Annotated in this window: 49 protein-coding genes, 1 tRNA gene and 1 riboswitch; of the genes, 26 read left to right on the top strand and 24 right to left on the bottom strand. The window is 69.7% G+C overall.

Features of this window, described 5'->3' with window-relative positions; all coding sequences use genetic code 11:
- The first annotated feature begins 127 nt into the window (after positions 1 to 127).
- The 3 genes from BN948_RS16710 to BN948_RS16700 are packed head-to-tail and all read left to right on the top strand — an operon-like array spanning position 128 to position 4,417.
- On the top strand, positions 128 to 808 hold the full coding sequence (locus BN948_RS16710) for an ABC transporter ATP-binding protein (RefSeq protein WP_051756161.1): 681 nt from the start codon (positions 128 to 130) through the stop codon (positions 806 to 808).
- A gap of 10 nt (positions 809 to 818) precedes the next feature.
- Positions 819 to 3,185 (top strand): ABC transporter permease, encoded by a 2,367-nt coding sequence (locus tag BN948_RS16705; protein WP_009518342.1) that lies wholly within the window; start codon positions 819 to 821, stop codon positions 3,183 to 3,185.
- Positions 3,182 to 4,417 (top strand): efflux RND transporter periplasmic adaptor subunit, encoded by a 1,236-nt coding sequence (locus tag BN948_RS16700; RefSeq protein ID WP_009518341.1) that lies wholly within the window; start codon positions 3,182 to 3,184, stop codon positions 4,415 to 4,417. The genes BN948_RS16705 and BN948_RS16700 overlap by 4 nt, the downstream gene beginning before the upstream one ends.
- 23 nt (positions 4,418 to 4,440) lie before the next feature.
- On the opposite strand, the gene BN948_RS16695 is transcribed toward BN948_RS16700, so the two are convergent.
- A complete protein-coding gene (locus BN948_RS16695) occupies positions 4,441 to 5,349 on the bottom strand; it encodes a LysR family transcriptional regulator (RefSeq protein WP_009518340.1) in 909 nt (302 codons plus the stop codon).
- Between the two features lie 103 nt (positions 5,350 to 5,452).
- Here BN948_RS16695 and BN948_RS16690 point away from each other — a divergent pair, with 103 nt between their 5' ends.
- The 6 genes from BN948_RS16690 to BN948_RS16665 all read left to right on the top strand — a co-directional run bounded on the left by BN948_RS16690 (position 5,453) and on the right by BN948_RS16665 (position 11,573).
- Entirely contained in the window at positions 5,453 to 6,445 is a 993-nt protein-coding gene (locus BN948_RS16690) for a Bug family tripartite tricarboxylate transporter substrate binding protein (protein WP_009518339.1), read from the top strand.
- Between the two features lie 14 nt (positions 6,446 to 6,459).
- Entirely contained in the window at positions 6,460 to 8,163 is a 1,704-nt protein-coding gene (locus BN948_RS16685; protein ID WP_138820303.1) for an FAD-dependent oxidoreductase, read from the top strand.
- An 87-nt stretch (positions 8,164 to 8,250) separates the two neighbouring features.
- Positions 8,251 to 8,733 carry an acyl-CoA thioesterase gene (locus tag BN948_RS16680; RefSeq protein WP_035622638.1) on the top strand — a complete coding sequence of 161 codons (483 nt, stop codon included), beginning with the start codon at positions 8,251 to 8,253 and terminating at the stop codon, positions 8,731 to 8,733.
- A gap of 45 nt (positions 8,734 to 8,778) precedes the next feature.
- On the top strand, positions 8,779 to 9,645 hold the full coding sequence (gene hpnD, locus BN948_RS16675; RefSeq protein WP_009518336.1) for a presqualene diphosphate synthase HpnD: 867 nt from the start codon (positions 8,779 to 8,781) through the stop codon (positions 9,643 to 9,645).
- Positions 9,642 to 10,949 (top strand): hydroxysqualene dehydroxylase HpnE, encoded by a 1,308-nt coding sequence (hpnE, locus tag BN948_RS16670; protein ID WP_009518335.1) that lies wholly within the window; start codon positions 9,642 to 9,644, stop codon positions 10,947 to 10,949. The genes hpnD and hpnE overlap by 4 nt, the downstream gene beginning before the upstream one ends.
- A gap of 162 nt (positions 10,950 to 11,111) precedes the next feature.
- Complete coding sequence (locus tag BN948_RS16665) at positions 11,112 to 11,573, top strand: SH3 domain-containing protein (RefSeq protein ID WP_009518334.1); 462 nt, start codon at positions 11,112 to 11,114, stop codon at positions 11,571 to 11,573.
- 19 nt (positions 11,574 to 11,592) lie between these two features.
- On the opposite strand, the gene BN948_RS16660 is transcribed toward BN948_RS16665, so the two are convergent.
- The 3 genes from BN948_RS16660 to BN948_RS16650 are packed head-to-tail and all read right to left on the bottom strand — an operon-like array spanning position 11,593 to position 13,447.
- Positions 11,593 to 12,024, bottom strand: a complete 432-nt coding sequence (locus BN948_RS16660) for a GNAT family N-acetyltransferase (RefSeq protein ID WP_009518333.1) — start codon at positions 12,022 to 12,024, stop codon at positions 11,593 to 11,595.
- A gap of 21 nt (positions 12,025 to 12,045) precedes the next feature.
- A complete protein-coding gene (locus BN948_RS16655) occupies positions 12,046 to 12,696 on the bottom strand; it encodes a glutathione S-transferase family protein (protein WP_009518332.1) in 651 nt (216 codons plus the stop codon).
- Between the two features lie 13 nt (positions 12,697 to 12,709).
- Complete coding sequence (locus BN948_RS16650) at positions 12,710 to 13,447, bottom strand: HAD family hydrolase (RefSeq protein WP_009518331.1); 738 nt, start codon at positions 13,445 to 13,447, stop codon at positions 12,710 to 12,712.
- 19 nt (positions 13,448 to 13,466) lie between these two features.
- Between BN948_RS16650 and hemH the strand changes: the two genes are divergently transcribed.
- The 5 genes from hemH to BN948_RS16625 all read left to right on the top strand — a co-directional run bounded on the left by hemH (position 13,467) and on the right by BN948_RS16625 (position 18,735).
- On the top strand, positions 13,467 to 14,510 hold the full coding sequence (gene hemH, locus BN948_RS16645) for a ferrochelatase (protein ID WP_009518330.1): 1,044 nt from the start codon (positions 13,467 to 13,469) through the stop codon (positions 14,508 to 14,510).
- Between the two features lie 115 nt (positions 14,511 to 14,625).
- A complete protein-coding gene (locus tag BN948_RS16640) occupies positions 14,626 to 15,072 on the top strand; it encodes a tripartite tricarboxylate transporter TctB family protein (protein ID WP_009518329.1) in 447 nt (148 codons plus the stop codon).
- A gap of 19 nt (positions 15,073 to 15,091) precedes the next feature.
- Positions 15,092 to 16,615 carry a tripartite tricarboxylate transporter permease gene (locus BN948_RS16635; protein ID WP_009518328.1) on the top strand — a complete coding sequence of 508 codons (1,524 nt, stop codon included), beginning with the start codon at positions 15,092 to 15,094 and terminating at the stop codon, positions 16,613 to 16,615.
- Between the two features lie 34 nt (positions 16,616 to 16,649).
- Positions 16,650 to 17,339, top strand: a complete 690-nt coding sequence (locus tag BN948_RS16630) for a response regulator transcription factor (RefSeq protein ID WP_009518327.1) — start codon at positions 16,650 to 16,652, stop codon at positions 17,337 to 17,339.
- A 1-nt stretch (position 17,340) separates the two neighbouring features.
- The gene (locus BN948_RS16625; RefSeq protein ID WP_035622636.1) at positions 17,341 to 18,735 is read left to right on the top strand and encodes a sensor histidine kinase; all 1,395 of its coding nucleotides are present in this window, start codon (positions 17,341 to 17,343) and stop codon (positions 18,733 to 18,735) included.
- Positions 18,736 to 18,754: 19 nt separating this feature from the next.
- Here BN948_RS16625 and BN948_RS16620 read toward each other — a convergent pair whose 3' ends face one another.
- From BN948_RS16620 to BN948_RS16575, 10 genes are all read right to left on the bottom strand, one after another.
- Entirely contained in the window at positions 18,755 to 19,618 is an 864-nt protein-coding gene (locus tag BN948_RS16620; protein ID WP_009518325.1) for an alpha/beta fold hydrolase, read from the bottom strand.
- Positions 19,615 to 20,712: a branched-chain amino acid ABC transporter permease gene (locus BN948_RS16615; protein ID WP_035622634.1), complete on the bottom strand. Its 1,098-nt coding sequence runs from the start codon at positions 20,710 to 20,712 to the stop codon at positions 19,615 to 19,617. Before BN948_RS16615 ends, BN948_RS16620 begins: the two co-directional genes overlap by 4 nt.
- Before the next feature lie 12 nt (positions 20,713 to 20,724).
- Positions 20,725 to 21,744: a branched-chain amino acid ABC transporter permease gene (locus BN948_RS16610; protein ID WP_050980660.1), complete on the bottom strand. Its 1,020-nt coding sequence runs from the start codon at positions 21,742 to 21,744 to the stop codon at positions 20,725 to 20,727.
- Positions 21,745 to 21,755: 11 nt separating this feature from the next.
- On the bottom strand, positions 21,756 to 22,493 hold the full coding sequence (locus BN948_RS16605) for an ABC transporter ATP-binding protein (RefSeq protein WP_009518322.1): 738 nt from the start codon (positions 22,491 to 22,493) through the stop codon (positions 21,756 to 21,758).
- Positions 22,490 to 23,251, bottom strand: coding sequence for an ABC transporter ATP-binding protein (locus BN948_RS16600; protein ID WP_009518321.1), 762 nt, complete (start codon positions 23,249 to 23,251; stop codon positions 22,490 to 22,492). The genes BN948_RS16605 and BN948_RS16600 overlap by 4 nt, the downstream gene beginning before the upstream one ends.
- A 34-nt stretch (positions 23,252 to 23,285) precedes the next feature.
- Positions 23,286 to 24,482 (bottom strand): substrate-binding domain-containing protein, encoded by a 1,197-nt coding sequence (locus BN948_RS16595; protein ID WP_009518320.1) that lies wholly within the window; start codon positions 24,480 to 24,482, stop codon positions 23,286 to 23,288.
- Between the two features lie 162 nt (positions 24,483 to 24,644).
- Positions 24,645 to 26,123, bottom strand: coding sequence for a sigma-54 interaction domain-containing protein (locus tag BN948_RS16590; protein WP_009518318.1), 1,479 nt, complete (start codon positions 26,121 to 26,123; stop codon positions 24,645 to 24,647).
- A 393-nt stretch (positions 26,124 to 26,516) separates the two neighbouring features.
- Entirely contained in the window at positions 26,517 to 28,019 is a 1,503-nt protein-coding gene (locus tag BN948_RS16585; protein WP_009520128.1) for a tripartite tricarboxylate transporter permease, read from the bottom strand.
- 1 nt (position 28,020) lies between these two features.
- The gene (locus tag BN948_RS16580) at positions 28,021 to 28,542 is read right to left on the bottom strand and encodes a tripartite tricarboxylate transporter TctB family protein (RefSeq protein WP_009520127.1); all 522 of its coding nucleotides are present in this window, start codon (positions 28,540 to 28,542) and stop codon (positions 28,021 to 28,023) included.
- 7 nt (positions 28,543 to 28,549) lie between these two features.
- Positions 28,550 to 29,509, bottom strand: coding sequence for a Bug family tripartite tricarboxylate transporter substrate binding protein (locus tag BN948_RS16575; protein WP_009520125.1), 960 nt, complete (start codon positions 29,507 to 29,509; stop codon positions 28,550 to 28,552).
- Positions 29,510 to 29,953: 444 nt separating this feature from the next.
- Here BN948_RS16575 and BN948_RS16570 point away from each other — a divergent pair, with 444 nt between their 5' ends.
- Genes BN948_RS16570 through BN948_RS16560 form a run of 3 tightly spaced genes read left to right on the top strand, consistent with a single transcriptional unit; the run spans position 29,954 to position 32,483 of the window.
- Entirely contained in the window at positions 29,954 to 30,625 is a 672-nt protein-coding gene (locus BN948_RS16570) for a response regulator transcription factor (RefSeq protein ID WP_009520124.1), read from the top strand.
- Positions 30,622 to 32,052 (top strand): sensor histidine kinase, encoded by a 1,431-nt coding sequence (locus tag BN948_RS16565; RefSeq protein WP_009520123.1) that lies wholly within the window; start codon positions 30,622 to 30,624, stop codon positions 32,050 to 32,052. The genes BN948_RS16570 and BN948_RS16565 overlap by 4 nt, the downstream gene beginning before the upstream one ends.
- Positions 32,049 to 32,483, top strand: a complete 435-nt coding sequence (locus BN948_RS16560) for an RNA-binding S4 domain-containing protein (protein ID WP_009520122.1) — start codon at positions 32,049 to 32,051, stop codon at positions 32,481 to 32,483. The genes BN948_RS16565 and BN948_RS16560 overlap by 4 nt, the downstream gene beginning before the upstream one ends.
- 7 nt (positions 32,484 to 32,490) lie before the next feature.
- Here the strand turns inward: BN948_RS16560 and BN948_RS16555 are convergent, their stop codons facing one another.
- The 8 genes from BN948_RS16555 to cysS all read right to left on the bottom strand — a co-directional run bounded on the left by BN948_RS16555 (position 32,491) and on the right by cysS (position 40,377).
- Positions 32,491 to 33,819 carry a tetratricopeptide repeat protein gene (locus BN948_RS16555; RefSeq protein ID WP_009520121.1) on the bottom strand — a complete coding sequence of 443 codons (1,329 nt, stop codon included), beginning with the start codon at positions 33,817 to 33,819 and terminating at the stop codon, positions 32,491 to 32,493.
- A gap of 72 nt (positions 33,820 to 33,891) precedes the next feature.
- A complete protein-coding gene (locus tag BN948_RS16550; protein ID WP_009520120.1) occupies positions 33,892 to 34,788 on the bottom strand; it encodes an EamA family transporter in 897 nt (298 codons plus the stop codon).
- 78 nt (positions 34,789 to 34,866) lie between these two features.
- Positions 34,867 to 34,959: transfer RNA gene (locus BN948_RS16545), tRNA-Ser, on the bottom strand.
- A 47-nt stretch (positions 34,960 to 35,006) separates the two neighbouring features.
- Complete coding sequence (locus BN948_RS16540; protein ID WP_009520119.1) at positions 35,007 to 36,287, bottom strand: aspartate kinase; 1,281 nt, start codon at positions 36,285 to 36,287, stop codon at positions 35,007 to 35,009.
- Positions 36,288 to 36,380: 93 nt separating this feature from the next.
- A complete protein-coding gene (tilS, locus tag BN948_RS16535) occupies positions 36,381 to 37,412 on the bottom strand; it encodes a tRNA lysidine(34) synthetase TilS (RefSeq protein ID WP_236953926.1) in 1,032 nt (343 codons plus the stop codon).
- Positions 37,348 to 38,334 carry an acetyl-CoA carboxylase carboxyltransferase subunit alpha gene (locus BN948_RS16530; protein WP_009520117.1) on the bottom strand — a complete coding sequence of 329 codons (987 nt, stop codon included), beginning with the start codon at positions 38,332 to 38,334 and terminating at the stop codon, positions 37,348 to 37,350. Before BN948_RS16530 ends, tilS begins: the two co-directional genes overlap by 65 nt.
- 22 nt (positions 38,335 to 38,356) lie before the next feature.
- Entirely contained in the window at positions 38,357 to 38,995 is a 639-nt protein-coding gene (locus BN948_RS16525; protein ID WP_009520116.1) for a DNA-3-methyladenine glycosylase family protein, read from the bottom strand.
- Positions 38,995 to 40,377 (bottom strand): cysteine--tRNA ligase, encoded by a 1,383-nt coding sequence (gene cysS / locus BN948_RS16520; RefSeq protein WP_035622651.1) that lies wholly within the window; start codon positions 40,375 to 40,377, stop codon positions 38,995 to 38,997. The genes BN948_RS16525 and cysS overlap by 1 nt, the downstream gene beginning before the upstream one ends.
- Positions 40,378 to 40,599: 222 nt before the next feature.
- Here cysS and BN948_RS16515 point away from each other — a divergent pair, with 222 nt between their 5' ends.
- From BN948_RS16515 to BN948_RS16495, 5 genes are all read left to right on the top strand, one after another.
- A complete protein-coding gene (locus tag BN948_RS16515; RefSeq protein WP_009520114.1) occupies positions 40,600 to 41,181 on the top strand; it encodes a tetratricopeptide repeat protein in 582 nt (193 codons plus the stop codon).
- Between the two features lie 10 nt (positions 41,182 to 41,191).
- A complete protein-coding gene (locus tag BN948_RS16510) occupies positions 41,192 to 41,782 on the top strand; it encodes a peptidylprolyl isomerase (RefSeq protein WP_009520113.1) in 591 nt (196 codons plus the stop codon).
- 2 nt (positions 41,783 to 41,784) lie between these two features.
- Positions 41,785 to 42,291, top strand: a complete 507-nt coding sequence (locus BN948_RS16505; protein ID WP_009520112.1) for a peptidylprolyl isomerase — start codon at positions 41,785 to 41,787, stop codon at positions 42,289 to 42,291.
- A gap of 112 nt (positions 42,292 to 42,403) precedes the next feature.
- A complete protein-coding gene (locus BN948_RS16500) occupies positions 42,404 to 43,204 on the top strand; it encodes a UDP-2,3-diacylglucosamine diphosphatase (RefSeq protein ID WP_009520111.1) in 801 nt (266 codons plus the stop codon).
- Positions 43,201 to 44,049, top strand: coding sequence for a M90 family metallopeptidase (locus tag BN948_RS16495; protein WP_009520110.1), 849 nt, complete (start codon positions 43,201 to 43,203; stop codon positions 44,047 to 44,049). Before BN948_RS16500 ends, BN948_RS16495 begins: the two co-directional genes overlap by 4 nt.
- Here the strand turns inward: BN948_RS16495 and BN948_RS16490 are convergent.
- Both BN948_RS16490 and BN948_RS16485 read right to left on the bottom strand, forming a co-directional pair.
- Entirely contained in the window at positions 44,027 to 46,687 is a 2,661-nt protein-coding gene (locus tag BN948_RS16490; protein WP_009520109.1) for a DUF349 domain-containing protein, read from the bottom strand. The genes BN948_RS16495 and BN948_RS16490 overlap by 23 nt on opposite strands.
- 92 nt (positions 46,688 to 46,779) lie before the next feature.
- A complete protein-coding gene (locus BN948_RS16485; RefSeq protein WP_081921982.1) occupies positions 46,780 to 50,439 on the bottom strand; it encodes a DUF748 domain-containing protein in 3,660 nt (1,219 codons plus the stop codon).
- Between the two features lie 675 nt (positions 50,440 to 51,114).
- Between BN948_RS16485 and BN948_RS16480 the strand changes: the two genes are divergently transcribed.
- The 4 genes from BN948_RS16480 (at position 51,115) to BN948_RS25750 (ending at position 54,694) form a co-directional block, all read left to right on the top strand.
- Positions 51,115 to 51,996, top strand: coding sequence for a lytic transglycosylase domain-containing protein (locus tag BN948_RS16480; protein WP_009520107.1), 882 nt, complete (start codon positions 51,115 to 51,117; stop codon positions 51,994 to 51,996).
- A 56-nt stretch (positions 51,997 to 52,052) separates the two neighbouring features.
- Positions 52,053 to 52,214, top strand: a riboswitch (ZMP/ZTP riboswitch).
- Positions 52,215 to 52,260: 46 nt separating this feature from the next.
- A complete protein-coding gene (glyA, locus tag BN948_RS16475; RefSeq protein ID WP_009520106.1) occupies positions 52,261 to 53,505 on the top strand; it encodes a serine hydroxymethyltransferase in 1,245 nt (414 codons plus the stop codon).
- A gap of 16 nt (positions 53,506 to 53,521) precedes the next feature.
- The gene (gene nrdR, locus BN948_RS16470) at positions 53,522 to 53,971 is read left to right on the top strand and encodes a transcriptional regulator NrdR (protein ID WP_009520105.1); all 450 of its coding nucleotides are present in this window, start codon (positions 53,522 to 53,524) and stop codon (positions 53,969 to 53,971) included.
- 156 nt (positions 53,972 to 54,127) lie between these two features.
- Complete coding sequence (locus BN948_RS25750; protein WP_138820297.1) at positions 54,128 to 54,694, top strand: GspH/FimT family pseudopilin; 567 nt, start codon at positions 54,128 to 54,130, stop codon at positions 54,692 to 54,694.
- The last annotated feature ends 140 nt before the right edge of the window (positions 54,695 to 54,834 follow it).

Here is a 54,834-nt window from a genome sequence, read left to right as displayed (position 1 = left end):
GTTGGCCGGGGGTTTTCCCCCCGCGCTTGGACGTCGGCCAGGCGCGGGCCGGGCCCCGGGGGCGGCATGGCCCGACAGGCCCGCGCCGCCCGCCCGTCCCGTCTTCACCGCGCGCGCTCTCTCCAAGGTGTATGGCGAAGGCCCCACCGCGGTGCACGCGCTGCGCGGCGTGGACCTGGACGTCATGCCCGGCGAGTTCGTGGTGCTGCTGGGTGCCTCGGGCAGCGGCAAGAGCACGCTGCTCAACATACTGGGCGGGCTGGACGCGCCCAGCGGCGGCTCGGCCCAATGGACGCACGACGGTCAGACGCATGAGCTGGCCGGCGCCAGCGACGCCGAGCTCACGCGTTACCGGCGCGAGCACGTGGGCTTCGTGTTCCAGTTCTACAACCTCATCGCCAGCCTCACCGCGCGCGAGAACGTGGCCCTGGTGACCGACCTGGCCACCGACCCGATGGCGCCCGAGGACGCGCTCGCGCTGGTGGACCTGGGCGAGCGCATGGACCACTTCGCTTCGCAGCTCTCGGGCGGCGAGCAGCAGCGCGTGGCGATCGCGCGCGCCATCGCCAAGCGCCCCGCCGTGCTGCTGTGCGACGAGCCCACGGGCGCGCTGGACTGCGCCACCGGCGTGCGCGTGCTCGAGGCCATCGAGCGCGTGAACCGCGAGCTGGGCACCACCACCGTGGTCATCACGCACAACGCGCCGATCGCGCAGATGGCCGATCGTGTGCTGCGCCTGGCCGACGGGCGCATCGCCTCGGCGCAAGCCAACCCGCACAAGGCCGCGGCGGCGACGCTGAGCTGGTGAGGCCCAGGACATGCGCGCGATCCACATCAAGCTCGGCCGCGACCTGTGGCGTCTGCGCGCGCAGGTGCTCACCATCGCCATGGTGGTGGCCATCGGGGTGGGCGGCTTCGTGGGGCTGTTCTCGGTGCATGCCTCGCTGCTGGCGGCGCGCGACCATTTCTACACCGGCCATCGGCTGGCCGATGTGTTTGTCACGCTCAAGCGCGCGCCGCTGACGCTGCGCGAGCGCATCGCCGACATCCCTGGCGTGGCCGAGGTGAAGACCGGCCTGGCCTTCGATGCGCGCCTGGATCTGGGCGACCCGGGCCCGCCCGTCACCGGCCGCTTCGTGGCGCTGGACCTGGCGCGCGTGCAGCGTGGCCAGCAGGGCCTCAACGCCCTGCGCCTGCGCGAAGGCCGCTGGCCCGAGGCCGGCACCACGCTGGAAGCCCTGGTGAGCGAGGCCTTCGCCAAGGCGCGCGGGCTCAAGCCCGGCGACCGTGCGCAGGCCGTGCTCAATGGCCGCCTGCAGACGGTGCACGTCGTGGGCCTGGCGATCTCGCCCGAGTACGTGTTCGCTTCGGGCGGCGCGGCACCGGACGAGCGCAGTTTCGGCATCTGGTGGACCGACGCCCGGCGCCTGGGCGAGCTGCTGGACCTGCAGGGTGCCTTCAACCAGGCCGCCTTGCGGCTGGACGCGGGCGCCTCCACGGACGCCGTCATCACCGCGCTGGACCGCCTGCTGGAACCCTATGGATCGCTGGGCGCGGTGGCGCGCGCCGACCAGCTCTCGGCGCGCGTGGTGGACGACGAACTCGACCAGTTGCGCGTGATGGGCACGGTGCTGCCGGCGATCTTCCTCGCGGTGGCGATGTTCATCCTCAACGGCGTGCTCGCGCGCCAGGTGGCCACGCAGCGCCCGCAGATCGCCGCGCTCAAGGCGCTGGGCTACGACGACGCCGCGATCGGCGGGCACTACCTGCAGTTCGCCCTGGTGGTGGCCGCACTGGGCGTGCTCGGCGGGCTTGTGCTCAGTGCCGTCATCGGCCGGCTCATGCTCGGCCTGTACGAGCCAGTGTTCCGCTTCGACGCCCTGGCCTATCGCACCTCGCTGGCGGTGGTGGGGGTGTCGGGCGTGTTCACCTTGCTCGCCGCCGCGCTGGGCACCTGGACCGCCATCCGCGCCGTGGTGCGGCTGCGCCCCGCGCAGGCCATGCTGCCACCGGCGCCGCCGCACTACCGGCGCACGCTGCTGGAGCGCCTGGCGGGCCGGCGCGTGCGCGCCGCCCTGCTGCTGGTGCTGCGCGACGTGGAGCACCGGCCCTGGCGCACCGCCTTCACCGTGGGCGGCGTGGCCATGGCCATGGCCTTGCAGATCTCGGGCGCGTTCTGGCTCGACGCCATCGCCCACATCGTGGATGTGCAGTTCCGCCAGGTGCAGCCGGGCGACGTGGTGCTGCATTTCGAGCCGCCGGCCAATGCCATGGTCCTGTCCGAACTGCGCCGCCTGCCCGGCGTGCTGCAGGCCGAGGGCTACCGCAGCGAGGCCGTGCGCCTGCACCACGGCGCGCGCTGGAAGGACGCCGGCCTCAGCGGCCTGCCGGCCGGCGCGCGGCTGCAGCGCGTGGTGGACGACCCGCGCGGCGCGGTGGAACTGCCCGACGAGGGCATCGTGCTGTCGCAATTGCTGGCACGCGCGCTGGACGCGCGCGCGGGCGACACGGTGACACTGGCGTTTCGCACCGGCCACCGACGCCAGGTCGACCTGCCGGTGGTGGGGGTGGTGCACACCCTCATGGGGCAGCAGGCCTTCATGCGGCTGGGCACCTTGCAGCGCATCGCGCGCGACGGCCACGGCGTGTCCGAAGCGGTGCTGCAGGTGGAGCCCGGCGAGCGGCAGGCCTTCTGGGCCGCGGTGAAGGCCGCGCCCGCGGTGCGCGCGGTGTTCGACAAGCGCTCGGTGCAGCAGACTTTCGACGAACGCACCCAGCACAACATGGGCGCCTTCAGCGCCATCCTCACGCTGTTCGCCGTGGCCATGGCGGTGGGCATCACCTACAACGCCGCGCGCATCGCGCTGTCCGAGCGCGCCTGGGACCTGGCCAGCCTGCGGGTGCTGGGCATGACGCGCGCCGAGGTGTCGGTGCTGCTGCTGGGCCAGCTCGCGGTGGAGTTGCTGCTGGCCTTGCCGCTGGGGCTGCTCGCCGGGCGGGCGCTGGCCGGGTTGCTGATGCGCCTGATGTCCTCGGACAACATCGACTTTCCCGTGATCATCGCGACGTCCACCTACGCGTGGGCGGCGCTCATCGTGCTGGCCGCCGGTGCGGCCAGTGCCCTGCTGGTGCGCCGCCACATCGATCGGCTCGATCTGGTGGCCGTTCTGAAGGTGCGCGAATGAAGCACAACGACAAACCCACTGCCCGGCGACGCGTCTGGCTGTTCGCCGGTGCGGCAACCCTGGCCGTCGCGGCGCTGCTGGCCTGGGCCCTGCGGCCGGCGGCCCTGCCCGTGGAGACCGCCACGCTGCAGCGTGGTGCCTTCGAGCAGGCCATCGAGGAAGACGGCGTGCTGCGGCTGCTGCAGCGCTACACCGTGGCGGCGCCCACCGCCGGCGAGTTGTTGCGGCCCGGCATGAAAGTGGGCGACACCGTGGCCGAGGGCGAGCCGCTGGTGGTGCTGCGGCCGACCGCGCCGTCGATGATCGACAGCCGCACGCGCGGCGTGTTGCAACAGCGCGTGGGCAGTGCCGAGGCCGCGCTGGAGGCCGCAAAGTCCCAGGCCACGCGGGCGCAGGCTGCGCTGGCGCAGGCCGAGCTGGACGCCCGCCGCACCGAAGAGCTGGCGCGTGCGCAATTCGTGGCGCCCTCGGCGCGCGAGCAGTCGCAGCTCAACCTGACGGCCGCGCGCCAGGCGCTGGCCGGCGCGCAGGCGGAACAGCGGGTGGCCGCCTACGGATGGAACGAGGCGCGCGCTGCGTTGGCGCGCGCCGATGGCAGTGCGGCAGCCGACGAGGGCCTGTGGACGCTGCGCAGCCCGATCGCGGGCCGCGTGGTCGCGGTGCACCGCGACAGCGCGGGGCCTGTGAACGCGGGCCAGGCCTTGCTGGACCTGGGCGACACGACGCGGCTGGAGGCCATCGTGGACCTGCTCTCCGGCGACGCCGCGCGTGTGCCGATGGGCGCCGCCGTGACGCTGCAGGCGGGCAGCGGCCTGCCTGGCTTGCCGGGGCGCGTCACGCGCGTGGAGCCCGTGGCCTTCACCAAGGTGTCGGCGCTGGGCATCGAAGAGCAACGCGTGAACGTGCACGTGACCCCGGCCGCCCCGTGGCCGGATGCGCTGCCGCTGGGCGAGGGCTATCGCGTGGAGGCGCGCATCGTCACGCTCGCCCAGGCCGACGCGCTGCTGGTGCCCAATGCGGCGCTGGTGCGCGCGGGTGGGGGCTGGCAGGTCTTCGTGGTGGACGGCGACGGCCGCGCCCGCGAACGCGCCATCACCCTGGGGCCGCGCGGCACCGAACAGGCGGTGGTCACCGGCGGCGTGCAGGCCGGCGAGCGCGTGGTGCTGTACCCGGGCAGCGGCGTGTCCGACGGCCAGCGGGTGCAGAACGGCCGGCGCGTGCGGGAGCGGTGAGACAGGCGAGCGTGCGAAGGCAACTACGCCCGCAACGCCGCCCTGATCTCTTTCACCAGCGCCTGCCCCGACAGCGAAAGTGACCGACCGCGCTTGGTGACGATGCAGATATCGCGCGACACGCGAGGCGCCGTCAGCGGCAGCACCACCAGTTCTTCCGGCCGCGCCGCCCGCGCGTAGGCCGCCGGCATGATCGCGATGGCCATGCCGGCGCGCGTCATCCACAGAGCGGTGGACAGGAAGGTCACCTCGTGCACCACGCGCAGCCGCACGCCCGCGCGCGCCGCGCTGGCGTCGATCAGGGGCCGCACGCCGTAGCCCGGTCGCACGGTGATCACCGGGTGGCCGTCCAGGTCCGCCCAGCGCAGGCGCGCACGCCCGGCCAGCGGGTGCCCCGCCGGGCACACCACGGCCAGGTGGTCTCGCACCAGCGTCTCGGTCTCTACGTCCGCCCCCGCCTGTTCCGGCACGCCGATGCCGAAGTCCACCTGCTCGCCCACCACCCGCGCCACGAACTGGTCGGGCGCGCAGTCGTTGATGTCGACATGGATGCCCGGGTGCCGCTCGCGAAAGCGCACCACGGCCGCCGGGAGCAGCAGCTCGGCCAACGTGGGCGTCACGGCCACGCTCACGCGCCCGCGCCGCAGTTGCGACAGCTCCAGCGTGCCCGCGCCCAGGGCCTCGGCGTCGCGCAGGATGCGCTCGGCCAGCACGATGGCCTCGTGCGCGGCCTGCGTGGGCTGCAGGGTGCGCGTGGTGCGGTCGAACAGGCGCGCGCCCAGGCCGTCCTCCAGTTGCCGCAGCGACAGGCTCACCGCCGATTGCGTCACCGACAGCTGCTCGGCCGCCGCGCTCACCTTGCGCAGGTGGTACACGGCCGCGAAGGCGCGCAACTGGCGCATGCTGGGAAGGAAGCGGCTCTCGTTATTCATGAGTTGAAATGATAAATCGTTCGATAAGTTTCGCTTTACGCATGAATGGGGAGCGGGTTGAATGGCGGGCGGATATCCACCACCAGAACCAGGAGACAAGTCGATGAAGACCCCCCACCTGCGGCGCGCGCTGTGCGCGGCCCTTGGCGGCGCCACGCTGCTCGCCTTCGCCAGCCCCGCACTCGCCCAGGACGCCGCCTGGCCCACCAAGCCCATCCGCGTGATCGTGACCTTCCCGCCCGGCGGCAGCGCCGACGCCATCGTGCGCGCCATCGCCCCGCGCGTGAGTGAGAAGCTGGGCCAGCCGCTGGTGATCGAGAACCGCCCCGGCGCGGGCGGCAACATCGGCCTGACCGCCGTGGCCAAGGCCGAGCCCGACGGCCACACCGTGGGCCTGGGCGCGGCCGGCGCGCTGTCGGCCAACGTGAGTCTGTACCCGCAGATGCCCTACGACCCGATCAAGGACTTCAAACCGGTCTCGATGGTCGCGGTCATTCCCTTCGTCTTCGTGGGCCACCCTTCGGTGGGCGTGCGCACGCAGGCCGAGCTCATCGCCCTGGCCAAGCGCGACCCGAGCAAGCTCACCCTGGGCCATGGTGGCAACGGCACGGCCATGCACCTCACGGCCTCGCTGTTCGACCAGATGGCGGGCACGAAGATCGTGCAGGTGGCCTACCGCGGCTCCGGCCCGGCCGCCGTGGACGCGCTGGCCGGCCAGATCCCGCTGGCCGTGACCGACCTGCCCGCCGCGCTGCCGCACATCCGCGCGGGCAAGCTGCAGGCCTTCTCCGTCACCAGCGCCAAACGCGTGCCCGCCCTGCCCGACGTGCCCACCGTGGCCGAGGCCGGCCTGCCGGGCTACGAATCCGTGGGCTGGTTCGGCATCGTCGCGCCCGCCGCCACGCCCGACGCCGTCGTCACCAAGCTCAACGCGGCCCTGGCCGACGCGCTCAACGACCCGGCCACGCAGGCCACCATCCGCGGCCTCGGCGTGGAGCCCGCGCCCACCACGCCCAAGGCCTTTGGCGACTACATCAAGTCCGAGACCACCAAGTGGGCCAAGGTGATCCGCACCGCCGGCATCAAGCTCGAATGAACCCCTCCTCTCCCATGCCAGAACCGATCGACATCAGCACCGACGTGCTCATCGTGGGCGCCGGCCCCGTGGGCCTGACGCTCGCCATGGACCTCGCCGGGCGCGGCGTGCGCGTCACCATCGCCGAGCTGCGCGCGTACAAGGAGCCGCCCAGCGTGAAGTGCAACCACGTGGCCTCGCGCACCATGGAGCGCTTCCGCCAACTCGGCGTGGCCGACAAGCTGCGCCAGGCCGGCCTGCCCGACACGCACCCCAACGACGTCGTGTTCCGCACCGCGATGACGGGCATCGAGCTCACGCGCATCCCCATCCCCAACCGGCTGGAGCGCTTCACCGACAACGGCGGGCCCGACACCTGGTGGCCCACGGCCGAGCCGCCACACCGCATCAACCAGATCTACCTGGAGCCCATCCTGCTGGAGCACGCGGCGTCGCTGCCGAACGTGACGCTGCTCAACCGCACGCGCGTGGACGGCTTCGAGCAGGACGAGGACGGCGTGATGGCCACGCTCACCGGCCTGGACGACGGCACGACACGAACGGTGCGCGCGCGCTTCCTGGTGGGCTGCGACGGCGGCGCCTCCGGCGTGCGCAAGGCCATCGGCGCGCAGTTCGAGGGCACCGCCGTCATCCAGCGCGTGCAGTCCACCTACATCCGCGCCAAGGACCTGCTGAGCCGCCTGCCCGGCAAGCCCGCCTGGTGCTACTACTCCGTCAACCCGCGCCGCTGCGGCACGGCCTTCGCCATCGACGGCCATGAGACCTGGCTGGTGCACAACCACCTCAACCCGCACGAGACCGAGTTCGATTCGGTGGACCGCGACCAGAGCATCCGCCACATCCTGGGCGTGGGCGACGACTTCGAATACGAGGTGATCTCCAAGGAAGACTGGGTGGGCCGCCGCCTGGTGGCCAACCGCTTCCGCGACCGGCGCGTGTTCATCGCCGGCGACGCCGCGCACCTGTGGGTGCCCTACGCGGGCTACGGCATGAACGCCGGCATCGCCGACGCGCTGAACCTGTCGTGGCTGCTGGCCGCGCAGGTGCAGGGCTGGGCCGATGCGGCCATGCTCGACGCCTACGAGGCCGAGCGCCAGCCCATCACCGAGCAGGTCTCGCGCTTCGCGATGGACCACGCGCAGAAGATGATCAAGGCGCGCAGCGCGGTACCGGCGAACATCGAAGCGCCCGACGCGAACGGCGAAGCCGCGCGCGCACTGATCGGCGACGAGGCCTACCAGCTCAACGTGCAGCAGTTCTGCTGCGCGGGCCTGAACTACGGCTACTACTACACGGGCTCGCCCATCATCGCGGCCGACGGCGAACAGCCGCCCGCCTACACCATGGGCGGCTTCACCCCGTCCACGGTGCCGGGTTGCCGCGCGCCGCATTTCTGGCTGGCGGATGGGCGCTCGCTCTACGACGCTTTCGGCGCGGGCTACACGCTGCTGGTCACCCAGGCGGGCGCGAACGCGCAAGCCCTGGTGGATGCGGCCGCCGCGGCCGGCGTGCCGCTGCGCGTGCTCGACATCTCCGGCGAGCCGCAGCGCCCGTCCGAATACCGCCACGCCCTGCTGATGTGCCGGCCCGACCAGCACGTGGTGTGGCGCGGCGAGACGGTGCCGGCGGATTCGCGCGCCCTGGTGGCGCTGCTGCGGGGCGCGGGCCGCACCACGGGCGCGAGTCCCGCCACCGCACCCGCCTCCGCGCTGGCCTGAGCCCGCGCACCGCCACCGCCGGCCCCCGGGCCGGCGGCTGGCTCTGCCGTGTACATTGGCGCTCCCCGCGCGCCACCCTGACACGACATGGACCTCCCTTCCCACCAATTGAGCATGACCGTGCTCATGACGCCCGACATGGCCAACTTCTCGGGCAACGTGCACGGCGGCACCATCCTCAAGCTGCTGGACCAGGTGGCCTATGCCTGCGCCGCGCGCTACGCCGGCCGCTACGTGGTCACGCTCTCGGTCGATCAGGTGATGTTCCTGCAGCCCATCCACGTGGGTGAGCTCGTCACCTTCCTCGCCTCGGTCAACCACACCGGCACCTCGTCCATGGAGATCGGCATCAAGGTGGTGGCCGAGAACATCCGTTCGCAGGTGGTGCGGCACGCCAACAGCTGCTTCTTCACCATGGTGGCGGTCGGTGACGACGGCAAGGCCGTGCCCGTGCCGCCGCTCAAGCCCAGCACGCCCGACGAGCACCGCCGCCACGCCGCGGCGCGGGTGCGCAAGCAACTGCGCCAGGAATTCGCGCAGCGCACGGAGGCCCTGCGCCAGGCCGGTTGAGCACCGCAGGGGCGCTCGCGCCCCTGCGTACACTCCGGGCATCCCATGAGCCCGCAAGACTACGTCCAGCAGAAGGCCGCCGCCTCCGGCAGCAGCTTCTACTACGCCTTCCTCTTCCTGCCGCCCGAGCGGCGCGCCGCCATCACGGCCTTCTATGCCTTCTGCCGCGAAGTGGACGACGTGGTGGACGAGGTGAGCGACGCGGGCGTGGCGCAGACCAAGCTGGCCTGGTGGCGCGGTGAAGTGGCGCAGGCGTACGCCGGCCAGCCCAGCCACCCCGTCACGCAGGCGCTCATGCCACTGGCCGGTGCCTACGGCATCGAGGCGCGCCACCTGCTGGGCGTCATCGACGGCTGCCAGATGGACCTGGAGCAGAGCCGCTACCTCGACTTCGGCAACCTGCAGCGCTACTGCCATCTCGTCGCGGGCCTCGTGGGCGAGGTCGCCGCGCGCATCTTCGGCCAGACGCAGGCGCAGACCACCGACTACGCGCACCGCATGGGCCTGGCCTTCCAGCTCACCAACATCATTCGCGACGTCGGTGAGGACGCGGTGCGCGGGCGCATCTACCTGCCCATCGACGAGCTGCAGCGCTTCGACGTGAAGGCGCATGAGCTGCTGCGCCGCGGCCCGGCGGCCGGCGCCGACGCGGCCGACTTCGAGCGCCGCTTCACCGCGCTCATGGCCTTCCAGTGCGAACGCGCGCTGGCCACGTACGACGAGGCACTGGCCCTGCTGCCCGACGCCGACCGCCGCCACCAGAAGCCCGGGCTCATGATGGCCAGCATCTACCGCACCTTGCTGCGCGAGATCGCGGCCGAGCCGCTGCTGGTGCTCACGCGCCGCGTGAGCCTGACGCCGCTGCGCAAGTTCTGGCTCGCCTGGAAGGTGCAGGCGCTGGGGCGCCTGTGAACCCCGTCAACGTCGCCATCGTCGGCGGCGGCTGGGCCGGCTGCGCCGCCGCCGTGGCCGCCGCGCAAGGTGGCGCGCGGGTCACGCTGTTCGAGATCACGCACACCCTGGGCGGGCGCGCGCGCCGGCTCGACATCGCCCACCCCGATAGCGAGCCGCTGTGGCTGGACAACGGCCAGCACATCCTCATCGGCGCCTACACGGCCACACTGGCCTTCATGCGCAACGTGGGCGTGGACCCGCACGAGGCGCTGCTCGCCACGCCGCTGTCCCTGCGCTTCGCCGATGGCCTGGGCCTGGCGGTGCCCCCCTGGGCTGCGCGCTGGCCGGCGCCGCTGGACGCGCTGGCCGCCATGCTCGGCGCACGCGGCTGGCGCTCGGCCGAGCGCATCGCCCTGCTGCGCGTGTCGCTGCGCTGGCGCGCGCGAGGCTTCGCCTGCGGGCCAGCCGACACCGTGGCCAGCGTGTGCGCCGGCCTGCCCCCGCGCGTGATGGACGAGCTGATCGAGCCGCTGTGCGTGTCGGCTCTGAACCTGCCGGCCGCGCAGGCCAGTGGCGCGGTGTTCCTGCGCGTGCTGCGCGACGCGCTGTTCGGCCAAGGCGCGCCGGGCTTCGCGCCGTCGGCGCTGCTGCTGCCGCGACATGACCTGTCGGCCCTCGGCCCCGACCCCGCCGCGCACTGGCTGCGCGAGCGCGGCCACACCGTGCACCTGGGCCGGCGCATCGAACGCATCGACGCCGACGACGGCGGCTGGCGGCTCAGCGGCGAGGGGCAGGCCGAGCGCTTCGACTGTGTGGTCTGGGCCACGCACGCCAGCGCGGCGGCCCACGCGCTGAGTGACATCGCGCCCACCTGGGCCAGCGCAACGGCGGCGCTCGGCCACACCGCCATCACCACGGTCTATGCGCTGGGGCCGCGCCACCAGCCGCTGGCTGCGCCCATGCTCGCGCTGCGCAGCGGGCCCGCCCAGTTCGTGTTCGACCGGGGGCAACTGCGCGCGGCCGACGCCGGCGTGCTGGCCTTCGTGCTGAGCCACAGCGGGGGCGAACGCGAGGACCTGCAGGCGGCCACGCTGGAGCAGGCGCGCGAGCAACTCGGTCTCGTCGGCCTGATCCCGCTGCGCACCATCACCGAGCGCCGCGCCACCTTCGCCTGCACGCCGGGCCTCGTGCGCCCCTCTGGCGCGGTCGCGCCGGGCCTGTGGGCCGCGGGCGACTTCGTCGACGGCCCCTACCCCGCCACCATCGAAGGCGCGGTGCGCAGCGGCCAGGCGGCGGGCCGTGGGGCCGCGCTTGGGCGCTGAATTCGCGTGATTCTTGACGCAGGCCGGCCTGGCGGGCCGCTGCGCCTCTCGGCACGCCGCGACGAGGCTGTTAACCTCTGGCCTTCGGGGGGAACCTGGGCCGCGCGAGCGGCTCCCATCCCCTTTCGCTTTTTCATGACCCGAGGAAAGGAGCCCATCGCCATGCCGGTCACCACCGTTGCACGATCCCTGTTCCGCGGCCTGTTCGCCCTGAGTCTGGGTGTGGCCGCCATCAGCGCCAATGCCCAGAACATGGTCAGCATCAGCGGCAGCACCGTGAACATGCGCGACGGCCCGGGCCTGAAAAGCACCGTGCTGTGGGAACTGCGGCGCGGCTTTCCGCTGCAGGTGACGGAGCGGCGCGGCGACTGGCTCGCGGTGAAGGACTTCGAGGGCGACACCGGCTGGGTGGCGCGCTCGCTCACCTCCGACGAGCCGCACCACATCGTCACCAGCAAGATCCTCAACGTGCGCAGCGGCCCCGGCACGAACAACGAAGTGGTGACGCAGGCCCAGTACGGCGAACTGCTCAAGACTCTGGAGAAGCGTGACGACTGGGTGCGCGTGGAGCGCGAGACGGGCGAGTCCGGCTGGGTGGCCGAGCGCCTGGTCTGGGGCTGGTGAGCCGCGCGCGGCCGAACGCTCAGTCCTCGCTGAGGTAGCCGCGCGCCAGCTGCTCTTGCTGGTTGTCGAAGATGGCCATGGCCGTCTTCATGCGCAGGAAGCCGAACTTGCGATAGAACGGCTCCTTGCCGGGCACGGCGTACAGGATGATCTTCTTGTGCCCGCGGGAGCGCTCCACCAGGTGCGCCACGATCTGCTTGCCCAGACCCGTGCCCTGGTGGCCGGGCAGCACGGCAATGTCGCAGATGTACGAACAATCCGCGCCGTCCGCCAGCGCGCGACCCGCGCCGACCAGGCGACCGTCCTCGAACACGAAGCACTTGAACAGGCTGTTGCCGAACACGGTGCGCAAGCGCTCGGGCGGTTTGTCGCCCAGCGGCGCCGCGCGGTAGAGCGCGGACAGTTCCGCCCAGTCGATGCCGTCAACGTCCTCTCGCCAGTCGAATGCCATGCCGCCCTCCTTGCCGTGGGTTCAACCGGCCTCACGCAGCCGCAGGTAGGCCGGGCGCTCCATGCAGCGCCGCAGCCACTCGTGCATCACCGGGTGCGCGCCCAGCAGGGGCCGCGACACCCGCACCCAGTTGAGCACGCTGGCCACGCAGAGGTCGGCGATGGTGAAACGCCCCGCCGCGAGCCAGGCCTGCCCCGCCGCCTGTTGCCGCTTCAGGTGCGCCTCCAGCACGCGCAGCGGCACGGCCAGGCGCCGCTCGGACGCCAGGGCCAGCTCGGGCTTGCGGCGCTCCTCGGGCATGGCGTGCAGGTGCGCCAGCACGGTGAGTGCGTCGCGCTCCACCTCGTTGACCACCCAGAACGACCAGCGCAGGGCCTCGGCCTCCTCGCGCGCGCTGGCCGGTGCGATGCTGCGGCCGTCGGGCCGACCATGCACGCGCGCCAGGTAGAGCGCGCAGGCCATGCTCTCCCACACCACCACCTCGCCCTCGGGGCGGCGGTCGATGAGCACGGGAATGTGGCCGTTGGGGTTGAGTTCGAGGAACTCGGGCGTGCGCGTGCTGCCGTCGAGATATGGCGTGGGCACGTGCGTGAAATCCAGGTCCAGTTCGACCGCCGCCCACAGCGCCCGCACGGCACGTGAAGCGGGGATACCGTGGATGGTGAGGCTCATGGGGCAGGCACCGTCAGGCCAGCTGGTTGCACAGCGTCATGAGGTCGGGCACGGTGGTGTGAGGCACCAGCGGTGCATGGTCCCAGGGGTGCAGCTCGCGGTTGAGCCAGGCGACCTGAAGACCCGCCACCAAGGCGCCCAGCGCATCGAGCTGCGCGTCGTCACCGATGTGCAGCACCTCGCCCGGGCGCACGCCGGCCGCGCTGGCGGCGGCGTGGAAGATGCGCGCGTCGGGTTTGGCCACACCGAACTCGCGCGCGCTGATGGCCGCGCGAAAGTGCTGGCCGAGGCCGATGCGGTGCACGTCGGCGTTGCCGTTGGACAAGGCCACCACCGGGTAACGCCCGGCCAGCCATTCCAGCGCGGGCAAGGCGTCGTCGAACAGCTCCACGCGCTGGCGTTCGGCGAAGAAGACGTCGAAGGCCTCCTCGGCCAGTTCGGGTTTCTCACCGCCCTTGATGAGCACGAAGCGGATCGACTCGCGGCGCAGCGCGCTCAGGTCGTGCGACAGGTCGGGGCGCTTGATCTGCAGGTAGTGCCGCGCCTCGCGCAGCGACTGCGGGTTGGCCGCGAGGATGGCGGCGGCGGGCGCGTGCTCGCGGAACCAGGCCAGCAGCGCGGCCTCGGCGCGTTCGATGGTGGGACCGATCGGCCAGAGCGTGTCGTCGAGGTCGATGCTGATGGCGCGCACACGCGAAGGCTCCAGCGTGGTGGCGCCGGACGCGGGGTCCGTGCTCAGGGGGTCTTTCATGCTTGCGAGAGAATAGCGCATGCCCTTCGCAACCGAACCGCCCCGCCCGCATGCCCCCGCCGAGCGCACGGCGGTGATCCTTTGCAATCTGGGCACGCCCGACGAACCCACCCCCGCGGCGCTGCGCCGCTACCTCGCCGAATTCCTCGGCGACCCGCGCGTGGTCGAGATCCCGCGTCTGCTGTGGTGGCCTATCCTGTACGGCGTGATCCTGCGCGTGCGGCCCGCGAAGTCGGCCGCCAAGTACCAGAGCATCTGGATGCCCGACGGCTCGCCGCTGAAGGTGTGGACCGAGCGCCAGGCCAAGCGCCTGCTGGGCCACCTGGGTGAGCGAGGGCAATCGGTGCTGGTGCGTTACGCCATGCGCTACGGCAAACCGTCCATCGCCACGGTACTCGACGAGGTGAAAGCGCAGGGCGCCACGCGCGTGCTGGTGCTGAGCGCTTACCCGCAGTACAGCGGCACCACCACCGCGAGCGTGATCGACGCCGTGGGCGACTGGAGCGCGACGCAACGCGCGGTGCCCGAACTGCGTTTCGTCAACGGCTACCACGATGACCCGGGCTACATCGACGCGCTCGCGCGATCGGTGCGCCAGCACTGGCAGGCCAATGGCCGGGCCGACAAGCTGGTAATGAGCTTTCACGGCGTGCCCGAGCGCACCCGCACGCTGGGCGACCCGTACCACGACGAGTGCCAGGCCACGGGGCGCGCGCTCGCGCAGGCGCTGGGCCTGTCGGCTGATCAATTCCTGCTCACCTTCCAGAGCCGCTTCGGCAAGGCCAAGTGGCTGGAGCCCTACACCGAGCCCTCGCTGATCCAGCTCGCCGGCCAGGGCGTGAAGAGCGTCGACCTGATCTGCCCCGGCTTCACCAGCGACTGCATCGAGACGCTGGAGGAGATCGACATGGAGGCGCGCGCGGCCTTCCTGAAGGCCGGCGGCGAACGCTTCGCCTACATCCCCTGCCTCAACGACCGCGAGGAGTGGATCCGCGCGCTGGGCGACATCGCGCTGCGCCACTTGCAGGGCTGGCCCACGCGCGTTCAGGCTCCGGTCAGCTAGGCCTTTCTAAGCTGCACCCCACGTCCCGCCGGCCGCCCCGGTCGCGGGGCGCTGTGGGCGCGCCCGTGCGCCCGGCCCATCCTTGCCGGCGCGGGCCCGCCCCGCGCCCCTTCCCATGAAAATCACCCGAGACAACCACGATCTCGTCGGCGGCCTGTTGATGGCCGCCGCCGGCCTCTTCTTCGCCCTCTATGGGCAGCGCTACGACTTCGGCACCTCCGACCGCATGGGCCCGGGCTATTTCCCCGTGGTACTGGGCTGGACGCTCGCTGTGTTGGGCCTGCTGGTGGCCGTGCCCGCGTGGTGGCGCCGCGGCAGCGCCATCACCGTGCAATGGGGCAACCTGTTCTGGTGCGTGGCCAGCCTGCTGGCCTTCGCGCTCACGCTGCGCCTGCTGGGTGTGGTGCTGGCGTCGTTCCTGGCGGCGTTGATCTCGCTGGTGCCTTCTTCCATGGCCCTGCGCGCGCGACTCACAGTGTGCGCCGTGGTGACGCTGCTCACCACGCTGATCTTCCCCATCGGGCTGCAGATGATGCTGCCGATCTGGCCCTGGAGCCATTGAGGCGCGCGAGGACGACCACATGGAACTGCTCGGCAATCTCTGGTTGGGCCTGCAGGTCGCGGCCGACCCCATCAACCTGCTCTACTGTTTCTTCGGCGTGTTCCTCGGCACGGTGGTGGGCGTGCTGCCCGGCATCGGCGCGCTCGCGGCCATCTCGCTGCTGCTGCCCATCACGTACCACATCCCGCCCACGGCGGCGATCATCATGCTGGCCGGCGTGTACTACGGCGCGCAGTACGGTGGCTCCACGGCCTCCATCCTGCTCAACCTGCCGGGCACGCCGTCGTCGGCCGTGACCTGCCTGGACGGATACCCGATGGCGCGCAAAGGCAAGGCCGGCGTGGCGCTGTTCGTCACCACCATCGCCTCGCTCGCGGGCGCCATGTCGGGCCTGGTGCTGCTTACCCTGTTCTCCCCGGTGATCGCCGAGATCGGACTGAAGTTCGGTCCGGCGGAGTTCTGCGCCATGATGCTCCTGGGCCTGGTGGCGGCCTCGTCGGTGAGCGCCGGCTCGGCCGTGAAGGGCCTGAGCATGATGGTGCTGGGCTTGTTGCTGGGCATGGTGGGTACCGATATCAACAGCGGCGCGGCACGCTTCTCGTTCGACATCCCCGAGTTGATGGACGGCATCAACCTGGTCGCGCTGGCCATGGGCCTGTTCGGCGTGGCCGAAGTGGTGCGCTGCATCAACTCGGCCGACACCAACCGCAAGATCGAGAACATCTCGCTGCGCTCGTTGATGCCTTCCCGCGACGAGTTCAAGGCCACGGTCAAGCCCATGGCGCGCGGCTCGGCGCTGGGCGCTTCACTGGGCGCGTTGCCTGGCGTGGGGCCCTCCATCGCGGCTTTCATGGCCTACGCCATCGAGAAGAAGGTGGCCAAGGACCCGAGCCGCTTTGGCCAGGGCGCCATCGAAGGCGTCACCGCGCCCGAGTCGGCCAACAACGCGGCCGCGCAGACCGCCTTCGTGCCCTCGCTCTCTCTCGGCATTCCGGGCGACGCGGTGATGGCCGTGATGCTGGGCGCGCTGATCATCCACGGCATCCAGCCCGGGCCCATGCTCATCACCGAGCAGCCCAGCCTGTTCTGGGGATTGGTGGTGAGTTTCGCCATCGGCAACATCATGCTGGTGATCCTGAACCTGCCCACCATCGGCCTGTGGGTGGCGTTGTTGCGCATCCCCTTCGCCTGGATGTACCCGGCGATCCTGGTGTTCGTGGCGCTGGGCGTGTACAGCGTGAACAACAACACTTTCGACATCTTCATGGTGACGGTGCTGGGCATCCTCGGCTACCTGCTGATGGTGCTGCGCTTCGAACCCGCGCCGCTGTTGCTGGGCTACATCCTGGGCCCGCTGCTCGAGGAGTACCTGCGCCGCGCCCTGCTGATCTCGCGTGGCGACCCGATGGTCTTCCTGGAGCGCCCCATCAGCGCCACGTTGCTCGCACTCACGCTGGCCTTGCTGCTGTGGGCGCTGTGGTCGACGCTGCGCGGGCAGTGGCGCGCCAAGGCCTCGCTGGACCGCCTGAAAGCCGCCGATTGAGGCGGGGCTCGCCCGGTTTGCTAGCCTCGGGGCGATGAGGATCTTGCTGGTCGAAGACGACGCCGTGCTGCGCGAAGTGATGGCGCGCAGCCTGGTGCACACCGGCCACCACGTGGACTCGGCCAGCAGCGCGCAAGAGGCCGACCACTTGTGGCGCGTGCAGACCTTCGACGCCGTGCTGCTGGACCTGAACCTGCCGCAGCACCCGCGCCCCGGCAGCCCGCCGGGCAACGGCCTGGCCGTGCTGCGCGCGGCGCGCGCCCGCGGTGACCGCACGCCGGTGCTGGTGTTGACCGCACGCAACCGCACCGAGGAGCGCATCGCCGGCCTGGACAGCGGCGCCGACGACTACCTGGGCAAGCCTTTCGATCTCGCCGAGGTCGAGGCGCGGCTGCGCGCCCTGGTGCGCCGCGCCACCGGCAGCGATGACCGCACCCGCCTGGGCGCGCTCGAGCTGGACCGGCGCGCCCGCCGCTTCACCATGGCCAGTCAGCCCTTCGAGCTGCCCGCGCGCGAGTTCGCGCTGCTGTGGGAGTTGATGAGCCCGCCGGGCCACACCATCAGCAAGCGCCACCTGTCCGACAAGCTCTCCCACTTCGACGAGGCCCTGGGCGACAACGCGCTGGAGGCTTTCGTCTCGCGCCTGCGCAAGAAGCTCGCGGGCAGCGGCGCGTCCATCCGCACACTGCGCGGTTTGGGCTACCGCATGGAGGCCGATGAATGACATGAGCCCCCACGAACCGCCAGCGCCTTCTTTGCGCACGCGCCTGCTGCGCCACGTGATGCTGCCGCTGGCGCTCACCTGGCTGGCCGCCACCGCCATCACGCTGGGCGTGGCCCACCACTTCACCGAACAGGCCTTCGACCGCGCGCTGCTGGACGACGCCTACTCCATCGCCTCTCACGTTCAGGCCATGGACGACGGCGAGGTCGCGCTGCGGCTGACGCCGGGCGAGGTGACGGCCGCGCTGTTCGACGAGGCCGAGTCGGTGTTCTTCTCGGTGCTGCGGCCCGACGGCTCGCGTCTGGCGGGTGCCACGCTGCCGCCCTTCACTCCGCCCTTCGCGGGCCAGCGCTTCCGTTACGCCAACGCCTTGCACCATGGCCAGGTGGTGCGGGCCGTGGTGTTGCGCCACGACGTGAGGGGTGAGCCCTACCACGTGGTGATGGCGCACACCACGCGCGTGCGCACGGCGCTGGTGCGGCAGATGCTGGTCTATGGCGCGCTGCCGCTGCTGCTGTTGCTGGGCCTGCTCGTGGTCTGGGTGTGGCGCGGCATCACGCGCGACCTGGCGCCGCTGAGCGGGCTGCAGGCCGCGCTGGCGCACCGCGACAGCCGCGACCTCGCGCCGGTGGCCGTGCCACCGGCAACGCGCGAGGTCGAGCAGGTGGGCCAGGCCGTCAACGCCCTCTTCGAACGGCTGGACCGCAGCGTGCGCGCGCAGCGCGAGTTCGCGGGCAACGTGGCGCACGAACTGCGCACGCCGCTGGCGCGCATCCGCGCCCTGGCCGAAGACGGCCTGGCGCAGCCCGAAGTCTCCAATACGTCACAGACGCTGCAACAGATCGCCTCCAGCGCCGAGCGCGCGGGCCGCCTGGTGAACCAGTTGCTGGACCTGGCCGTTGCCGACGAGGCCGCGCTGGTGCCGCGCCGCGAACGCGTGGCCCTGGCCCCGCAGCTGGGCCAGGCCGTGCTGCGCCACCTCGACCGCGCCGACGCGCGCGGCATCGACCTGGGTGCGATCGGAATCGACGACGGCGGCAACGGACCCGTCGTGTGCGCCGATGCGGCCCTGCTCGACGGCATCCTGGACAACCTGATCGACAACGCGCTGCGCTACGGTGGCACCACGGTGAACGTGGTGTTGCGTGTGGACACCGCCGCCCGACGGGCCGAGATCGCGGTGGAAGACGACGGCCCCGGCTTGCAGCCGGCGGAGCGCGAAGCCCTGCGCGCGCGCTGGACGCAGGGGCGGGACGGGCTGCGGCTGGGCCAGGGCGCGGGCCTGGGCCTGGCCATCGTCGCACGCTACGCGCAACTGCTGGGCAGCGAGTTGCGCCTGGACGAAGCCACCTCGCAAGGCGGCCTGCGCGCCAGCGTCACGCTGCCACTGGCCTGAGGCGGCCGGGCCGCCCGCCTCAGTGCCCCGCCAGAAAGCGCTGCACCAGCTCCAGCTGATCCGGCACGTTGAGCGCGGGCGCGTGCCCGCAGCCCGGAATCGTCACCACCAGCGCGCGCGGCCCGCGGTCGCGCATGGCCTCGGCGGTTTCCACCAGCAGCAGGTCGGAGTCAGCGCCGCGCAGACACAGCACCGGCACATCAATGCTGTCGAACACCGACCACAACTCGTAGTCGTCAGGGTGGTGCTCGAACTGCTGCACCATGGCGGTGTCGTAGTGCGGCGTCACGCGGCCGTCGGGCAGGCGACGCATGGAGCTTTCGGTGAGCAGGCGCCATTGCTTGTCGGGCAGGTGGCCATACGGCTTGTAGACCTCGCGGAAGTACTGCTCCAACTCGCGCATGGTGTTGAATGCCGAGGGGCTGCCCGCGTAGCTGCGGATGCGCTGCACCGCCGCGGGCGCAAGCTGAGGGCCGATGTCGTTGAGCACCAGGCGCTCGATGCGCCCGCGCAGCGACCCGGCCGCGCACACCATGCCGATGGCCCCGCCCATGGACGTGCCCACCCAGTGGAAGCGATCCAGCGCGAGCTGATCGACCAGCGACTTCGCCAGCTTCGAATAGAAATCGAGGCAGTACTCGGCCTTCGGGTCCGGGCTCCACTGCGACAGGCCGCGCCCGATGGTGTCGGGGCAGATCACTCGCCAGCCCTGCGCGCACAGGTGCGCGGCCAGCGGGTCCATGTCGCGCCCGGTGCGGGCCAGGCCGTGCCAGGCCACCACCACCGGGCCGCCGGCCTGCGCGGGCACCCAGTCCATGAAGTGGATCTCGCGCTCCTCGCAGGTGATGTAGCGCGAACGCGGTTCGAGAGCGGCGAAGTTCATGTCGACTCCTTCGTGGCCTTGGCCAGTGCGCGCTCGCGCAGCTTGCCGACGACGCCCGTGGGGAAGTGGTAGACCGACAGCACGAACAGCAGGCCCAGCCACAGCAGCCAGCGGTCGGGCGTGAGCAGCGCGGGCAGCAGCGGCAGCCCCTCGAACAGGCCGCCGAGCCAGCGCAGCAGGTCCTGCAGGTAGCTCTGCGCCACCAGGAAGACCACGCTGCCGATGATGGCGCCGTAGAGCGTGCCCATGCCGCCGATGACCACGATGAGCAGGATGTCCAGCATGATCTCGAAGGACAGCGAGGTGTCCGGCCCGTTGTAGCGCAGCCAGAGCGCGAGCAGGCAGCCCGCGAGCGTGGCGAAGGACGCGGCGATCACGTTGGACAGCGTGCGGTACACCACCACGCGGTAGCCCAGCGCCTCGGCGCGAAAGTCGTTCTCGCGGATCGCTTGCAGCACGCGGCCGAAGGGTGAGTTCACGATGCGCAGCATCACCAGGAACATGGCCACCACGCTGGCGAACAGCAGGTAGTAGGTGATGAAGCGGTCGTTGAGTGTGACGGGGCCGAAGGGGCCTTCGAAGTCGTCCTCCATCAGCGCGAAGCCCGGCGAGAGCAGCTCGGGCAGGCGGAAGGTCAGACCGTCCTCGCCGCCGGTGATGTCCGACAGCTGCGAGGCCAGCGTGAGGAAGGCCGAGGCCACGGCCAGCGTGATCATGGCGAAGAAGATCGCTCGCACGCGCAGCGAGAACAGGCCGATGAGCAGGGACAGCAGCAGTGACAGCAGCAGCGCGCCGATCGCGCCCACCAACAGCGCCCACCAAGTCGGGCCCATGGCGTTGGCCGAGATGGCGATGCCGTAGGCGCCGATGCCGAAGAACATGGTGTGCGCAAAGCTCACGATGCCGGTGTAGCCCAGCAGCAGGTCGAAGCTGACCACCAGGGCGATGAAGATCAGCACCTTGGCCGCCACGTTGAGCGCCTTCACGCCCGGGAACAGGAAGGGCGCGAAGGCCAGGCCCAGCACCAGCAGCACCAGCAGAATGGCCAACCAGCGGCTGCGCGGGAGATCATGAGAGAGCAGACGGGACAACACGGTGCGCTCTCCTCAGCGGTTCGCGACGGGGTACACACCCTGCGGGCGCCACAGCAGGATGGCGACCATGAGCGCGATGTTGGAGAACAGCGCCACCTTGGGCATGAGGAAGCCCGTGTAGTTGGCCATCAGGCCCACCAGCAGCGCACCCACCAGCGCGCCGAGCGTGGAGCCCAGGCCGCCGATGATGATGACGATGAAGATCAGCACGTTGACCTGCGCGCCCATCTGCGGCAGCACCGTCTGCTGGTACAGGCCCCACATCACACCACCCAGGCCGGCCAGCGCGCTGCCGGCCACGAACACGCCAATGAACAGGCGCTGGATGCGGTAGCCGAGGGACTCGACCATCTCGCGGTCCTGCACGCCGGCGCGGATCAGCAGACCGACCTTGGTGCGGTTGAGCGTCCAGACCATGGCGGCGAACACCGCCAGGCCCACGCCCATGGCCAGCAGGCGGTACTTCTCGATGGAGGCGTCACCGATGATGAAGCTGCCGCGCAGGGTTTCGGGCAGCGGCAGGGCAAGCTGGCCCGGGCCCCAGATCACCTTGATCAGCTCCTCGCCGATGATCATGCCGCCCATGGTGATGAGGATCTGCTTGAGGTGCTGGCCATAGACCGGGCGCACGATGAAGCGCTCGAACACCAGGCCCACCGCGCCGGCCACCACCATGGCCGCCAGCATGGCCGGCACCAGGGCCGCGAGGTTGAGCCAGAAGCTGTCGGCGATGGCGTAGGCGTTGAGACCGCCGAACACACTGACCGCGACGAAAGCGCCCAGCGCGATGAACACGCCGTGGCCGAAGTTGAGCACGTCCATCAGGCCGAACACCAGCGTGAGGCCCGAGGCAATGATGAAGACGATGAGGCCCATGGCCAGGCCGGCCACGGTGAGCGTGAGCCAGGTGGAGCCACTGCCCACAGCGGGCAGCGCCAGCGCCGCCAGCAGAGGCACCAGGGCCACGGGCTTCCAGTCGAAGTCCTTGAGGGCCTGCCAGCGCGCGACGCTGCCGGTGGCGGGTGTGGTGATGACCGAGGTGTTCACTGATGCGCTCCGAGCGAAAGGCCGAGCAGGCGCGCCTGCAGGGCGCTGTCCTCGGCGAGTTCGGCCATGGCGCCGCTGTGCACCACGCGGCCGTCGTCCATCACGGCCACCGTGTCGCCCAACTGGCGCGCGAAGTTGAAGTTCTGCTCGACGAGCAGGATGGTGGTCTGCGCGGCCTTGAGTTCGCGAAAGGCCGCGATCATGTTCTGGATGATGGCCGGCGCGAGGCCTTTGCTGGGCTCGTCGATAAGCAGCAACTGGCGCGGCTCGACGATGGCGCGCGAGACCGCGAGCATCTGCTTCTGCCCGCCCGAGAGCTTGCCCGCGGGGTGCAGCCAGAACTTCTTCATCGCCGGGAACATGTCGAAGATCCATTCCAGGCGCTTCGTGTCCACGTCGTCGATGGTGCGCGCGCCACGCGCGGCCAGCAGCATGTTTTCCTTGACGCTGAGGTCCGAGAAGATGCCCATGCTCTCGGGCACGTAGGCCACGCCGCTTTGCGCGATGTCGGGCGTGGCCCGGGCGGTGATGTCCTGGCCCGCGAGCGTGATGCGGCCCTGGCTGGCGTGCCACAGGCCCATGACGGTGCGCAAGGTGGTCGTCTTGCCCGCGCCATTGCGGCCCAGCAGCATGGTGAGCTGGTTGGCGGGCACGCTCAGGTCCACACCGTGCAGGATGTGGTACGCGCCGATGTGGGTGTGCACACCCTCGAGCGTCAGCAGCGCATCGCTCATGCCGCCACCTCTTCCTCGGGGTTGATGCCCAGGTAGGCCTGCTGCACCACCGGAGACGCAATCACCGCCTCGGGCTCGCCATCGGCCACCAGCTCGCCGTTGTGCAGCACGATGATGCGGTCCGACAGCTCGCGCACCACGTCCATCTTGTGCTCCACCAGCAGGATGGTCTTGCTCTTGTCGGCCTTGAGGCCGCGGATGAGATTGAGGATCACCGGCACCTCGTCCACGCTCATGCCGGCGGTGGGCTCGTCGAACATGTAGACCTTGGGGTCCAGCGCCATCAGGATGCCGACCTCCAGCTTGCGCTGGTCGCCGTGCGGCAGGCTGGCCGCGCGGGCCTCGGCCTTGTCGGCCAGGGCGACGGTCTCCAGGATGCGGTCGGCCTGCTCGATCAGGTCCTTGCGGTCGCTCCAGATGCGAAAGAAGTCCATGCCCGCGCCGGCGCGCGCCTGCACCGCCATGCGCACGTTCTCGCGCACGCTGAGCTGCGGGAACAGGTTGGTGAGCTGGAAGGCGCGCCCCAGGCCCGCGCGCGTGCGCAGCGGCGCGCTCAGGTTCGTGAGCTCGCGCCCGTCCAGCGTGACCGTGCCGGCGCTGGCCTTGATCTGGCCCGAGATCAGGTTGAAGTAGGTCGTCTTGCCCGCGCCATTGGGGCCGACGATGGCGGTGAGCGTGCCCGGCGCGAACGCGCAGGAGACAGCATTCACCGCCACGTGCCCGCCGAAGCGGACCGTGAGGTTCGAGGTTTGCAGCATGGGGGTTCGTGCGCCCGCCGGGCGCACGCCAGGTTCAGCGCTTGTTGCGGATGGGGATGTTCATGTCCCCAGGCTTGATCTCACGCACGAGTTCAGGCACACCCCAGGCGAAGGCCGGGTCGGCCTTGATCCTGAAGTGGTACATGCTCTGCATGGCCTGGTGGTCTTCCTTGCGGAAGGTCATGGTGCCCTTGGGCGTGTCGAAGCTCATGCCCTCCATGGTCTGGATGAGCTTGTTGGTGTTGGTGTCGCCGTTGGTTTTCTTGAGCGCGGTCACCACGGCCATCGCGGCGCTGAAGCCACCGGCGGTGAAGAAGTCCGGCGGCGCCTTGAACTGCTTGTAGTGCTCCGACACCATGGCATCATTGATCGGGTTCTTGGGGATGCCGAAGTAGTAGTACAGCGCGCCTTCCATGCCCGGGAACTGCTTGTAGGCCACCATGGCCGGCAGGATGTTGCCGCCCGTGGCGAGCTTGATGCCGTAGCGCTTGTCCAGCTCCATCTCGGCGATCTTGGCGAAGGGCGTGGGCGCGCCCGACCACACGACAGAGATGTACTTGTTGCCCGGCTGGTCCTTGAGCTTGTCGACCAGGCGCAGCAGGCCGGCGGTGAAGTCCGTCGTGCCCACGGGCAGGTACTCCTCGTGCACGATCTTGGCCTTGGTGGTGAAGTCCTTGGCGGCCTTCACTGCGTCGCGGCCGAAGGCGTTGTCGTTGGCGAGCACGCCGATCACGTTGTTCGGGTTGTCCAGCGCCACGGCGTTGGCGGCGGCGTCCTGGCTGCTGTTGCGGCCGGTGCGGAAGATGTACTTGTTCCACTTGTCGCCGGTGATGGAGTCGGCCACGGCAGGCTCCACCAGCAGGATCTTGCGGTACTCCTCGGCCACCGGCAGCATGGCCAGCGCCACGGGCGAGGCGGTGGGGCCGATGGCGAGGTCGACCTTGTCGTCGGCGTAGGCGGCGGCCAGCAGGCTCTTGCCCACGTCGGGCTTGCCCTGGTCGTCCTTCTCGATCACCACGATCTTCTTGCCGGCCACCGTCATGGTGCCGCCCGTGGCGTAGTTCAAGCCCATCATCAGGCCCGTGTGGGTCTGCTTGGCATAGGCCTCCAGCGGGCCGGTCTTGCTGTGGATGTGGGCGATGCGGATCTCGCCCTTGTTGGCTTGGGCAAAACCCAGGGTGGCCGTGCAGGCCAGGGCGATCACCGCCAGGCGGCGGGTGGTGTCGAACATGCTTGTCTCCTGATGGTTGCTGGCACAGCGCGGTGCGCCGTGCGCTTGTGGTGCACATGTCGTGCCAGCTTTTCCAAGCTTTGATTTCAAAGGGATTTTTTGAATTCCCCCCGTCAATCGTCTGAATATCAGACAGCCGAATGACGTTGAAGTGACGGAATTTCAGACGGTTGTCTGGAATTCAGGCAATCCTTCCATGGCAGCCAGCCGGTCGTACAGGCTGGCCCGCGAGATGCCCAGCAGCTTGGCCGCCGCGCTGCGGTTGCCGCCGGTGCGCGCCAGCGCATCGGCAATCGCGCGGCGCTCCAGTTCGGCCACCTGCTCGGCCAGCGGGCGAAGGTCGGGCCCGGCCGGGGTAGCGGCGGCCGGCGCTGCACGCACCGGCGCCAGCGCGGGCAGGCCTGCTTCCCGCAGCACCTCGTCCACCTGCGCGGGGTCGATCAGCGGCGAATCGGTGCGAAGCGCGAGTTGCTCCAGCACATTGCGCAACTCGCGGATGTTGCCGCGCCAGGGCTGGGCCGCGAGCAGCGCCTGGGCCTCGGCGCCGAACTCCAGTTGCGGCCCGCCGCCGCGCGCGGCGATGTCTTCGCACAGCGCTTCGATCAGCAGGGGCACGTCGCTCTGGCGTTCGCGCAGCGGCGGCACGCGGATGGGCAGCACGTTGAGGCGGTAGTACAGATCCTCGCGGAAGCGCCCTTCCCTCACCATCAGCGGCAGGTCGCGCGAAGTGGCGGCCACCACACGCACGTCGAAAGGCACGAGCTGGTTCGAGCCCAGGGGCTCGATCTCGCCTTCCTGCAGCGCGCGCAGCAGCTTCACCTGCATGGCCATGGGCATGTCGCCCAGTTCATCGAGGAACAGCGTGCCGCCGTCGGCGAGCTTGAACTTGCCGTCGCGGCCCTTCTTGTCGGCGCCGGTGTAGGCACCGGGCGCGACGCCGAAGAACTCGGCCTCGAGCAGGGTCTCGGGCACGGCGGCCATGTTCACGCTGACGAAGGGCCGGCCCGCGCGCGGCGAGGCGGCGTGGATGGCGTGCGCGAGCAGTTCCTTGCCGGTGCCGGTTTCGCCCAGCAGCAGCACGGGACTGCTGGACTGCGCCGCGCGACGCGCCTGGCGCTTGACCTCCACCGCCGCCGCGCTGGTGCCGACGAAGCTGGCGAAGGTGTACTTGCTGCGCCGCTGGTGGGCGAGTTCGCGGCGCGCGTCGTGCAGGTCCTGCTCGAGCCGCGCGAACTTGGTGATGAGGGGCTGTAGCGTGGTTTCGGGGTGATCGAAGAGCACGATGCCGAGCACGCCGAGGACGTCGCCCGCCTCGTCGCGCAAGGGGATGCGCGTGACGACGAAGGTACCGGCGCGGTTGGTGAGCAGGTCGATGAGGATGGGTTTGCCGGTTTCCAGCACGCGGTGCATCTGGGTGTTCTGCACCACGTTGCTGACGGGCTGTCCGACGAAGTCTTCCTCGCGGTCGAAGCCGAGGGCGGGCAGGAAGCGGCGGTACTGGTCGTTGATCCAGACGACGCGGGCGTGCCGGTCCACCAGGAGCATGCCTTCGCTGGCGTTGGCGAAGAGGTCGAACATGGAGCGCGCGGCGAGCTCCAGGATGCTCTGCGCGTCGCGGGGCAGGCGGTCGTCGCGGGTCATGCTCTGGATGGTACCCGGGTGGGGTATGTTTTTTTCTCGACCGGGGAGGTCTCTTCTCCGGGGGGGCGGGAGTTCGGCGGGTTTTCTCCGGTTGCTCCGGTCGTCGGCGACCGGGTGTCCGGCTCCGCGACTGTCCCCCGGATCGGAGCGCTGGCGCGCTCCGATCCTCCGCCTTTATGTCGCTACGCCGGACACCCGATCACCGACGACCTCGTTGGCACTCGGTCTGTTGGCGCGCCAAGGGGCCTGTTGCTCGGGGACGCTGGGTGCACTGCGCAGCGAAATAAAGGAGGAGGACGGCGCAGCCGTCCGGGGGACATTCGCGGAGCAGTGCACCCAGCGGCCGCGAGCAAGCGCGAGGTCTCCGCGTGAAAACGTCCGCCAACAAAAGCCTCAGGCCAAAGCCCGCCTCTGCCGACGCGCCAACAGCCGAGGCACCACCAACACCCCCACCACCGCGATCAGCAACACCAGCGACATCGGCCGCTGCACGAAGATCAGCCAGTTGCCCTCGCCGATCGACAGCGCGTTGCGCAGTTGCGCCTCCGCCAGCGGCCCCAGGATCAGGCCCACGATCACCGGCGCGGCCGGGAAATCGAAGCGGCGCATCAGCACACCCAGCAGGCCGATCGCCAGCATCAGGTACAGATCGAACGCGCTCTGGCGCATGCCGTACACGCCCACCGTCGCGAAGATCAGGATGCCCGCGTAGAGCTGCGGGCGCGGAATCTTCAGCAGCTTCACCCACAGGCCCACCAGCGGCAGGTTCAGCACCAGCAGCATCACGTTGCCAATGTAGAGCGAGGCGATGAGCGCCCACACCAGGGCCGACGAGGTCTGGAAGAGCTGCGGCCCCGCATTGATGCCGTAGTTCTGCAACGCCGAGAGAAGGATCGCCGCCGTCACCGAGGTGGGGATGCCCAACGTCAGCAGGGGCACCAGCGTGGCCGTGACGGCCGCGTTGTTGGCGGCCTCTGGCCCGGCCACGCCTTCGATGGCGCCGGTGGTGCCGAAGCTGGCCTTTTCCTCGTCCTTGGCGAGCTTGCGTTCGGTGGCGTAGCTCAGGAAGGTGGGGATCTCGGAACCTCCCGCGGGAATGGTGCCGAAGGGAAAGCCGATCGCCGTGCCGCGCAGCCAGGCCGGCCAGGAGCGTCGCCACTCGTTGCGCGTCATGTGCACCTTGGTCAGGCGGTTCATCGACGACTGCATGCGGCCCTCGTAGAGCGCGTTGTAGAGCGCTTCGCTGACGGCAAAGAGGCCCACCGCCACCAGCACCACTTCCACCCCGTCCATGAACTCCAGGATGCCCGCGGTGTAGCGCACCTGCGCGCTGATCTGGTCGATGCCGACGAGGCCAAACGAGAGGCCGAGAAAGAGCGCGGTGAGGCCGCGCAGCGCACTCTGGCCCAGCACCGCGCTCACCGTGGTGAAGGCCAGCAGCATGAGGCAGAAGTACTCCGGCGGCCCCAGGCGCACGGCGTATTCCGCCAGCACGGGCGCGAAGAAGGTGACCAGCACGGTGCCGATGGTGCCGGCCACGAAGGAGCCGATGGCCGCCGTGGCCAGCGCCGCACCCGCGCGACCGTTCTTGGCCATCTTGAAGCCCTCGAGCGCGGTCACCATGGTGCCCGTCTCGCCGGGCGTGTTGAGCAGGATCGACGTGGTCGAGCCGCCGTACATGGCGCCGTAGTAGATGCCGGCGAAGAAAATCATCGAGGCCGTGGGCTCCACCTGACCGGTGATGGGCAACAGCATGGCCACCGTGACGGCAGGCCCCAGGCCCGGCAGCACGCCGATGGCGGTGCCCAGCGCGCAGCCGGCCAGCGCCCACAACAGGTTGATGGGCGTGGCGGCCGTGGCGAAGCCGCCCATGAGTTGCGTGAGGATGTCGCCCATATCAGATCCAGCCGCTGGCGCTGATGCCGGGCAGATTGACCGCGAGCACCTTGGTGAACACCCAGAACACCGGTGCCGAGATCAGCACGCCGGTGACCACATCGACGAAGGTGGTGCGCGCGCCACCGCCCGCACGGCCTTCACTCAAACGAAGACCGCGCACGGCCAGCGCGTAGCAGAGGGTGCAGCTCAGCACGAAGCCGATGGTGGTGATGAGCGCGGCGTTGGCAATGACGCCGCTCGCCACCCAGGCCAGCGCGCGCCAGTCGCCGCGCTCGGCGCCCGAGGGCGCTTCCACGTCGCGCCAGCCGCCATGCAGCGCCTGCCACAGCAACAGAGCGCCGCACACGGCCATGGCCACGCACATCACCCAGGGCAGGACGTTCGGCCCCACGCCCGAGTAGCCGGTGGACGCGGGAAGCTGCCAGGCGCCCACGGCCAGCACCACGGCCACGCCGAGTGCGCCCAGGCCGATGGCCACCTGGCCCGCGTTCACCGGCGGGGGATGCTGCACGTCACTCATGAGCGGCTCAGACCATGCCGGCGCGAACCATGGTCGCGCGCAGGCTGGAGAAGTCGCGGTCCACGAACTCCTCGAACGCCTTGCCGGTCAGCAGCGCGGGCGTCCAGTTGTTCTTCTTCACCGATTCCGCCCAGGACTTGCTCTGCGTGGCCTTGACGACCATGGCCACCAGCGCGTCGCGCTGCGCGGGAGTGATGCCGGCCGCGCCATACACGCCGCGCCAGTTGCCGATCACCACGTCGATGCCCTGCTCCTTCAGCGTAGGTACGTTGATGCCGTCCAGGCGCTTGTCCGAGGTGACGGCGATGGCGCGCATCTTGCCGCTCTCGATGTAGGGCTGGAACTCGCTGTAGCCGCTGCCGCCGATGGTGACGTTGCCCCCCAGAATGGCCGCGACCGCCTCACCGCCCCCACGGAAGGGCACGTAGTTGATCTTGGCGGCCGGCACGCCCACGGCCTGCGCGATCTGCGCGGCCGCGATGTGCTCGGTGGCGCCGCGCGAGCCGCCGCCCCACTTCACGCTGCCCGGGTCCTTCTTGAGCTGCTCGACCACGTCCTTCATGGTCTTGAGCGGCGAATCGGCCGGCAGCACGAAGACGTTGTATTCCGTGGTGAGGCGCGCCACGGGCGTGACCTGGGTGATGGACACGGGTGGCTTGCCGGTGATGATGCCGCCGAGCATCACGGCGCCCATCACCATCAGGGCATTCGGGTCGCCCTTGCTGGCGTTGAAGAACTGGGCCAGGCCGATGGCGCCGGCCGCGCCGCCCTTGTTCTCGTACGTCACCGACGAGGCCACGCCTGCATCACGCAGGGCGTCGCCGAGGGCACGACCGGTGCCGTCCCAACCGCCGCCGGGGTTGGCGGGGATCATCATCTTGATGTTGGCGGCGGCCCATGCCGCATTGGGCAGGGCACCGGCGGCGGCGAGGGCGGCCAGGGATTTGAGGAAGGTGTCGCGGCGCATGGTCTTGTCTCCGTGGTTGTGGAATCGACGCCGCGAATGGTCGGGCCGGGGGCTGTCAGTTGGCTGTCGGGCGCACTGGGAGAAACCCTGAGCGCGCCAACAGGAATCCGGCTCCCCTTGATTGGGGTCAGATTCCATTTATTCGCCGAGCGAAGGGAATTCCGGTTTTCTTTGGCCAGCCCATCCGCCACTGGGGTCGATGGTGTGGGTGTCCGGGCGCAGGCCCCATTCGCGCTTGCCACAGAGGGGGCGCTCAAACCACGGCGGTGACGCCAGCCCAGTCCGAGCGCCCGGACGCCTCTGCGCGAGCGTGGGCCGGAGAACGGGCACCCGCACCAGCGGCCCTCGCGAAGCAGGGGCCAGGAGCCCCCCACCCTCGCAAGCAAGCAAGCAAGCAACAGATCAAGCCTCCAAGTCAGCCCCGCACAACATAATTCTCCACCCATGAAGCTGCTGCTCGTCGAAGACAACACCACCATGCAGGCCACGCTGAGCCGCGCCTTCGAGCGGCGTGGCATCCAGGTGGTGACCTGCGACGACGGCGAGCGCGCGCTGGCGGTGTGGCGCGACACGCAGCCCGACGCGGTGCTGCTCGACCTGTCGCTGCCCGGCAAGGACGGTCTGGAGGTGCTGGCGCAAGCGCGAAGCAGCGGCCTCAAGACGCCGGTGATCATCCTCACCGCGCGCGGCACGGTGGGCGATCGCATCCTGGGCCTGAACACCGGCGCCGACGACTACCTGCCCAAGCCCTTCGACCTGGACGAGCTGGAGGCCCGCGTGCGCGCCCTGGTGCGCCGCGCGGGCGACGCCGAGGCCGCGCCCGCCACCGCCTGGTGCGGCATGGCCGTGGACCGCGAGAGCGGCGCCGTGTACCACCTGGGCCAGCCCCTCGAACTGCCGCCGCGCGAGCTCGCCCTGCTGCGTGCGGTGCTCGCGCGCCCGGGCCACGCCATCGCCAAGGAGCGCCTGTTCGAACTCGTCTTCCCCGGTGAGCACGACGTGCAGCCCGAGGCCATCGAGGTGGTGGCCTACCGCCTGCGCAAGAAGATCGCACACACCGGCGCGCAGCTCGTCACGCTGCGCGGCCTGGGCTACCTCATCAAGGCCAACCCATGAAGCCGCGCGCGCTCTCGCTGCGCCGCACGCTGCTGCTGGGCATCCTGCTCCCGGTGTTCGGCTACGTGGTGTTCAACACCGTGGTGCTCTACCGCCAGGCCCTGGCGGCCGCCGACACGGCCTACGACCGCACGCTGCTGGCCACGGCCAAATCGCTGGGCGAGCAACTGCAGGTCACCGCGCAGAACGGCGAGGTTCACGTGCAGGCCACCGTGCTGTACTCCGCGCTGGAGGCCTTCGAGGCCGACAACCGCAGCCGGCTCTTCTACCGCGTGAGCGGCTTCCAGGGCGAGATGGTCTCGGGCTTCGCGGACATGCCGCCGCCGCGACGCGACGCGCCCTCGGACAACATCTACGCCGCACTGGTGAGCTTCTACGACGACCGCTACCGCGACGTGCCGGTGCGCATGGCCGTGCTGCTTCAACCGGTGGCGGGCGTGCAGGGCCAGGGCATGGCCACCATCCAGGTGGCCGAGACGCTGGAGCTGCGCGAAACCCTGGCGCGCCAGATCCTGGTGGACACGCTGTGGCGCCAGGCCGCGCTGCTGGCGGTGATCGCCTTCGTGGTGGTGCTGGTGGTGCAGCGCGCCACGCGGCCGGTGCGTGACATCAGCCGCGCGCTTGCCTCGCGCAGCGAGAACGACCTGTCACCCCTGCCCGCGCAGGACGCCCCGCGCGAGCTGCTGCCCCTGCTGGACGCGACCAACCAGCACATGCAGCGGCTGTCGCAACTGCTGGAGCACCAGAAACGCTTCGTGCGCGACACCTCGCACCAGTTGCGCACGCCACTGGCGGTGTTGAAGACGCAGTTGCAGTCGGCCCGGCGCGGCGACGTGGAGCCGCGCCAGGCGCTCGACGAGATCGCGCACACCGTGGACCGCGCCACCGAGCTGGCCAACCAGATGCTGGCGCTGGCCAAGGTGGAGCAGTTGCGCCAGGACCGCGACGTGCCCGTGAGCGACTGGGCCGCCGTGGTGCGCGCGGTGGCGCTCGATCTGTCGGCGCTCATCGCCGACAGATCGCTGGATTTCTCGCTGGACGTGAACGAGGCGGCACCGGTGCGGGCGCACGAGTGGGCGCTGCGCGAGCTCACGCGCAACCTGCTGCACAACGCGATCAAGCATTCGCCACCGGGCGGTGCGCTGCGGGTGGGCCTGTTGCGCGACGCGCGCACCGCCGCACTGATCGTGCGCGACAGCGGACCTGGCATCGCCTCCGCGCTTCGCGAGCGCCTGTTCCAGCCCTTCGCCACCGACCACCGCGCCGGCCCCAGCCTCTCCGGCTCGGGCCTCGGGCTTGCCATTTGCCGGGAGGTGGTGCAATCGCTGGGCGGACAGATCGAACTGGACAACCGCATGGACAGCGGCAGCGTGCGCGGACTCGACGCGACGGTGCGCCTGCCCTTGGCCTCCACCACAACGACATGACGACGACCAAGACCGAACCCGAGCGCGTGCGCCTGGACAAGTGGCTGTGGGCCGCGCGCTTCTTCAAGACCCGTGCCTTGAGCGCCGAGGCGATCGACAAAGGGCGCGTGAACGTCAACGGGCAGGCGGCCAAGGCCTCGCGCGAGCCACGCGTGGGCGACACCGTCGAGTTCCGCCAGGGCAACGACCTGCGCACCGTGGTCGTGCGTGGATTGAGTTCGGTGCGCGGGCCGGCACCGGTGGCGCAACAGCTCTATGAGGAAACGCCCGAATCGGTGGCGCGCCGGCTGGCCAGCGCGGAGCAGCGGCGCCTGGCGCCCGAGCCCGCCCTGAGCCAGACCCAGGGGCGCCCCACCAAGCGCGACCGGCGCACGCTCAAGGACTGGGGAAACCGTTGGAGCGCGTCGCTGGACGACGGCGATGCGAACTGAGCGCTCCCTACTGGAGCACCCGGCGGACGCCATTGACGGCCGCCAGCGCGGTGGCCGGCGCCGCGTCCGGGCGCCCGGCCTGTGCGTCGGCGCTGGGCAGGGGCAAGCTCAGCAACATTGCCAGGTGTTCGGCCTGCGTGTGGCACTGCTGCGCGGCCTCGATGTGTCCCTGCCCGGCCAGGCAGTCTCCGAGCAAGCGGAGCGTGTGGACCCGCGCCCCGTGCTCGTCGAGCCGTTGCTGAATGTCCAGGGCCTGACGCAACAGTGGCTCCGCGCTGGCGAAGCGGCGCAGCCGCACGTCGACCCATGCCTTGGCCGACAAGGTGGCGCTCAGTTGCCGGATGTCGCCGCAAGCCTGCTGGATGTCTTGCGCCTTCGTGAGAGCGGCCAGCCCACCGTCCACATCGCCCTGGGCGATCCGCGCCAGACCGAGGTGGTACTCGACGTAGGCGAGGCCTGGCGTCTCGACGGACTCCTGCAGCAAGCCCCGCGCCCGTTCGAGCAGGGGCATGGCGCCTGCGGCCTCGCCTCGCGCCACCATGAGGCCGCCCAGGTTGCACAGCGCGGCGGCGAGGGTGCGGCCGTCATGAGGCGGCAGCGCGGCGCAGGCCGCGATGACGCCTTCATAGGCTTTCGCCGCCTGCTCGAAGTCCCCTTGCTGCTCGTGCAGCACGCCAATGTGCAGCTCGGTGCTCGCCAGGCCCGAACGGTCGCCCAGGCTTTCACGCAACTCACGTGCCTGCTCCAGTGACGCAGCCGCGGCCTCGTGGGCACCCGCGTCGGCGTGCAACACGCCGAGGTTGTGCAAGGAGGCCGCCAGGCCTTCGTTGTCGCCCAGTTCGTGCCGAATCTCCAACGCCCGCTCTTGGCATTGCATGGCCTGTGCCCGTTGCCCGATTTCCCGGTGGGAAACCGCCTTGTTGTTGAGCACCGTGCCCAGGTCCTTGAGAGCGCCGCAGCGGCGCAGACAGGCCAGCGCCTGGTCGAATGCATGGAGCGCGGCCTGGTGGTCACCCATGTGCTGATGGAGTTCGGCCAGCCGCTCCCAGCCCACTGCCGCGCCATGGCAGTCCTTCAGACTTTCACGGAGGCGGATCGCGGCCCGATAGGCCTGATGCGCACCGGCGTGGTCACGCAGCAGGAAGCTGAGATACCCGATGCTCAGATGGCAACGCGCCTGATCCGCCAGGCGATGGTGCGCGACGTGGAGCCCCAGCGCTTGCCTCTGCAGCGCCAGGGCCTTGGCGCAGGCGCCCGCTTCGAACTCTTGGCTGGCCGCTTCTTCGAGGGCGGCGGCGGATGGGTCGGCTTCGGGGGTCGGCGCGGTGTCGGTCATGTGCGGCGGGGTCTGCTGGCCGGTGGTTGCCACGTTCCGTGGCAGCGCCCCGCCCTGCGGTTCCCGCGGCCTTCAGCCCTTGCGCAGGCCCAGCCACATCACCGTGGCCACGACGATCAGGCCACCTGCCACCTGGATCGCCGCGATCGATTGCCCCAGGAACACCCAGGCCAACACCAGCGCGAAGATGGGCTCGATGTTCATGATGGCCGAGTTGCCCACCACGCCCAGGCGGGGGAGCACGGTGAACATGATGGTGAAGGCCGTGCCGTAGAGAAAGGTCAGGCCCAGCAGCCCCCACCAACCGGGCAGCGCGTTCGGAAAATGCAACCCGCCCTGCGTGGCACTGGCGGCCAGCGCGATCACGGCGACGATGCCCATGGTGGTGGCCGTGCGCAGGCGGCCGTCCAGGTCGCCCGCCTCGTGTTGCGTGAACACCAGCGCCAGGCCGAAGCTGGCCGCCGCCGCCAGCGCGAAGCCCACGCCCACGCCGATGCGCGCCCAGTGCCCGCCCGCACCCAGGCCCGAGGCCGCGCCGGACACATCGAGCGCGAGCGCGAGGCCCAGCAGCATCAGCGGCATGGCCTTGAGGAGGTGGGGCGCCGGTTTCTGCCCGTACACGATGCGCGCCCACATCGCCGTCCACAAAGGGTAGGTGTTGAAGGCCAGCAGCGCCAGCGCCACCGGCAGGCGCGCCACGGCGGCGTACAGGCACAGGCTTTGCACACCCACCAGCAGGCCGATGGCGGGCAGCGCCTTGCGGTGGCGCGCCGTGAGCTGGAAGGGCACGCGGTAGAAGAGAAGGATGGCCGTGACCACCAGCGCCGTGACGCCGCTGCGAAAGGTGACGGCCGTGGCCACGGTGACGCCGTGGTCGAAAGCCAGGCGCGCGGCCACGTGATTGGCGCCCATCATGAAGGCGATGAGCAGCAGAGTGGCGAAGGCGGTGCGCGACAGGCTTTGTGACATGGCGAGGTCCGGCGACGACAACAAGCGAGGGGACAAAAACAAAGGCGCCCCGAAGGGCGCCTTGTCGATGTGAACATCTGGCGGAGCGAGAGGGATTCGAACCCTCGATGAGGCTCTACACCCCATACTCCCTTAGCAGGGGAGCACCTTCGGCCACTCGGTCATCGCTCCGCGAAAGCACGCATTATGCCCCAAAGCTCACGCAGGCCAGCGCTTGGTCAGGCGCTGATCGTGTCGGCGGTGCGGTCGAGATCGAACTCGCGGTGCAGCGCGCGCACGGCCAGCTCCATGTACTTCTCGTCGATGACCACCGAGGTCTTGATCTCCGAGGTGGAGATCATCTGGATGTTGATGCCTTCGTTGCTGAGGCAGCGGAACATGCGGCTGGCCACGCCCACATGGCTGCGCATGCCGATGCCCACGATGCTGACCTTGCAGATGCGGTTGTCACCCACCACGTCGGCGGCTCCGAGCGCAGGCACCACCTGTGCTTTGAGCAAGTCGAGCGTCTTCTGGTAGTCGTTGCGGTGCACCGTGAAGCTGAAGTCGGTCTTTCCGTCCTTGCTCAGGTTCTGGATGATGACGTCGACCTCGATGTTGGCGTCGGCCACCGCGCCCAGGATCTGCGCGGCGATGCCGGGCTTGTCGGGCACGCCGAGCACCGAGACCTTGGCCTCGTCGCGGTTGAACGCAATGCCGGAAACGACGGCTTGTTCCATTTGTTCGTCTTCCTCAAAAGTGATCAGGGTGCCGGAGGCGGCCTCTTCGGCGAGGTCGATGTCCCAGGGCGTGAAGCTGGAGAGCACGCGCAGCGGCACCTGGTACTTGCCGGCGAATTCCACCGAGCGGATCTGCAGCACCTTGGAGCCCATGCTGGCCATCTCGAGCATCTCCTCGAAGCTCACGCGCAGCAGGCGGCGCGCCTCGGGCACCACGCGCGGGTCGGTGGTGTAGACGCCATCGACGTCGGTGTAGATCAGGCACTCGGCGGCCTTGAGCGCCGCGGCCACGGCCACGGCCGAGGTGTCGCTGCCGCCACGACCCAGCGTGGTGATGTTGCCGTCACCGTCGATGCCCTGGAAGCCGGTGACGATGACCACCTTGCCCGCCTCCAGGTCGGCGCGCACGCGGGCGTCGTCGATCGATTCGATGCGGGCCTTGGTGTAGGCGTCGTTGGTCTTGATGGGCACCTGCCAGCCGGCGTAGCTCACGGCGTCCATGCCTTCGGCCTGCAGCGCAATGGCCAGCAGCGCGGAGGAGGCCTGCTCGCCGGTGGAAGCCAGCATGTCGAGCTCTCGGCCGTGGGCCTTCCCCGGTTTGGCCGGCGCCAGTTCCTTGGCGAGGCCGAGCAGGCGGTTGGTTTCGCCGCTCATGGCGCTGGGCACCACCACCATCTGGTGGCCGGCCTTGTGCCATTTGGCGACGCGACGCGCCACGTTGCGGATGCGTTCGGTCGACCCCATGGAGGTGCCGCCGTACTTGTGAACGATGAGGGCCATTTGGAATGGAGAAGGGACGCGGCGCGTCGTGTCCTTCAGGGCTTCATCGGGGCGCGCGCCGCATAGCCACAGGGGCCGGGCAAAACCGCGGGATTATACCGAGGGGGTGTAGGCCAGGCACTCACCGTCACGCTTCACGAAGCCGTCGGCCACCTTGATCCGGATGGCGTGTCCGCGCGTGCGGCAGGCGTGGACCTGGTCGAGCAGTTCGTCGAGCTGCGCGGCGCTGGGCGCCACGCCGTGCGCGCGGCGCAGCCAGTGCCGCAGGGCGTTGGCCTGCCGGTCGCGTGAGAGGCCTTGCAGCCCAACGAGGCTTGGCGGCTCGCCGATGGCGAGCAGATCGATCGAGGCCAGTTCGTCGAGCAGGCGCTGCGCCTGCGCGGCATGCGCGGCACTGCGCGCGAGCGCGGCACGGTAGCCGGGAAAGGCGCGCGCCCAGGCCGGCATCAGTTGCGCGCGGATGCGGTTGCGCGTGTAGCGCTCGTCGCCATTGCTGGGGTCGTCGACGAAGCGCTGGTCGCGAGCCATCAAGGCTTCGCGCAAGCTGTGCGAGGGCACGCCGAGCCAGGGGCGGCCGAAACGCTGTCCGTGGCGCTCGAAGGCCTCGGGCATGGCGGCCAGGCCGGGCAGACCCGCGCCGCGCGAGAGCGCGAGCAGCACGGTCTCGGCCTGGTCGTCGCCGTGCTGCGCCACCAGTACCCAGCCGATGCCCTGCCCTTTCGCCAGTTCGGCCAATGCGGCGTAGCGCGCGAGCCGGGCCGCGTCCTCGGGGCTCTGGCCTGCGGCGTGCCGGGCGTTCACCCGCGCCACGTGCACCGGCAGGCCCAACGAAGACGCGAGTTCGCGCACGCAGACCTCGAAATCATCGGCCGCGTCTTGCAAGCCGTGGTGCACGTGCAGCGCAACGCAGCGCCCCGGCCAGCGCGCGTGCGCGGCCAACAGCAAGGCCACCGAGTCGGCCCCGCCGCTGCAGGCGATGCCGATCGGCGCGCTGTCCTGATCGATGGAATGCCGCGCCGCCCAGTCACCGAGCTCGTCGGCGCCGGGCCATCCGTTCGCCTCAGCGACGGTCTTTGACGTCGGCCTTGGTGTCGGTGAAGCGGCCATAGCCATCGAGGCGCGCATGGCGGCGCTCCAGCAGTTCCTTCACCTTGAGGTCGGCCACCTGGCGGTAGGCGTCGGCCAGGGCGCGCTTGAGGAAGGCGGCCATCTGTTTGTGGTCGCGGTGCGCACCGCCCACGGGCTCGTTGACGATCTTGTCGACCAGGCCCAGGGCCTTGAGTCGGTGCGCGGTGATGCCCAGGGCTTCGGCCGCGTCGCTCGCGCGCTCGCTGGTTTTCCAGAGGATGGAGGCACAACCCTCGGGGCTGATGACCGAGTACACCGAGTACTGCAGCATCAGCACCTGATCGGCCACCGCGATGGCCAGGGCACCGCCGGAGCCGCCCTCGCCGATGATGGTGGAGATGATGGGCACCTCGAGCTGCGCCATCTCGAAGATGTTGCGGCCGATGGCCTCGGACTGACCGCGTTCTTCGGCGTCGATGCCGGGGTAGGCGCCGGGCGTGTCGACGAAGGTGAAGACCGGCAGCTTGAACTTCTCGGCCAGCTTCATCAGCCGCAGGGCCTTGCGGTAGCCCTCGGGCTTGGTCATGCCGAAGTTGCGCAGGCCACGCTCTTTCGTGTCGCGGCCTTTCTGGTGGCCGATGACCATGCAGGGCTGGCCGTTGAAACGCGCCATGCCGCAGACGATGGACTGGTCGTCCGCGAAGTGGCGATCACCGTGCAGCTCGACGAAGTGCGTGAAGATCTCGCGCACGTAGTCCAGCGTGTAGGGCCGGTCGGCGTGGCGCGCGATCTTGGTGATCTGCCACGGCGAGAGATTGCTGTAGATGTCCTTGGTGAGCTGCTGGCTCTTGGAGGCGAGCTTGTCGATCTCTTCGGAGATGTCGACCGCCGACTCGGTCTGCACGTAACGCAGTTCCTCGATCTTGGATTCGAGCTCCGCGATCGGTTGCTCGAAGTCGAGAAAGTTCTTCTTGGCCAAAGTTGGCTCCTTTTCCGATGACTCAATAGCTCACTGGGAGCGGATCGAGCGACCGCCAAATATACCAAGTGGCCACGCTGCAGAACGGGGCCCAGGACCCCGCGACTTCGCGGATCTCGCTGCGGCTGACGGGCTCACCCGAAAAGTAAGCCTGACTGATGCCCGTCTGCAAGCCGATATCGTCCAGCGGTAGCACATTGGGCCTCATCAGGTGGAAGATGAGGAACATCTCGGCGGTCCAGCGGCCGATGCCGCGGATGGCCACGAGCTCGGTGATGATGGCCTCGTCGTCCATCTCGGGCCAGTCGCTCACGCGCACGCGCTTGTCGGCAAAGTGCAGCGCCAGGTCGACCAGGTACTCGACCTTGCGCGCCGACAGGCCGGACGCGCGCATGTCGTCCACCTTGAGCTTGAGCACCTGCGCGGGCGTCATCTTGCGCGTGAGCGATTCGAACCGGTCCCACACGGATTGCGCGGCCTTCACCGAGATCTGCTGGCCCACGATGCTGCGCGCCAGCGTGACGAACGCGTCGCCACGCGATTGCAGGCAGACATCGGGGTGGCGCGGGATGAGTTTCTTCATCACGCGGTCGCGCTTCATCAGGTGCTTGCAGGCGTCCTGCCAATACTCAGGCTCAGGCACAGTCAACACGGTGCTCATCAGACGCGTTCCCAGGTGGTGCCGGCGGCGCTGTCCTTGAGGACGATGCCCGCGTCCAGCAATTCCTTGCGGATGCGGTCGGCCTCGGCGAAGTCCCTGGCCAGCTTCGCGCTCGCGCGGTCGGCGATCTTCGCTTCGATGACCGCACCAACGAGTTCGTCGGAGGCGCCACCGCCTTGCAGGTACTTGACGGGATCGGCCTGCAGCAACCCCAGCACACCGCCGAGCGCGCGCAGCAGACCGGCCTGGCGTGGGTCCTTGCCGCGGTTGATCTCGCTCGCGAGGTCGAACAGCACGCTGAGCGCGACCGGCGTGTTGAAGTCGTCGTCCATCGCGGCCTTGAAACGCGCGGCGAAGGGATCGGCCCAGTCCATGGCGACGTCCGCCGCCTTTACCGCCGACAGTGCCGTGTACAGCCGCTTGAGCGCGGCGCGCGCGTCATCGAGGTGGGCGTCACTGTGGTTGAGGGGGCTGCGGTAGTGGGCGCGCAGCATGAAGAAACGCACCGTCTCGGCGTCGTACCGCTGCAGCACCTCGCGGATGGTGAAGAAGTTGCCCAGGCTCTTGGACATCTTCTCGTTGTCGACGTTGACGAAGCCGTTGTGCATCCACACCTTGGCCAGCGGCACGCCGTTGGCACCCTCACTCTGCGCGATCTCGTTCTCGTGGTGCGGGAACTGCAGGTCGGCGCCGCCGCCGTGGATGTCGAAGGTTTCGCCCAGCAATGCGCACGACATGGCCGAGCATTCGATGTGCCAGCCCGGGCGACCACGGCCGTAGGGCGAGTCCCACTGCGCGTCGGCGGGCTCCTCGGGCTTGGCGGCCTTCCACAGCACGAAGTCCAGTGGGTCGTCCTTGCCCTGCGCCACGGCCACGCGCTCGCCCGCGTTGAGCTCGTCCAGCGTCTTGCCCGAGAGCTTGCCGTAGCCCGGGAAGCGGCGCACCGCGTAGTTCACGTCGCCGTCGCCACTGCGGTAGGCCAGGTTCCTTTCTTCCAGCCTGCGCACGATGTCGAGCATCTGCGGCACGTAGTCGGTGGCGCGTGGGTCGTGCGTGGGACGCGCGATGCCCAGCGCGTCGAAGTCCTCGTACATCGCGGCGATCATGCGGTCGGTGAGCGCGCGCACCGATTCGCCGTTCTGCACGGCGCGGCGGATGATCTTGTCATCGATGTCGGTGATGTTGCGCACGTAGGTGACGCGGTACCCGGTGGCCTCGAGCCAGCGGCGGGCCACGTCGAAAGCGATGTTGGAGCGCGCATGGCCCACGTGGCACAGGTCGTAGACCGTGATGCCGCAGACGTACATGCGCACGTGGCCGGGCTCGATGGGCGCGAAAGGCTCGAGCCGGCGCGTCAGGGTATTGTGGATATGCAGGGTCATCGCAAGGCGCAGGACGGGTGCGGTGCCGACCGCCTCGAGCCGCGTCCACAAGCGCGGCGCCTCACGGGTCCGGCGCCCCGCAGGCACGGTCTGATGCGACCGGCTCGCCGGTACCCCTCAGATACAATGCATCAGTATATCGACGCCCATCACGCGCTCACACGCGCCAGTGGGCGCCACTGGTCGGGCACCTGCTTCGCCCGGCGCATCCCATGAGGTTCCATGTCCCACCGAGCTTCACCGCCGGACCGCGCCGTCTCCGCCTTTTCCCGCTTCCTCGCCCGCGCCTTGCTGGCCGGCCTGATGCTGGCCCTGCCCTGGCTGGCGCAGGCCCAGTCACCCAGCATTCCCTTGCCCTCGGCATACGACGAGGTTTCACGCCTTCTGCGAGCCAATCAGCTCGACCAGGCCCTTGCCCGCGCGCAAGACTACCTGCGCACCAACCCGCGCGATCCGCAGATGCGCTTCCTGATGGGCGTGACGCAGAACCAGAAAGGCGACAGCGCCGCCGCGCAGGAGACCTTCACCAGCCTCACGCAGGACCACCCCGAACTGCCCGAACCGCACAACAACCTGGCCGTGCTGCACGCCGCTGCCGGCCGTTATGACGAGGCCCGCGTGGCACTGGAAGCCGCGCTGCGCGCCAACCCGGGCTACGCGGTGGCGCTTGAAAACCTGGGCGACGTGTACGCGCGCCTGGCCGAACGCGCCTGGCAACGTGCGCAGTCGCTCGATGCGCGCAATCCGCGCCTCGCCCCCAAGCTCAAGGCCGTGCAAGGCCTGCTCGACTCACCTACCCGCTGAGGATCTCTTCATGATGCTGCAACGCCGCGCCCTGGCCCGCCTGGCCGCCGGGCTTGCCACCACCCTGGCGCTCTCCCTCCCACTGGCTGCCTACGCTCAGGACAAGGCACCGCGCGTGCGCCTGAGCACTTCGCTCGGCGACATCGTGGTCGAGCTGGACGCCGCCAAGGCACCGAAGACGGTCGAGAACTTCCTGCAGTACGTCAACGACAAGCATTACGACGGCACCGTGTTCCACCGCGTGATCGGCAACTTCATGATCCAGGGCGGCGGCTTCGGTGCCGACATGCAGCAGAAGGCCACGCGCGCGCCGATCCCGCTCGAAGCCTCCAACGGCCTGAAGAATGACCGCGGCACCATCGCCATGGCGCGCACCAGCAACCCGAACTCCGCGACCTCGCAATTCTTCATCAACGTGGTCGACAACGCGGGCCTCAACGCGCCCTCGCCCGATGGCCACGGCTACACCGTGTTCGGCAAGGTCGTTGCCGGCATGGACGTGGTCGACAAGATCCGCGCGGTACCGGTCGGCAATCGCGGCATGCACCAGAACGTCCCCCAGACCCCCGTCACCATCGTCAAAGCCAGCCTGGAGAAATGAACATGGCCAATCCGCAAGTCGAACTGCACATCGCCGGCATGGGCGTCATCACGCTCGAACTCGATGCCGAGAAAGCCCCGCAGTCCACCGCCAACTTCCTGGCCTACGTCAACAAGGGGCACTACAACAACACCGTGTTCCACCGCGTGATCCCCGGCTTCATGGTCCAGGGTGGCGGCTTCGAGCCGGGCATGAACCAGAAGCCCACCGATGCGCCGATCCAGAACGAGGCCAACAATGGCCTCAAGAACGACGTCTACACCGTCGCCATGGCGCGCACCAGCGACCCGCACTCGGCCACGGCGCAGTTCTTCATCAACGTCGCCAGCAACGGCTTCCTCAACCACACCGCGCCCAGCGCGCAAGGCTGGGGCTACGCCGTGTTCGGCAAGGTGGTCGCGGGCAGCGAAATCGTCAAGCAGATCGAAGGCCTGCCCACGGGCCGCCGCGGCTTCCACGACGACGTGCCCAAAACCGATGTCGTGATCGAGAAAGCCGTCGCTATCTAAGTGAAACACCCCTGCCGCGCTTCGCGCGACCCCCTCAAGGGGGCGACACCTGCGGCCTGGCAAAGCCAGTTCCGCGGTGTCTCTGGCGGGGGTCACGGCAACTGACAAGGACATGGCCGAGCGCTTCCCCGAGCTGGTGGCGCCCGCGCCGTGGCGCACGGTCGAGCTGATCTCTGACCTGCACCTGCACGCGGGCGACGCCGCCACGCATGGCGCGTGGCTCGCTTACCTGGCGCGCGCGCCGCGCCCCGATGCACTCATCATCCTGGGCGACCTGTTCGAGGTCTGGGTCGGCGACGACCTGCTCGCCCCCGATGAGGACAGTGACGACGATCGCCGCTTCTGGCGTGGCTGCGCGCAGGCGCTGAACGCCTTCGCGCAGCGGGTGCCCACCTTCTTCATCGCCGGCAACCGCGATTTCCTGCTGGGCCCCGCCGGCCTGGCCGCCTGCGGCATGACCGGCCTGCACGACCCGACCGTGCTGGTGTTCGCTGGCCGGCGTTGGCTGCTAAGCCACGGCGACGCGCTGTGCCTGGCCGACACCGACTACCAGGCCTTCCGCGCCCAGGTACGCGGCACCGACTGGCAACGCGACTTCCTCTCGCGTCCACTGGCCGAGCGCCAGGCCATCGCACGCGACCTGCGCGCGCGCAGCGAGGCGCGCAAGCGCACGCTGGGCCCTGACCCCAGCCTGTGGGCCGACATCGATGGCCCGGCCGCCAGCGATTGGCTCGCGCGCGCCGACGCGGCCACGCTCATTCACGGGCACACCCACCGCCCCGGCGAGCACGACCTGGGCCAGAGGCGCCAGCGCATCGTGCTCAGCGACTGGGACGCGAACGCCCGACCAGCGCGCGCCGAGGCGCTGCGCCTCAGCGCCGATGGCAGCGCGCGACGGGTACCTCTTACATGAGCTGGTTCGCCTCCCTTCGGCGCCGCTGGCGCCGGCCCGCCCCCGTGCCGGACGGCCTGTGGCGTGACACGCTCGCGGCCCTGCCCTTCCTCGCAGCGCTGGATGGCGCCGAACTCACCCGCTTGCGCGTGCTCTGCCAGCACTTCCTGGCCGAGAAGGAATTCAGCGGCGCCAACGGCCTGGTGGTCACCGACGCCATGGCCCTGTCCATTGCAGCCCAGGCCTGCCGGCCGCTGCTGCACCTGCACGGGCCGGATGGCCGCCCCGTGCGGCACCCACCCGATCTGCTCGACTGGTACGACGATTTCGTCGGCATCGTGCTGCAACCGGGCGCGGTGCTCGCGCGCCGCGAGGTACGCGATCACGCGGGCGTGGTGCATGAGTACACCGAGGCCCTGGCCGGCGAGGCCATGGACGGCGGGCCGCTGATGCTGAGCTGGGAAGATGTGGCCAGCGCGGGCGAACGCGCCGCGATCGGCCACAACGTGGTCATCCACGAATTCGTGCACAAGATGGACATGCGAGAGTTGCAGGTGGGCGAGCACCCCCAGGGCGCGCCCACCCTGCCCGATGGCTTCCTGAACACCCGCGATACGCGGGCAGCGCGAGCGCACTGGCAACGCGTGATGAAAGACGCCTACGAAGGATTTCGCGAGGCCGTGGCCCTGGCCGAACGCTTCGGCGGCGAGCCACCCTGGCTGGACGACTACGCGGCCAAGGACCCGGCGGAGTTCTTCGCGGTGACCTGCGAGGCCTACTTCGTGAGCCGCGAGCGCTTCGGGCGGGGGTTCCCCGCCCTGCTCACGCTCTACGACGGCTTCTTCAACGCTTCAGCAGCGTCTTGAGCGTGGCCTGCAGGCGCCGCGCCGACTTCTCGTCGTGCGCGCCCGCGAGCACCTGGGCCACGTCCTGCGCCCAGGTCTCGGCCGGCGACGGCGCGTTGCGGCGTGTGAGCAACTGCAGTTGCAGCAAGCGGCGCTCGCTCAGGTGTTCGGCCGGCGTGGGCGCCTCGGCGGCGATCTCCAGGCGCAGCAGAGCTTCGGCGGACGGGTTGCCCGCAGGTTGCCCCAAGGCCGCGGCCCAGGCCGCGCGCTGAGCGGGCGCCACGCGCCCACCCAGGGCCTGAGCGGCGGGCAGTTGCTCCGCGTCGCGCGCCTGCCAGGCGTCGAGCACCTGCGTGAGCACCTCGCCATGGGCCTGCTCGGCCAAGCGGCGCAGGCTGGACTGCGCCGCCTCCATGGCCTGGCGCTGTGCACGGAATGCGGTGTCGCCCAGGCGCAGGCCGCGCGGTTCGCGGTCATCGCGGAAATCACGGCGATCCCGGCTGTCGCGACCGTCTCTGAAATCGCGGCCATCACGACCGCCCCGGGCATCGGGACGGCCGGGTCGGCCATCGCGCCGGACGTCGCGGGACGCGGGTTCGCTCTTCTTCGCGCCAGGGCGGTCGTCGCCGCGCATGGCGACAAGCTTGCGCGGCGCGGCCTCGGGGGCGGACTTGGCCGGCGTGGTGTCGGCGCCTTCGGCCGCGGTCGGTGCGCCCTCGGCTGCTGCCGAGCCGTCCGACGCGGCGGCAGCCGGTGCGGCGGCGGGCGGTGCCGCGCGCCCCGCCGCTTCCAGCGCCGCCATGGCCGCGCGGATGCGCTGCGCATCACCCGACTGCGTGGCTGCCTCGAGTTCGCGCGACGCGTCCAGCACGCGCTGATCGACCGCGCTGATTGCGCCGGCCTGCTGCTGGCGCTCGCTCGTCTTGCGTTCGAACGCGGCGTCGATGGGTGAGCGGAAAGCCTCCCACAGCTTCTGTTCCTGCTTGCGATCGAGCGGCACGGCGTGCGCCTCCGCCTGCCAGCGCTGCTGCAACGCCTTGACGGCGTCGATGCGCAGCGGCTGCGCCTGCGACAGCGCGCCCGCCTCGTCGATCAGCGCCTTGCGGCGCGCCACGCTCTCGGCCTGCGCGGCCTCCAGGCGCGCGTGCGCCTGGTGCATCGCGTCTTTCCAGATCGGCTGCACTTCGGCGAAGGCCTTCTCGCTCAGGTGGCCGGCTTGCCGCCAGCGCTCGGAGAAGGCGTGCAGTTCGCGCAGTTGCGCCTTCCAATCACTGCTCTGGGCGTGCGCCTCGGTCCAGGCCTTGAGCTCGTCGATGATGACCTGGCGCTGGGCGCGTGTGGCCTCGCTCTGCTGGCGCACTTGCGCGAGCCATGCCTCCACGCCCTTGTGCGCCTCGGTGCAGGCCTCGTCGAAGCGCTTCCACAGGGCGTGGTTGGGCGCGCCGCCCTGATCGGTGGTTTTCCACTGTTCGCGCAACTGGCGGATGGCCTCCTGCAGCTTGCGCCCGGAGGGCCGCTGGCCTTCGGGCGCCTGCGTGAGCGCCTCGGCCTTGCTCACGAGCTCCTCACGCAGCTGATCGGCGCGCCAGCGCTGCCAGCCTTCGAGTTCACCCGCCTGCGAGAGCACGGCGTGGGCGCGCGCTTCCAGCGCCTGGCCGATGAGGCGGCCATGCTGCTTGAGCAATTGGCGCAGATCGGCCGCTGCCTTGGGCGTGGCCTTGCCGTGGCCCTGGGCCACCTCGGCCTCCAAAGCTGCCACGGCCTTCTCGACGTCGGCGCCCGCGCGCTCGCGGCGCGCCTGTTGGGCCTGTTGCGCCTGTTCATTGGCGGCCTGCTGCTCGGCGGGGGGTACCCCACGCGCGGCGCGCAGCTCGTCGGCCCACACAGGCACGGCCGGCAGCGGCGCGCTGGTGTCGGAGTCGGCCGCCACAGCCTGGGCCAGGGCGGCGTCGAAGGCGTCCCACACCAGTTGCAATTGCTGGCGCGAGGCCTCGAGCATGGGCGGGAACTTGGCCTCGACGCTGGCCCACTGCGCGTCCTGCGTGAGGCCGCCGATCTGTTGCTGCCACTGCGCCACGTCGGCGCGCAGCGCGTCGGCGGCCTGCCGGGCGTCACGCCAGGGCTTGGTGGAGAGCACCTCGATGCGCTGGGCGATGAGCACCGCCGCCTCACGCTCGACCTGCACCGCGTGTTGCAGGTCTTCGATGGACTTGATGCGCTCGGCCAGTTGCTGGCGCAGCGTGGCCAGCGGTTCTCGCGACAGCGGCGCGCCCGCGCGAGCGGCGTCGCGCTGCCAGGCCAGCGCGTCGGCCAGGTTCAGGCGCGAGGCGGCGAGCAGGCCCTCGGCCTTGGCCGCCCACTCGGCGCCCGCCTGTTCCTGCGACTTCTGGCGCTTGAGTTCGTCGAGTTTCTCCTTCAGTGGCTTGGCCGCGCCGCGGTCGCGCTGGCTCAACTCCTTGAACACCTCATTCATGTGTTCGGCCGAGGGATCTGTGGCGAGCCAATCGCGCACGCGCGTGGCTCGCTCGCTCGCGGTGGCGGCCGAGAAGACGCCGCCGGTGAGCGCGTCCAGGGGGTGGGCGTTGGCGGATTTGGGGTTGGATGGGGTGTTCACGGCGGGCTGAGGGGCAGGCGTCTGGCGCGGAGAAAACAGCGACATGTGGTTGGGCAGCGGGCGCGCTCGGCGGCGCGCGACAAACGCGTATTGTCGCCGCAGCCGCGCGGGAATGCGTGCCGGAGTAACGGAGCGCCTTATCGCGGCGCGAGTTGCAGTTCCGCCTGCGGTTGCCACTGCCCGCCGCTGGCCGCGGTCTTGGGCGCGCCGAGGAACAGGCGGTCCTCGGGCAGGCGCTGGCTCGCCAGGAAGTCCTTCACCGCCATGGCGCGCGCCACGGCCAGATCGCGCATGGTGTCCGCCGTGGGCGTCTGGGCGGCCAGCAGCAGCGACTCCATTTCCTCCTGCGGGATGTCCTTGGCCAGACCGACGAAGTTGCGCGGCTTGGGGATGTCGGCGCGGCGGTAGACCTCGCGCAGCAGCTCGGGCCGCTCCTGCGCGCTCACGCTCACCTGGGGAGGGACTTCGCCACCGGCGCGCGCCAGGCGGCGGCGTTTCTCGGCCTGCAGCAGCGCGTCCAGGCGCGCGCGCTGCCAGCCGGCGCGTTCGGCTTCCAGGTCGCTGTGGCCCACGATCGTCACGCGCAACGCCGGCCGGTTCTCCAGCGCCTTGACCAGCGATTCCAGTTTCGTCCGCTGCGCATCGGCCAGGTCGGCGCGGCCGGGCGTGAAGTCCACCTGGCTGGCGGCGTCGGCACCACCGCCGGAGAAGGCGCTGGCGATGAGCGAGAACGGCGCGGTGATGGCCTTGCCGATGAGGTTGACGATGACGCGCACGATCACCGGGCCCAGGCGGAACTGCGGATCGTTGAGCGAGCCGCTGATGGGCAGGTTGATGTCGATCACGCCCGAGCGGTCGGCCAGCAGGGCCACGGCGAGCTTGACCGGCAAGTTGGCCGGGCTGTCGGGCACGCGCTCGCCGAAGGCGAGCTGGTTGAGGACGATCTGGTTGCTGGCCGTGAGCTGGCCGTTGGGCTCCACGCGGTAGGCCACGTCCACGCTGAGCTTGCCGCGTTCGATGCCGTAGCCCGCGTACTTCACGCTGTAGGGAGACAGCGGCGGCAATTCCAGGTCGCGCACCACGCCCTTGATGTCCAGCGCCAGCGGCTTGGCCAGCGGGTTGAGCTGGCCATTGATGTCCAGCGTGGCCGTGCCCTCGGCGCGGCCCTTGAGCGAGAGCGTGGCCATCTCGGGCGGCTGGCCGGGCGCGGCCGGCGTGCTGGAGAAGGCACTGAGTGAGCCCGTGACCTCGCTGAGGTTGGCGCTGTAGTTGGGGCGCACGAAACGGTCGGAGAACAGCACGCGGCCGTTGACGAGGCTGATGGGGCCGACGCGGATGTCGGGCGCGGGGCCGGATGACGGCGCGCTGGCGGCGGTGTTGGCGGGCGCGGCACTGGCCTCGGCGGACTCGCCTGGCGCGGGTTTGATCAGGTCCTGCAGGTTGAAGCGCCCGTTTTCATCGATGGCGATGCGCGCGTAGTAGTCGCTCAGCACCGTTTCGGCCACGTTCACCGACAGCGCCTGATTCGGCGCGCTGCGCACCCGCAGGCCGCGCACCTGCAGGGATTCCCACTGCAGCAGTTCCTCGCCGGGCGCCAGCGTGTTGGCGCGGAAGTCCTCCACCGCCACGTCCACGGCGGCCTCCACGCGCGGGCCGCTGGCAGGCAGGCTCAGGTCGATGTCGCCGCGCACGCTGGTGTCGGCGCGCAACAGCTCCAGGTTGAGGCGGTCGGCCAAATAGGGTTCGAGCGCGTGCACGGGGAAGCGCTCCACCCGCACGCGGCTGCGCCAGCGCAGGTCCGGACCGGCGCCCGCGGCGCCCGGCAGGCGCAGGCGCCCGTCGGCGAACACGGTGCCGGTGACCGGGGTCTCGCCGTCGGCCACGCGCAGCTTCAGGCTCAGCGGCATCTCGGGCGCGCGCGCGCCTGGCGCCTGCAGGTCCTGAAGGCGCACATCGAAACGGTCGAGGTTGAGCCGCACCGGGCGCACGCCCGCTTCGTCAATGAAGCCCACCCGGCCGCCTTGCAGGCGCAGATCGGCAACACGCCAGGCCCAGGGCGCTGCCTCGGGGTCGGGCGGCGGTTCGGCCGCTGGCGTTTTCAACCAGCGCTGCACCATCCACCGGCCCTGCGCATCGCGGTGCGCGTCGAGCTGGGGGTTGTCCAGTGCCACCTGCCCCACCTCGGCCCGACGCTGCGCCAGGTCCACGTTCACGTCGGCCAGGCGCAGACGGTCCAGCCGGGCCAGTGGGCGCTTCGCCGGGCCCAGGCGCAGCTTGTCCACCACCAATTCCGTCGCCTGCAGACTGAGCCGGTCGGCTTCGCCTTGGGCGCCGCGGGCCCAATCCAGCACCAGCGCGGCGCGCGCCGTGCCATTCAGTTCGGGTTCGAGCACCGCCGCCAGGTAAGGCGCGGCCAGCTGCAACCCCAGGGCGTCGAGCGTCGCGCGCAGTTGGGCGCGCTCGCCCGCGAACTCGCCCTCGGCCTTGAGCGAGGCCTCGCCCACTGCGGCGGCGAGTTGGATGCGCGCCGGATCGGTGACCGGCCAGGCGATCGGCGCCACCGTGAGGGAGTCGACGCGCAAATCCTGCTCGACCCGGGGCTTGACCGACTCGTCGCGCCAGCGCACCACGGCATCGCTCAACTCGAAACCTTGCATGGCCACCTGCCAGGCCGCCTGCGGGGCCGACGGCGCTGCCGGTGGGGTCTTGTCGGGGCCGGCGGGCGCGGCTTGTACGTTCGCCAGCAGCCGCTGGAGGTTGATCAGCCCCTGCGCGTCGCGCCGCAGGTCCAGCTCGGGCCCCTGCCAGCGCACCGCGCCCAGAGCCACGCGCCGCCGCAGCGGCTCCACGCGCTGCAGCGCAACGTCCAGGCGAGGTGATCGCAGCAGGGGCGGCCCATCGGCTTCGTCCAGCCGCAGGTTCGACACGCCCGCGTCGCCCGACACCACCAGGGTCGGCTCGGCATGCTGCTCGAAGTCCAGCGTCAGATCGAGGTGCAGGGCGCCCGTGGCCAGCCGCACCGGCAAGGCCTTCGGCCAGTACGGCAGGTAGGGTTTCAGGTCCAGCGTGGGAATCTGCAGGCGCGCGCGTGTCTGGCGATCCTCGGCGAAGGGGGTGGTGGCGGCTTGGCTGTCAAAGGCGCTGCCGTTGAGCGTGAAGGCCAGCCGAGGCTCGGTAACGACCTCCCGGCGCGAGCCGAGGCTGCTCAGGAAAGGCACCGTCAATTGCAGGGCGTCGAGCCGATGAGTGACGCCCACCGGCTCATCCACCACGCTGGCCTGCCCGTCCACGAGCTCTATATTGAATATGGCGAAGCGCGCGGGGCCGTCGCCCGGCCCGGCCGGGGCTGGCGCCTCGGCGGGCGCCAGGCGGGCCAGAAGGTCGTCGACGTCCCAGCGACCATCGCCCCGGTAGCGCAGCGCGAGCTGCGGCGTGTCGATGCGCAGCGCGTCGATCACTGGCGCCAGCCGCAGGAGGGATTGCAGCTCCGCATCCATATAGAGCTGCCGCACGGACAGCAGTGGGCCGTTCCCGGCGGCGTCGGCGACGCGGAGCCCGTCGACCCATAACTCCAGTGACCAGGGCCGCAGCCTGACCTGCTCCACCGTCACCGCGCGGCCCAGACGCTCACTCCCTTGCTTCTCCAACTGCCATTTCAACAGGGGCGGCACGCCCAGCCAGGCCAGCCCCCAGAGCAGCAGCAGGCCTGACAGCGCCCAGGCCAACCACCGCCCTAGGCGGGAACGCAAAGTACGTGAGGGAGCAGAAGGCGGGGTGTCCGTTGCGATGTCGGCCATGCGCGCAGTGTCGCGCAAGCCGCGCCCGCATCGCATGACAGGCCCCAGAAACAAGAAACCCCGACAGGAAACACCTGCCGGGGTTGACGGCGGGCAATGAAGCACTTGCCGTCGGGTGGGTGGTGGGAGGGTGATGTCCCGCCAGCCAGGGAGCAAGAGATTGCTCCCAAGGGAAGCCGTTCGATGGATCGCCACCGAGTCGGCTGATGCCGGTCTGCGACCGACCTGTGAAGACTACGCCGCACCACCGACGGAATCAAGGCACAGGCGTCGCTCCACCATGGAACTTTTCAATCGCGGCGCATCACCCCATTCCTGGGCGTCAAAACCCTGTTTTGCACCATGAAAGGCAGTGGGAAGCCGACCAACGGCAAGCCAGTGGCCGCCGCGCGCAAACCCGCGTGGCCATTGGCTTGCGCAGCGGCACCGCCAAATCCGACACGTCTGCTTACAGTTTTATATTACTAATTATTCTGCAAACAGCGTTCAAAACCATTGACTGGCTATTAACGTCTCCCTACCATCCGCCCACTTTTGCCCACGCGAGGGTAAACCCGACGCTGCCCACCCGGGCTCACTCAAGGCTCAAAGCGCTCCGCGCTGCCATCGAGAGCAACCCCAACGAGCGTCCCAGCCGATCCACGAACGGCGCGGACGACCAGCAAGGAGCGATCCATGAGGACCATCTCGCCGACGCCGCAGAAGAGCACGACCAGTGCCCTGGCATCGTCCCTGAACAACGCCGCGAACGACGTGTACCGCGGCTTCATCCACACCACGCAGAACAGCCTGGCCTTGCTGGGTACTGTTGCTGCGGTGGTGCTGCTCGTCTTCGGAATGCGCGCCGACCTGCGCGCCAGCGGCGAAGAGCGCCTGCTGAGCTGGCTGCTGCAGCGCCAAGAGGCGCAGCAACTGGTCGAACGCGAGGTCGACGTGGAACCCACGGCGATCGACCGCGTGACCGTGGCCAACCTGCGCGACCTGACCGACCAACAGGCCAAAGTGACGCAGTGGCTCAGCCGCAAGTACCGCGTGGCGCCCGAGCCCGTGGGCGCCCTGGTGGCCGAGGCCTACCAGATCGGCGAGCGCACCCGCCTGGATCCGACCCTGCTGCTGGCCGTGATGGCCATCGAATCGCGTTTCAACCCGTTCGCGCAGAGCCCCGTGGGCGCCCAGGGTCTGATGCAGGTGCTGACCCGCGTGCACACCGACAAGTACGAGGACTTCGGCGGCGAGCTCGCGGCTTTCGACCCGCTGTCGAACCTGCGGGTGGGCGCGCGCGTGCTGGAAGACGCCGTCAAGCGCTCCGGCTCGCTCGAAGGCGGCCTGCGGCTGTACGTGGGCGCCGTCACCACCGACGGCAGCTGGTACATCAACCGCGTGATGGCCGAGCACCTGCGCATCCAGCGCGTCGCCCAGGGCAAGCCGCTCAAGCACTTCGACACGCCGCCGCCTGTGCGCGCCATTCCGGTCAACGCACCGGCACCGGGTAGCGAGGTCGAGGCCGAAGTCCGGCCCAACGCCACGACGCCGCCGGTCACGGCCATCCCGTCCTGACGGTCTGCGGCGCACCACGTCGAGCGAGGGTCCGGCGGCCACCGCTCGGCTAAACTAACGTGGTGCGCAACTGGCGATAGGCGGCCATCCGATCAAGGAATCGGCCGTTGACGTGGACACCCGACTGCCCTTTCCGGGCGGCTGCCGGGACAACCACTGGGAAGCGCACCGCCCGTGCCGTCAGGCCGGGCGTTCAGCCGTTCGCCTGGGCAGCCCTTGCCGGACGCCATTCCAGCGCAAGGTTCCTCGTCATTCAGGACTGCCATGTACGACCGCCGAATCCTCATCGAACAGACCGATCCCGAGCTGTTTGCCGCCATCCAGGCCGAAAACGCCCGCCAGGAACGCCACATCGAGCTCATTGCGAGCGAGAACTACGCCAGCCCGGCCGTGATGGCCGCGCAGGGCACCCAGCTCACCAACAAGTACGCCGAGGGTTACCCCGGCAAGCGCTACTACGGCGGCTGTGAATTCGTCGACGTGGCCGAGCAGCTCGCCATCGACCGCATCAAGCAGCTCTTCGGCGCCGACGCCGCCAACGTGCAACCGCATTGCGGCGCGTCCGCCAACGAGGCTGTCTTCCTCGCCTTCCTCAAGCCGGGTGACACTATCATGGGCATGAGCCTGGCCGAAGGGGGTCACCTCACCCACGGCATGGCGCTCAACATGAGCGGCAAGTGGTTCAACGTCGTGTCCTACGGCCTCAACGCCCAGGAAGAGCTCGACTACGACGCCATGGAGCGCAAGGCTCACGAGACCAAGCCCAAGCTCATCATCGCGGGCGCCTCGGCCTACAGCCTGCGCATCGACTTCGCGCGCTTCGCCAAGGTGGCGAAAGACGTGGGCGCCATCTTCATGGTGGACATGGCGCACTACGCCGGCCTCATCGCTGCGGGGGTGTACCCCAACCCCGTGCCGCACGCCGACGTGGTCACCTCCACCACCCACAAGAGCCTGCGCGGCCCGCGCGGCGGCTTCATCCTCATGAAGGCCGAGCATGAGAAGGCCATCAACAGCGCCATCTTCCCCGGCCTGCAGGGTGGCCCGCTGATGCACGTCATCGCGGCCAAGGCGGTGGCCTTCAAGGAAGCGCTCTCGCCCGAGTTCAAGGTCTATCAGCAACAGGTGGCCAAGAACGCCCAGATCGTGGCGGAGACGCTCACCCAGCGCGGCCTGCGCATCGTCAGCGGACGCACCGAAAGCCACGTGATGCTGGTGGACCTGCGCGCCAAGGGCATCACCGGCAAGGAAGCCGAGGCTGTGCTGGGCGAGGCGCACATGACCATCAACAAGAACGCCATCCCCAACGACCCGGAGAAGCCGATGGTGACCAGCGGTGTGCGCATCGGTACCCCGGCCATGACCACGCGCGGCTTCAAGGACGAGGAAGCGCGCCTGACCGCCAACCTGGTGGCCGACGTGCTGGACAACCCGCGCGACCCGGCCAACATCGCTGCGGTGCGCGAGAAGGTCAACGCCCTGACCGCGCGCTTCCCGGTCTACCGCTGAGCCAGGAGCGGCGGCGATGCGGTGCCCCTTCTGCGGCCATCTCGAGACCCAGGTCGTCGAGACGCGGGTCTCGGAAGACGCCGGCTTCATCCGCCGCCGCCGCCGCTGCGGCCACTGCGAGAAGCGCTTCACCACCTACGAGCGGCCCGACGTCAGCTTCCCGATGGTGGTCAAGAAGGACGGCCGCCGCGTGGAGTTCGCACCCGACAAACTGCGGGCGTCTTTCGCGCTGGCCTTGCGCAAGCGCCCGGTGAGCACCGAGCAGGTCGATGCGGCCATCGAGCGCATCGAGGAAAAGCTGCTCAACCTGGGCGTGCGCGAGATCCCGGCCAACCGCATCGGGGAGATGGTGATGCGGGAGCTGAAAAAGCTCGACAAGGTGGCCTACATCCGGTTTGCGAGCGTGTACCGGAGTTTTGAGGACATTGACGAGTTCAGGGCGTTGGTGGATGAGGTGAAGCGATGACGAGCACATCGATTGCTGTACGAGCGCACACACAATAAAAAATAGTACATACGATGTATCGCCATACAAGGCATGTATCGCAACCGTTCGTCTCGCTGAGTTGGCACTTCGGCGCCTCTCCTAGGTGCCCTGAAGCTGCCCGCTGACAATCCGAGCGTGAAACATTCGCTCACCATCCAGCACCCAGGGTCCCGGCGTGAACAAGGCTTCACGCTGATTGAACTCATGGTGGTCATCATGATGGTCGCGGTGATCACCATGATCGCCGTGCCGAGTTGGCGCACCATGCAGGTCCGCAACGCAGTGCGAGCACTGGTAAACGACTACACAGTCTCCCTGTATTTGGCGCGCACTGAAGCGGTGCGGCGCAACACCCGCGTGTCGATCTGCCCCAGCAACGACGGTGCCAATTGCACCGACAGCGCCCTGGAAGCCGGGTGGATGGTAATTGTGGGTTTGCCCACTGACGCCAACCCAGACATCTTGCAAGACGTGCTGCCGCGAGCGCGCGTGCGCAGCGAATTCGCCAACAATGCACTGGCCAACCGCTCGATCACATTCTTGCCCAACGGCCAGCCGGCGCCTAACTTTGCGGGCAATACGCTACGCGTTTGCCCTACCGACGCCGACCTGGGGGCCCTTTCGCGCGAAGTGGCGCTCAACCGCACGGCGCGCATCAACCTGTCGAGTCCTGGTGCATGCAACATCCCAGCCATTCCATGACGCGCGCACTCGCCCGGCAGAAGGGTGCTTCGCTGCTCGAGGTGCTCATCACCATGTTAGTTGGTAAACGTTCCGCGAACCCACCTTGCGCCGTTGATGACGGCGTGTTGAAGATGGTTCTACGCGGCGGGGACGGCGGC

Origin of the sequence: Hydrogenophaga intermedia (genome assembly GCF_000723405.1) — a bacterium.
In the GTDB taxonomy this organism is placed as follows: Bacteria; Pseudomonadota; Gammaproteobacteria; order Burkholderiales; family Burkholderiaceae_C; genus Hydrogenophaga; species Hydrogenophaga intermedia.
The sequence above is the reverse complement of the archived record's forward strand: the minus strand, read 5'-3'. Positions and strand labels throughout refer to the sequence as shown.

Bases quoted from the DNA above. Each gene is read 5' to 3' on its own strand.
- BN948_RS16590 (WP_009518318.1), bottom strand. From the start codon at position 26,123: ATGACCCGCGACGACCGCCTGCCCCGCGACGCGCAGAGCATCCTGGAG.
- BN948_RS16690 (WP_009518339.1), top strand. From the start codon at position 5,453: ATGAAGACCCCCCACCTGCGGCGCGCGCTGTGCGCGGCCCTTGGCGGC.
- BN948_RS16495 (WP_009520110.1), top strand. From the start codon at position 43,201: ATGAGCTGGTTCGCCTCCCTTCGGCGCCGCTGGCGCCGGCCCGCCCCC.
- BN948_RS16540 (WP_009520119.1), bottom strand. From the start codon at position 36,287: ATGGCCCTCATCGTTCACAAGTACGGCGGCACCTCCATGGGGTCGACC.
- glyA (WP_009520106.1), top strand. From the start codon at position 52,261: ATGTACGACCGCCGAATCCTCATCGAACAGACCGATCCCGAGCTGTTT.
- BN948_RS16625 (WP_035622636.1), top strand. From the start codon at position 17,341: ATGAGCCCCCACGAACCGCCAGCGCCTTCTTTGCGCACGCGCCTGCTG.
- BN948_RS16480 (WP_009520107.1), top strand. From the start codon at position 51,115: ATGAGGACCATCTCGCCGACGCCGCAGAAGAGCACGACCAGTGCCCTG.
- BN948_RS16660 (WP_009518333.1), bottom strand. From the start codon at position 12,024: ATGGCATTCGACTGGCGAGAGGACGTTGACGGCATCGACTGGGCGGAA.
- BN948_RS16500 (WP_009520111.1), top strand. From the start codon at position 42,404: ATGGCCGAGCGCTTCCCCGAGCTGGTGGCGCCCGCGCCGTGGCGCACG.
- BN948_RS16650 (WP_009518331.1), bottom strand. From the start codon at position 13,447: ATGAAAGACCCCCTGAGCACGGACCCCGCGTCCGGCGCCACCACGCTG.
- hpnD (WP_009518336.1), top strand. From the start codon at position 8,779: ATGAGCCCGCAAGACTACGTCCAGCAGAAGGCCGCCGCCTCCGGCAGC.
- BN948_RS16640 (WP_009518329.1), top strand. From the start codon at position 14,626: ATGAAAATCACCCGAGACAACCACGATCTCGTCGGCGGCCTGTTGATG.
- BN948_RS16630 (WP_009518327.1), top strand. From the start codon at position 16,650: ATGAGGATCTTGCTGGTCGAAGACGACGCCGTGCTGCGCGAAGTGATG.
- nrdR (WP_009520105.1), top strand. From the start codon at position 53,522: ATGCGGTGCCCCTTCTGCGGCCATCTCGAGACCCAGGTCGTCGAGACG.
- BN948_RS16575 (WP_009520125.1), bottom strand. From the start codon at position 29,509: ATGCGCCGCGACACCTTCCTCAAATCCCTGGCCGCCCTCGCCGCCGCC.
- BN948_RS16550 (WP_009520120.1), bottom strand. From the start codon at position 34,788: ATGTCACAAAGCCTGTCGCGCACCGCCTTCGCCACTCTGCTGCTCATC.
- BN948_RS16515 (WP_009520114.1), top strand. From the start codon at position 40,600: ATGTCCCACCGAGCTTCACCGCCGGACCGCGCCGTCTCCGCCTTTTCC.
- BN948_RS16655 (WP_009518332.1), bottom strand. From the start codon at position 12,696: ATGAGCCTCACCATCCACGGTATCCCCGCTTCACGTGCCGTGCGGGCG.
- BN948_RS16695 (WP_009518340.1), bottom strand. From the start codon at position 5,349: ATGAATAACGAGAGCCGCTTCCTTCCCAGCATGCGCCAGTTGCGCGCC.
- BN948_RS16705 (WP_009518342.1), top strand. From the start codon at position 819: ATGCGCGCGATCCACATCAAGCTCGGCCGCGACCTGTGGCGTCTGCGC.
- BN948_RS16595 (WP_009518320.1), bottom strand. From the start codon at position 24,482: ATGTTCGACACCACCCGCCGCCTGGCGGTGATCGCCCTGGCCTGCACG.
- BN948_RS16490 (WP_009520109.1), bottom strand. From the start codon at position 46,687: ATGTCGCTGTTTTCTCCGCGCCAGACGCCTGCCCCTCAGCCCGCCGTG.
- BN948_RS16555 (WP_009520121.1), bottom strand. From the start codon at position 33,819: ATGACCGACACCGCGCCGACCCCCGAAGCCGACCCATCCGCCGCCGCC.
- BN948_RS16570 (WP_009520124.1), top strand. From the start codon at position 29,954: ATGAAGCTGCTGCTCGTCGAAGACAACACCACCATGCAGGCCACGCTG.
- tilS (WP_236953926.1), bottom strand. From the start codon at position 37,412: ATGCGCGCCTCGATGGCTATGGCCGCTTCACCGACACCAAGGCCGACG.
- BN948_RS16560 (WP_009520122.1), top strand. From the start codon at position 32,049: ATGACGACGACCAAGACCGAACCCGAGCGCGTGCGCCTGGACAAGTGG.
- hemH (WP_009518330.1), top strand. From the start codon at position 13,467: ATGCCCTTCGCAACCGAACCGCCCCGCCCGCATGCCCCCGCCGAGCGC.
- BN948_RS16700 (WP_009518341.1), top strand. From the start codon at position 3,182: ATGAAGCACAACGACAAACCCACTGCCCGGCGACGCGTCTGGCTGTTC.
- BN948_RS16585 (WP_009520128.1), bottom strand. From the start codon at position 28,019: ATGGGCGACATCCTCACGCAACTCATGGGCGGCTTCGCCACGGCCGCC.
- BN948_RS16635 (WP_009518328.1), top strand. From the start codon at position 15,092: ATGGAACTGCTCGGCAATCTCTGGTTGGGCCTGCAGGTCGCGGCCGAC.
- BN948_RS16525 (WP_009520116.1), bottom strand. From the start codon at position 38,995: ATGAGCACCGTGTTGACTGTGCCTGAGCCTGAGTATTGGCAGGACGCC.
- BN948_RS16580 (WP_009520127.1), bottom strand. From the start codon at position 28,542: ATGAGTGACGTGCAGCATCCCCCGCCGGTGAACGCGGGCCAGGTGGCC.
- cysS (WP_035622651.1), bottom strand. From the start codon at position 40,377: ATGACCCTGCATATCCACAATACCCTGACGCGCCGGCTCGAGCCTTTC.
- BN948_RS16505 (WP_009520112.1), top strand. From the start codon at position 41,785: ATGGCCAATCCGCAAGTCGAACTGCACATCGCCGGCATGGGCGTCATC.
- BN948_RS16565 (WP_009520123.1), top strand. From the start codon at position 30,622: ATGAAGCCGCGCGCGCTCTCGCTGCGCCGCACGCTGCTGCTGGGCATC.
- BN948_RS16510 (WP_009520113.1), top strand. From the start codon at position 41,192: ATGATGCTGCAACGCCGCGCCCTGGCCCGCCTGGCCGCCGGGCTTGCC.
- BN948_RS16600 (WP_009518321.1), bottom strand. From the start codon at position 23,251: ATGCTGCAAACCTCGAACCTCACGGTCCGCTTCGGCGGGCACGTGGCG.
- BN948_RS16685 (WP_138820303.1), top strand. From the start codon at position 6,460: ATGCCAGAACCGATCGACATCAGCACCGACGTGCTCATCGTGGGCGCC.
- BN948_RS16605 (WP_009518322.1), bottom strand. From the start codon at position 22,493: ATGAGCGATGCGCTGCTGACGCTCGAGGGTGTGCACACCCACATCGGC.
- BN948_RS16485 (WP_081921982.1), bottom strand. From the start codon at position 50,439: ATGGCCGACATCGCAACGGACACCCCGCCTTCTGCTCCCTCACGTACT.
- BN948_RS16680 (WP_035622638.1), top strand. From the start codon at position 8,251: ATGGACCTCCCTTCCCACCAATTGAGCATGACCGTGCTCATGACGCCC.
- BN948_RS16665 (WP_009518334.1), top strand. From the start codon at position 11,112: ATGCCGGTCACCACCGTTGCACGATCCCTGTTCCGCGGCCTGTTCGCC.
- BN948_RS16620 (WP_009518325.1), bottom strand. From the start codon at position 19,618: ATGAACTTCGCCGCTCTCGAACCGCGTTCGCGCTACATCACCTGCGAG.